At 45.2% G+C, this 57,671-nt stretch carries 34 protein-coding genes (1 of these 34 cut by a window edge); 19 read left to right on the forward strand and 15 right to left on the reverse strand.

The genetic code is table 11. The features are described from left to right. The first annotated feature begins 2 nt into the window (after positions 1–2). The 4 genes from rpoB (at position 3) to NG798_RS14770 (ending at position 10,957) form a co-directional block, all read left to right on the forward strand. Positions 3–3,323: a DNA-directed RNA polymerase subunit beta gene (gene rpoB, locus NG798_RS14755; protein WP_261224291.1), complete on the forward strand. Its 3,321-nt coding sequence runs from the start codon at positions 3–5 to the stop codon at positions 3,321–3,323. A 492-nt stretch (positions 3,324–3,815) separates the two neighbouring features. Beyond that, positions 3,816–5,690, forward strand: coding sequence for a DNA-directed RNA polymerase subunit gamma (locus NG798_RS14760; RefSeq protein WP_261224293.1), 1,875 nt, complete (start codon positions 3,816–3,818; stop codon positions 5,688–5,690). Positions 5,691–5,874: 184 nt separating this feature from the next. Then, positions 5,875–9,963 carry a DNA-directed RNA polymerase subunit beta' gene (locus tag NG798_RS14765; RefSeq protein WP_375338967.1) on the forward strand — a complete coding sequence of 1,363 codons (4,089 nt, stop codon included), beginning with the start codon at positions 5,875–5,877 and terminating at the stop codon, positions 9,961–9,963. Between the two features lie 571 nt (positions 9,964–10,534). After that, on the forward strand, positions 10,535–10,957 hold the full coding sequence (locus NG798_RS14770) for a metal-sensitive transcriptional regulator (protein ID WP_261224298.1): 423 nt from the start codon (positions 10,535–10,537) through the stop codon (positions 10,955–10,957). A 213-nt stretch (positions 10,958–11,170) separates the two neighbouring features. Here the strand turns inward: NG798_RS14770 and NG798_RS14775 are convergent, their stop codons facing one another. The 5 genes from NG798_RS14775 to crtD all read right to left on the reverse strand — a co-directional run bounded on the left by NG798_RS14775 (position 11,171) and on the right by crtD (position 26,942). Then, positions 11,171–11,770, reverse strand: coding sequence for a DUF4214 domain-containing protein (locus NG798_RS14775; RefSeq protein ID WP_261224300.1), 600 nt, complete (start codon positions 11,768–11,770; stop codon positions 11,171–11,173). Between the two features lie 154 nt (positions 11,771–11,924). Then, complete coding sequence (locus NG798_RS14780) at positions 11,925–22,067, reverse strand: cadherin domain-containing protein (protein WP_261224302.1); 10,143 nt, start codon at positions 22,065–22,067, stop codon at positions 11,925–11,927. Positions 22,068–22,585: 518 nt separating this feature from the next. Further along, positions 22,586–23,440, reverse strand: a complete 855-nt coding sequence (locus tag NG798_RS14785; RefSeq protein WP_261224304.1) for an MBL fold metallo-hydrolase — start codon at positions 23,438–23,440, stop codon at positions 22,586–22,588. Between the two features lie 718 nt (positions 23,441–24,158). After that, positions 24,159–25,253 carry a chorismate synthase gene (gene aroC, locus NG798_RS14790; protein WP_261224305.1) on the reverse strand — a complete coding sequence of 365 codons (1,095 nt, stop codon included), beginning with the start codon at positions 25,251–25,253 and terminating at the stop codon, positions 24,159–24,161. Positions 25,254–25,379: 126 nt separating this feature from the next. Further along, on the reverse strand, positions 25,380–26,942 hold the full coding sequence (gene crtD, locus NG798_RS14795; RefSeq protein ID WP_261224307.1) for a C-3',4' desaturase CrtD: 1,563 nt from the start codon (positions 26,940–26,942) through the stop codon (positions 25,380–25,382). A gap of 182 nt (positions 26,943–27,124) precedes the next feature. Between crtD and NG798_RS14800 the strand changes: the two genes are divergently transcribed. After that, entirely contained in the window at positions 27,125–28,450 is a 1,326-nt protein-coding gene (locus NG798_RS14800; protein WP_261224310.1) for a pitrilysin family protein, read from the forward strand. A gap of 59 nt (positions 28,451–28,509) precedes the next feature. Here the strand turns inward: NG798_RS14800 and NG798_RS14805 are convergent, their stop codons facing one another. Beyond that, positions 28,510–29,499, reverse strand: coding sequence for a WD40 repeat domain-containing protein (locus NG798_RS14805; protein WP_261224312.1), 990 nt, complete (start codon positions 29,497–29,499; stop codon positions 28,510–28,512). A 233-nt stretch (positions 29,500–29,732) separates the two neighbouring features. Then, entirely contained in the window at positions 29,733–30,281 is a 549-nt protein-coding gene (locus NG798_RS14810) for a hypothetical protein (RefSeq protein WP_261224322.1), read from the reverse strand. Between the two features lie 158 nt (positions 30,282–30,439). On the opposite strand from NG798_RS14810, the gene NG798_RS14815 reads away from it, so the two are divergent. Continuing rightward, positions 30,440–31,948: an FAD-dependent oxidoreductase gene (locus NG798_RS14815; RefSeq protein ID WP_261224323.1), complete on the forward strand. Its 1,509-nt coding sequence runs from the start codon at positions 30,440–30,442 to the stop codon at positions 31,946–31,948. A 62-nt stretch (positions 31,949–32,010) separates the two neighbouring features. Here NG798_RS14815 and NG798_RS14820 read toward each other — a convergent pair whose 3' ends face one another. Together NG798_RS14820 and NG798_RS14825 are read right to left on the reverse strand one after the other, a co-directional pair. Continuing rightward, positions 32,011–32,289, reverse strand: a complete 279-nt coding sequence (locus NG798_RS14820; protein ID WP_261224332.1) for a DUF2470 domain-containing protein — start codon at positions 32,287–32,289, stop codon at positions 32,011–32,013. A gap of 55 nt (positions 32,290–32,344) precedes the next feature. Then, on the reverse strand, positions 32,345–32,815 hold the full coding sequence (locus tag NG798_RS14825) for a tetratricopeptide repeat protein (RefSeq protein WP_261224334.1): 471 nt from the start codon (positions 32,813–32,815) through the stop codon (positions 32,345–32,347). A 309-nt stretch (positions 32,816–33,124) separates the two neighbouring features. On the opposite strand from NG798_RS14825, the gene glyS reads away from it, so the two are divergent. From glyS to NG798_RS14845, 4 genes are all read left to right on the forward strand, one after another. Continuing rightward, positions 33,125–35,272: a glycine--tRNA ligase subunit beta gene (gene glyS, locus NG798_RS14830; RefSeq protein ID WP_261224335.1), complete on the forward strand. Its 2,148-nt coding sequence runs from the start codon at positions 33,125–33,127 to the stop codon at positions 35,270–35,272. Between the two features lie 119 nt (positions 35,273–35,391). Further along, on the forward strand, positions 35,392–36,747 hold the full coding sequence (gene murD, locus NG798_RS14835) for a UDP-N-acetylmuramoyl-L-alanine--D-glutamate ligase (protein WP_261224337.1): 1,356 nt from the start codon (positions 35,392–35,394) through the stop codon (positions 36,745–36,747). 150 nt (positions 36,748–36,897) lie between these two features. Beyond that, the gene (locus tag NG798_RS14840) at positions 36,898–38,124 is read left to right on the forward strand and encodes a sulfite exporter TauE/SafE family protein (RefSeq protein WP_261224339.1); all 1,227 of its coding nucleotides are present in this window, start codon (positions 36,898–36,900) and stop codon (positions 38,122–38,124) included. Next, positions 38,099–38,569, forward strand: a complete 471-nt coding sequence (locus NG798_RS14845) for a hypothetical protein (RefSeq protein ID WP_261224341.1) — start codon at positions 38,099–38,101, stop codon at positions 38,567–38,569. Before NG798_RS14840 ends, NG798_RS14845 begins: the two co-directional genes overlap by 26 nt. Before the next feature lie 3 nt (positions 38,570–38,572). Here the strand turns inward: NG798_RS14845 and NG798_RS14850 are convergent, their stop codons facing one another. Next, positions 38,573–38,704: a hypothetical protein gene (locus NG798_RS14850; protein WP_261224343.1), complete on the reverse strand. Its 132-nt coding sequence runs from the start codon at positions 38,702–38,704 to the stop codon at positions 38,573–38,575. An 87-nt stretch (positions 38,705–38,791) separates the two neighbouring features. Beyond that, positions 38,792–40,090: a glutamate-1-semialdehyde 2,1-aminomutase gene (gene hemL / locus NG798_RS14855; protein WP_261224421.1), complete on the reverse strand. Its 1,299-nt coding sequence runs from the start codon at positions 40,088–40,090 to the stop codon at positions 38,792–38,794. 296 nt (positions 40,091–40,386) lie between these two features. Between hemL and hisIE the strand changes: the two genes are divergently transcribed. Further along, positions 40,387–41,031: a bifunctional phosphoribosyl-AMP cyclohydrolase/phosphoribosyl-ATP diphosphatase HisIE gene (gene hisIE / locus NG798_RS14860; RefSeq protein ID WP_261224345.1), complete on the forward strand. Its 645-nt coding sequence runs from the start codon at positions 40,387–40,389 to the stop codon at positions 41,029–41,031. Between the two features lie 53 nt (positions 41,032–41,084). On the opposite strand, the gene NG798_RS14865 is transcribed toward hisIE, so the two are convergent. Beyond that, complete coding sequence (locus NG798_RS14865; protein ID WP_375338968.1) at positions 41,085–42,335, reverse strand: MDR family MFS transporter; 1,251 nt, start codon at positions 42,333–42,335, stop codon at positions 41,085–41,087. A 63-nt stretch (positions 42,336–42,398) separates the two neighbouring features. On the opposite strand from NG798_RS14865, the gene NG798_RS14870 reads away from it, so the two are divergent. The 4 genes from NG798_RS14870 (at position 42,399) to ruvA (ending at position 46,479) form a co-directional block, all read left to right on the forward strand. After that, complete coding sequence (locus NG798_RS14870) at positions 42,399–43,691, forward strand: tetratricopeptide repeat protein (protein WP_261224349.1); 1,293 nt, start codon at positions 42,399–42,401, stop codon at positions 43,689–43,691. Between the two features lie 267 nt (positions 43,692–43,958). Continuing rightward, a complete protein-coding gene (locus NG798_RS14875) occupies positions 43,959–44,786 on the forward strand; it encodes a tetratricopeptide repeat protein (protein ID WP_261224351.1) in 828 nt (275 codons plus the stop codon). A 136-nt stretch (positions 44,787–44,922) separates the two neighbouring features. Continuing rightward, positions 44,923–45,678: a sucrose-phosphate phosphatase gene (locus NG798_RS14880; protein WP_261224352.1), complete on the forward strand. Its 756-nt coding sequence runs from the start codon at positions 44,923–44,925 to the stop codon at positions 45,676–45,678. A 180-nt stretch (positions 45,679–45,858) separates the two neighbouring features. Then, a complete protein-coding gene (ruvA, locus tag NG798_RS14885; protein WP_261224362.1) occupies positions 45,859–46,479 on the forward strand; it encodes a Holliday junction branch migration protein RuvA in 621 nt (206 codons plus the stop codon). A gap of 75 nt (positions 46,480–46,554) precedes the next feature. Here the strand turns inward: ruvA and NG798_RS14890 are convergent, their stop codons facing one another. Next, positions 46,555–48,216, reverse strand: a complete 1,662-nt coding sequence (locus tag NG798_RS14890; protein ID WP_261224364.1) for a SulP family inorganic anion transporter — start codon at positions 48,214–48,216, stop codon at positions 46,555–46,557. A 466-nt stretch (positions 48,217–48,682) separates the two neighbouring features. Between NG798_RS14890 and rpsO the strand changes: the two genes are divergently transcribed. Beyond that, positions 48,683–48,952: a 30S ribosomal protein S15 gene (gene rpsO, locus NG798_RS14895; protein ID WP_261224373.1), complete on the forward strand. Its 270-nt coding sequence runs from the start codon at positions 48,683–48,685 to the stop codon at positions 48,950–48,952. A 7-nt stretch (positions 48,953–48,959) separates the two neighbouring features. Further along, positions 48,960–49,475 (forward strand): PAM68 family protein, encoded by a 516-nt coding sequence (locus NG798_RS14900; RefSeq protein WP_261224375.1) that lies wholly within the window; start codon positions 48,960–48,962, stop codon positions 49,473–49,475. A 311-nt stretch (positions 49,476–49,786) separates the two neighbouring features. Here the strand turns inward: NG798_RS14900 and NG798_RS14905 are convergent, their stop codons facing one another. After that, positions 49,787–50,914, reverse strand: a complete 1,128-nt coding sequence (locus tag NG798_RS14905; protein WP_261224376.1) for a hypothetical protein — start codon at positions 50,912–50,914, stop codon at positions 49,787–49,789. Positions 50,915–51,367: 453 nt separating this feature from the next. Then, positions 51,368–52,507: a HetZ-related protein 2 gene (locus NG798_RS14910; protein WP_261224378.1), complete on the reverse strand. Its 1,140-nt coding sequence runs from the start codon at positions 52,505–52,507 to the stop codon at positions 51,368–51,370. Between the two features lie 514 nt (positions 52,508–53,021). On the opposite strand from NG798_RS14910, the gene NG798_RS14915 reads away from it, so the two are divergent. Continuing rightward, positions 53,022–55,169, forward strand: coding sequence for a TIGR03032 family protein (locus tag NG798_RS14915; protein ID WP_261224381.1), 2,148 nt, complete (start codon positions 53,022–53,024; stop codon positions 55,167–55,169). Positions 55,170–55,302: 133 nt separating this feature from the next. Further along, positions 55,303–57,671, forward strand: the start of a protein-coding gene (locus NG798_RS14920; RefSeq protein WP_261224391.1) for a putative Ig domain-containing protein. Its footprint extends 3,001 nt past the window's final position; only the first 2,369 of its 5,370 coding nucleotides appear in the window; it begins with the start codon at positions 55,303–55,305; its stop codon lies off the right edge, out of view.

Consider the following 57,671-nt stretch of genomic DNA (forward strand, 5'->3'; position numbering starts at 1 on the left):
GCATGACAGAGCAAACATACACCACACCGGCCTTTACCCTACCCGACCTAGTGGAAATCCAACGAGCAAGTTTCCGCTGGTTCTTGGAAGAGGGACTTATTGAAGAACTTAATAGCTTTTCGCCGATAACCGACTACACCGGCAAGCTAGAACTACACTTTATTGGCAAAGACTACAAACTCAAGCGTCCCAAATACGACGTAGACGAAGCAAAACGCCGCGACAGCACATACTCAGTCCAAATGTATGTGCCCACCCGTTTAATTAATAAAGAAACCGGCGAAATCAAAGAGCAAGAAGTCTTTATCGGGGAATTGCCCCTGATGACAGACCGAGGCACATTTATTATTAACGGTGCAGAGCGCGTCATCGTTAACCAAATTGTCCGCTCCCCCGGAGTTTATTACAAATCAGAAACCGACAAAAACGGTCGCCGCAGCTATAACGCCTCCCTCATCCCCAACCGAGGAGCCTGGTTAAAATTTGAAACCGACAAAAACGATCTCGTTTGGGTGCGAATTGATAAAACCCGCAAACTCAGCGCTCAAGTTTTGCTAAAAGCGTTGGGCCTGACCGACAACGAAATCTACGATGCTCTGCGCCACCCGGAATACTTCCAAAAAACTATCGAAAAAGAAGGCCAGTACAGCGAAGAAGAAGCTCTGATGGAGCTATATCGCAAACTGCGACCGGGCGAACCGCCGACAGTATCAGGCGGACAGCAGTTGCTAGATTCGAGGTTTTTTGACCCCAAACGTTATGACTTGGGCAAAGTAGGCCGGTATAAACTTAACCGCAAACTGCGCCTCAATATCCCAGACACCACTCGCGTCCTTACCCCCCAAGATATCCTGTCGGCGGTGGACTACCTGATTAACTTAGAGTTTGATATCGGCCAAACCGACGACATCGACCACTTGGGCAACCGCCGCGTCCGCTCCGTTGGCGAGCTGCTGCAAAACCAAGTGAGGGTGGGGTTAAACCGGCTCGAACGCATCATCCGCGAACGCATGACAGTATCCGATGCAGACGCTTTAACGCCGACATCTCTGGTTAACCCGAAACCGCTGGTTGCTGCTATCAAAGAGTTTTTTGGCTCTTCGCAGCTATCACAGTTTATGGATCAGACAAACCCATTGGCAGAACTGACCCACAAACGGCGCTTGTCTGCTTTGGGCCCTGGTGGTTTAACGCGGGAACGGGCCGGTTTTGCAGTCCGAGATATTCACCCCTCTCACTACGGGCGCGTTTGTCCTATTGAAACTCCAGAAGGGCCGAATGCAGGCTTGATCGGCTCTTTGGCCACTCACGCTCGTGTTAACTCCTACGGTTTCATTGCCACACCCTTTTATCGTGTCGAAAACGGACGAGTCTTAAAAGACCAAGCGGCTGTTTTTATGACCGCCGATGAAGAAGACGACCTCCGCGTGGCTCCTGGGGATATTACCGTCGATGAAAATGGTTATATTCAAGGCGAGCTAGTAGCAGTACGCTATCGTCAAGAATTTACCACCACTCGCCCCGACCAAGTGGACTATGTGGCCGTTAGCCCTGTTCAAATTATTTCGGTGGCTACTTCGTTGATTCCATTTTTGGAACACGACGACGCTAACCGCGCTTTGATGGGATCTAATATGCAGCGCCAAGCTGTACCACTTTTGCGTCCTGAACGGCCTCTCGTAGGTACCGGCCTGGAAGCTCAAGCCGCCCGCGACTCTGGGATGGTGATTGTCTCTCGAACCGATGGGATCGTCACTCATGTAGATGCAGAACGCATCCGGGTTCGTCCGACTCCGAAAACACCAGATGGCCCTCAACCGGCAGAAATTGAATACCAACTGCAAAAATATCAACGATCTAACCAGGATACTTGTCTTAATCAAAGACCGATTGTTTTTGAGGGAGATGACGTGGTGGCCGGTCAGGTGATGGCAGATGGTTCGGCTACCGAAGGCGGCGAACTGGCTTTAGGTCAAAATATTCTCGTGGCTTATATGCCTTGGGAAGGCTACAACTACGAAGACGCGATTTTAATTTCCGAGCGTTTGGTGTATCACGATGTGTACACTTCAATTCACGTTGAAAAGTACGAAATTGAAGCGCGTCAAACTAAGTTGGGGCCAGAAGAAATTACCCGTGAAATTCCGAACGTGGGTGAAGATGCGTTGCGTCAATTAGACGAAAACGGAATTATCCGCACAGGAGCTTGGGTAGAGTCGGGTGATATTTTGGTGGGTAAAGTGACTCCCAAAGGAGAATCCGATCAACCCCCCGAAGAAAAACTTTTGCGGGCCATTTTTGGTGAAAAAGCCCGTGATGTCCGCGACAATAGTTTGCGGGTGCCAAATGGTGAGAAAGGCAGAGTCGTTGATGTTCGGGTGTTTACCCGTGAACAAGGAGACGAGCTTCCTCCTGGGGCTAATATGGTCGTTCGGGTCTATGTGGCCCAAAAACGTAAAATCCAGGTGGGCGATAAAATGGCTGGCCGGCACGGCAATAAAGGGATTATTTCTCGAATTCTGCCGATAGAAGATATGCCTTATTTGCCAGATGGCCGACCAGTGGATATTGTTCTCAATCCCTTGGGTGTGCCTTCTCGGATGAATGTAGGCCAGATTTTTGAGTGCTTGTTGGGTTGGGCCGGTGAAAATTTGGGCGTGCGTTTTAAAATTACACCCTTTGATGAAATGCACGGGCCAGAAAAGTCACGAGAAACCGTTCATTTCAAGCTTAATGAGGCTAAAAAGAAAACCGGCCATGACTGGTTGTTTGATGAGGAAAACCCTGGAAAAACAACTGTTATGGATGGCCGCACGGGTGAGGCTTTTGACCGGCCGGTGACTATCGGTAAGGCTTATATGCTGAAGCTCGTTCACTTAGTGGATGATAAAATTCACGCTCGTTCTACCGGCCCCTATTCCTTGGTTACTCAGCAACCTCTGGGCGGTAAAGCTCAACAAGGTGGTCAGCGCTTTGGTGAAATGGAAGTTTGGGCTTTGGAAGCGTTTGGGGCTGCATATACTTTGCAAGAGTTGCTGACTGTTAAATCAGATGATATGCAAGGTCGTAATGAGGCTCTCAATGCTATTGTCAAAGGCAAATCCATTCCTCGTCCAGGGACACCAGAGTCGTTTAAGGTGTTGATGCGTGAGTTGCAGTCTTTGTGTTTGGATATTGCCGTGCACAAGGTAGAAACGAAAGAGGATGGGACTTCGCGTGATGTAGAGGTGGATCTGATGGCAGATGTTGCTTCCCGCCGTGCTCCTACTCGTCCAACTTATGAAGCTGTCTCGCGCGAGTCTTTTGATTCTGACGAGGATTAGTAAGGTAGAAAGTGATTGCTCTTTAGTGCTAAGAATAGCGGAAGCTAGGCACTAAAGGGCAATTACTTAAAAGCCGGTTTTTAAACCTATACAATATTGCAACGTCCTGCTAACCGGAAACAGACTCAGGAGCAAGTGGATGAAATTCGAGAAAAACTAGCTTTAGGAGAAAAGCAGACAGTGCTTGCAAGCAGAGTATAAAGTTTCTCGTGCCTTAATATACAATATTGAACACGGCTTACTCTGTAAAGATAAGCTTGCCAAGCACCCCCGAACTCCAGACAGTTTTATTCAACGAAGCCAAAGCTGACAAAAGAACAAGTAGAGGCATAAGAAATCGTCTGAGAGCCGGTGAAAATAAAGAGTAATTTAGCCAAAGAATATGGAGTTTCAAGAAAGACGATTTACGAAATAGCCAAAATTCAGACTTGGAAGTAAATGTGAGAGATTCAGGTTAAAGTTGGAAAACTTAATTATTAAGTAAGAGGAAAAATGGCAAAAATAGAGCAGAGATTTGATTACGTCAAAATTGGTTTAGCCTCACCAGAAAGAATTCGGCAATGGGGAGAAAGGACGCTTCCAAATGGTCAAGTAGTGGGAGAAGTAACCAAACCGGAGACTATTAATTACCGGACACTAAAACCGGAAATGGATGGTTTATTTTGTGAGCGAATTTTCGGGCCGGCAAAAGATTGGGAATGTCATTGTGGCAAATACAAGCGCGTAAGACATAGAGGAATAGTTTGTGAAAGATGTGGAGTAGAGGTAACAGAATCAAGAGTAAGACGGCATCGGATGGGATTTATTAAATTAGCCGCGCCGGTAGCTCATGTCTGGTATCTCAAAGGCATTCCAAGCTATATGGCAATATTGTTAGATATGCCATTAAGAGATGTGGAACAAATTGTTTATTTTAATGCTTATGTGGTACTCCAGGCAGGTAACCACGATCAGCTGCAATATAAACAACTACTGACAGAGGACCAATGGGTAGAAATAGAAGATCAACTTTATAGCGAAGATTCTCAACTTTCTGGGATAGAAGTAGGGATTGGAGCAGAAGCACTACAGAGACTACTAGAAGATATTAAACTAGAGGAGGAAGCAGAAAGACTGAGAGAAGAAATAGGGAGCGCCAAGGGACAAAAACGAGCCAAACTCATAAAAAGGCTGAGAGTTATAGATAACTTTATCGCCACCGGCTCGTTACCAAGTTGGATGGTACTCTCGGTTATCCCCGTTATACCTCCCGATCTTCGGCCAATGGTACAACTCGACGGTGGCCGGTTTGCCACAAGCGACCTTAACGACCTCTACCGAAGAGTGATAAACAGAAATAACCGCCTAGCAAGACTGCAAGAAATCCTCGCACCCGAAATCATCATCCGGAACGAAAAAAGGATGCTGCAAGAAGCAGTAGACGCCCTCATAGATAACGGGAGAAGGGGACGCACAGTAGTAGGAGCAAACAACCGGCCCCTCAAATCACTCTCAGACATCATCGAAGGTAAACAAGGACGCTTCCGCCAAAACCTGCTCGGTAAACGTGTAGACTACTCAGGCCGATCTGTTATCGTTGTTGGCCCCAAACTCAAAATCCACCAATGCGGACTGCCCCGTGAAATGGCAATAGAGCTATTTCAACCATTTGTCATACACCGGCTCATCCGTCAAGGGCTCGTTAACAACATCAAAGCAGCCAAAAAACTCATTCAACGCAATGACCCCGCCGTATGGGACATACTCGAAGAAGTAATCGAAGGGCATCCTGTAATGCTTAACCGGGCCCCCACACTACACCGGCTGGGGATTCAAGCATTTGAACCTATCCTAGTAGAAGGACGGGCCATCCAACTGCACCCCCTAGTCTGTCCAGCCTTCAACGCCGACTTCGACGGAGACCAAATGGCCGTGCACGTTCCCCTTTCCATCGAATCGCAAGCAGAAGCCCGACTGCTGATGTTAGCCTGCAACAACATCATGTCGCCAGCCACCGGCCGGCCAATCATCACACCATCTCAAGACATGGTACTAGGCTGCTATTACCTCACCGCCGAAAACCCCAACCTACCAAATAGCGGAGAACGTTACTTTTCCTCACTAAAAGAAGCAGTCATAGCCTATGAACAATCAAAACTCGACCTTCACCAATTCATCTGGGTTCGCTTTGATGGAGAAGTAGAATCTTCAGCAGCAGACACAACACCCCTCCAGACACAAACCGACGAGCTAGACGGTAGCCAAACAATAATCTACAAATACCGACGCATTCGCAAAGATAAATCTGGCAAAATCTTAAGTCAATTTGTCAAAACAACTGCGGGTCGGATCATTCTTAATCAAGTTATCACCGAAGCCCTCACGTAAATGCCTATTTTTCAACGCAGGTAAAGAAAAAACGCAGAAAACAACTAGGAGGGGAGTTCACCCCCGATCACTGCTTTTAACGTAGATATGGGAGAAACCTCGCTGGGGTTAGTATAGCCACTCCCGTAGGAGAAAGAGACGAGGCGGGTGTGGCTATAGCGAAACCGGAGATTTTCAAAAATATCTGGTAAAACCAGCCCCTACGTTACAAGAAAAAAACTTTGATCAGCCCCTCCACGAAAAAAACAGCCATTCAACATTCCACCCTACCAATCGTAAAACCATGATCTTTCGCAATCGAATCATCGACAAAAATCAACTCAAAAAACTCATCGCTTGGGCCTTTACCCATCATGGTACTGCCCGGACGGCGCAAGTTGCTGATCGCCTCAAAGATTTGGGATTTCGGTATGCCACAAAAGCTGGAATTTCAATCTCCGTTGATGACCTAAAAATCCCCCCCATCAAAAGAGCCCTCCTAGACAAAGCCGAAGAAGAAATTCGGACAACAGAAGACCGCTACACGAGAGGCGAAATTACAGAAGTTGAGCGTTTCCAAAAAGTTATAGACACATGGAATGGAGCCTCAGAAGAACTTAAAGACGAAGTAGTTCAACACTTCCTGGCTACAGACCCACTCAACTCAGTGTATATGATGGCCTTCTCCGGAGCGCGGGGAAATATTTCCCAAGTACGTCAGCTAGTGGGAATGCGGGGTCTGATGGCAGATCCTCAAGGAGAAATTATTGACCTTCCTATTAAAACCAATTTCCGAGAAGGTTTAACAGTTACAGAATACATTATTTCATCGTATGGGGCGAGAAAAGGACTCGTTGATACGGCGCTACGAACAGCAGATTCAGGATACTTAACTCGGCGATTAGTTGATGTTGCCCAAGATGTTATAGTTCGGGAAGTGGACTGCGGGACAGATCGTAACGTCCTCATCAAACCAATGACAGATGGCGACCGGGTTTTAATTCCGCTCAAAGATCGTCTGCTTGGTCGGATTTTAGCCGAGGATATACATTCTAGTACCGGCGAGGTTATTGCAGCGCGAAATTCTGCCGTCAGCCTGGAAATTGCCGAAGAAATTGATAAAGCAAAAATCCCTTCTCTTCGTGTCCGTTCGCCACTGACTTGTGCAGCCACTAAAAGTGTCTGCCAAATGTGTTACGGCTGGAGCCTTGCTCATGCTAAACTGGTTGATTTGGGTGAAGCAGCAGGTATTATTGCCGCTCAATCTATTGGTGAACCCGGTACTCAGCTAACCATGCGTACTTTTCACACCGGCGGTGTGTTTACAGGCGAAATTGCTAAAACCATTCGAGCATCAGAAAAAGGCGTTGTCCGTTTTCCTTCAAATCTCCGTGTTCGTGGTTATCGGACTCGTCATGGAGAAGAAGCATTTATTGTTGAATCTTCCAACGCAGAAATTACCCTCGAATGTGCGGATGGGAAAAAGGAAATTTTACCCGTTTCTTCAGGTTCAATTCTTTTGGCAGCAAACAATTCAGTTGTTGCTCAAAATCAAGTCATTGCCGAAATTCCGCTGGGGGGAACAAAAAGCAGAAAAACAACCGAAAAAGCTACAAAAGACGTTTCAAGCGCCAGTGCAGGGGAAGTGCTTTTTGCCGACTTGAGCCCAGAAGAAAAAACAGACCGCCAAGGCAATACTACTCGGATCGCTCAGCGGGGTGGTCTAATTTGGGTTTTGTCGGGAGAAGTGTATAATTTACCACCTGGTGCAGAACCTACTGTTAAAAATGGCGACCGTGTTTCTCCAGGGAGCGTTTTAGCAATTACAGAATTGCAAACTCTTCATGGGGGAGTTGTTCGTCTTAATCCTGCTGTTGATGATTCTAGCCCCAGAGAAATTGAGATTATTACAGCAAGTGTTTTGCTGAATAATGCTGTGGTGCGTGAAGAGTCCCACCAAAATAAGAACTCTTATATTTTGGAAACTAGCGGGATGGGGCAGTTTTTGCTGAAAGTTAGTCCGGGGATGAAGGTTCAATCAGGTCAGGTTGTTGCCGAGTTAGTCTCTTCATCTTATCGAACTTCAACTGGTGGAATTCTTAAGTATGCCGGCATTGAAGTTCAAAAACGTGGCAAAGCAAAGCAAGGATATGATGTCCTTAAAGGTGGGACTTTATTGTGGATTCCTGAAGAATGCCATGAGGTGAATAAGGATATTTCCTTGCTTTTGGTCGAAGATGGTCAATATGTAGAGGCAGGAACCGAAATTGTTAAGGATATTTTCTGTCAAAATTCGGGGATTGTCGAAATTACTCAAAAGAATGATATTCTCCGCGAAATATTGATTAAACCAGGGGAACTGGTGATTGTCGATGACCCAGAGGCGGCTATTGCTAAAGATGGCCAGTTTGTTACTGAGGGTACGGAATTGTTGGCCGGTGTAACGGTTAATGATTTACGGTATGTCGAATATGTTGAATCAACAGAGGGCGCTTCTTTGTTGTTAAGGCCGGTTTTGGAGTTCCCTGTTATGGGGCCGGTAGATATTCCTTCTCAAGAATCTGAGCAAGGTGATACTAACTTGGTTCTGCGTTCTGTGCAGCGTTTGCCTTATAAAGATGGGGAACGGGTTAAGTCTGTTGAAGGCGTTGATTTATTACGCACTCAGTTGATTTTAGAGATTGATGGAAATACTCAGTTAGCGGCTGATATTGAGTTGGTTCGTTCTGAGGAAGATGCCGATCTTTTGCGTTTACAGTTGGTGATTTTGGAATCTTTGATTGTACGCCGGGATGTGGCTGCCGATGCGCTTTCTGGGAGTACAAATACTCGGATTTTGGTGGAGGATGGCGACCGGATTGTTGCCGGTGAGGTTGTGGCCCGAACGGAGATTCAATGCAAGGAATCTGGTATCGTTGGGGGAATTCGCACCGGCTCAGAGGTAGTTCGTCGAGTCTTGGTAATGCGTGATTCGGATTCCTTTAGCGTTCATTCTAAGGTGCCGGTGAGCGTGAAAACGGGTGATTTATTGGTCGCTGGAAGTGCAGAGATTGCTCCTGGGGTGCCGGCGTTGGAATCTGGTCAGGTTTTGAGTGTTTCTCCTGTAGCTGAGGGGGCTGATGAGTTTGAGGTTCGTATCCGTCTAGCGCGTCCTTACCGTGTTTCTAGTGGGGCTGTGCTTCATGTAGAGGATGGTAGTTTGGTGCAACGCGGTGATTTGTTAGTGCTGTTGGTTTTTGAGCGGACAAAAACTGGGGATATTATTCAAGGTCTGCCTCGAATTGAAGAGCTTTTAGAGGCTCGGAAGCCAAAAGAAGCTTGTATTTTATGCCGGGGTGCCGGTGTTGCAGAGGTTGAGTATGGTGAGGATGATAATGTTTCAGTGCGCGTCATTGAGGAAACTGGGGCAATTGCTGAGTATGTGATTGGTCAAAGTCAAAATGCGATAGTTTCCGATGGCGAGTCAGTTGTTGCAGGGCAGCCTATTACGGATGGGCCGGCCAATCCCCATGAAATTTTGGAGGTTTTTTATAATATTCACCGCGATACTTTGGGTGAGTATGAGGCCGCTTTGTTGTCTTTTTCTGCTGTGCAGATGTTCTTGGTAGCTGAGGTGCAGTCGGTTTATCAATCTCAGGGGATTGATATTTCTGATAAGCATATTGAGGTGATTGTTCGGCAGATGACTTCTAAGGTGCGGATTGATGATGGAGGGGATACAACAATGCTGCCTGGGGAGTTAATTGAGTTGCGTGCGGTTGAGCAGGTCAATGAGGCTATGAGCATTACGGGGGGGGCACCGGCTCAATATACCCCTGTTTTGTTGGGGATTACGAAGGCTTCTTTGAATACTGATTCGTTTATTTCTGCTGCTTCTTTCCAGGAGACTACTCGTGTCTTGACTGAGGCGGCGATTGAGGGCAAGTCTGATTGGTTACGCGGTTTGAAGGAAAATGTGATTATTGGCCGGTTGATTCCTGCCGGCACTGGGTTTAATGCTTATGAGGATTTAGCCATTTCTCCTGAGTTATCCGATGGCGTTGATGTGGGTGTTTTGGATGAGGAGGTTGTTTTAGATTCGGATCTCCTAGATGACCGACTTGCTCGCAATTGGGATTCAGGTTTTTATGATGATGAGGACACTGATGCTGGTTCTGCCAAAGGCGCTAGTGCTGCTTTGTTTGGCGGGGTTAAAGAGCCTGTAGATTCTGAGGAGGTATCCCGCTTGGATGATGGGTTTGATGATGTAGATGACTTTGATGATGATTTAGATGAGGATGAGGACTTTGAATAGGATGGTTGAATGGAATTAGGTTTTGATGATTAGTTTTTTCTGATTTTTAATTCCTAATTCAGCCTAGAACTTAGCTCAGTAAGGGTCTTTTGGAAACAAAAGATCCTTTTTTTTAGGTTTAGCGGTCAACTAGCCATTAGTTTTTTCTATTAACTTTTGATCAATTACAATTAACCTCTGATTTTCCTGTCGCGGGGCAGTTTCCAGGTTAATTGCCCCTGCAAAATTCAGCAACATACAAAACTGAGCAAGCACCCTTCGACAAGTGCCACACCGAGCGTGTCGAGGTGCTCAGGGGAAACGAGCACAATTGCCGGTAAAAAGCGGGCGACAAATGACAAATGACCATTGACAAATGACAATTGACCATATTTATTTTCCCGAAGCCACGCCCTGCGGTTAAAATTGTATATAACCTTTGCTTGTTCTAAGTCCACCATCCTGTCGCCCCGACAAAGAGGGGGAAGCAGAAAAGCCTCCCTTTTTGAGCCAGGGCAAAGGCGGTCTTTAAAACCCAGAACTATGACTAGCAACGAATGTTTATCTACTACCTTTTGTGCGAGAAACAGCCATGAGTCGCCCTAATTTGTTAACTGGTGAATCTTTGTCTATTCCTGATCAGGGTGGTAATATTTCTGAATTTTCCGAAATCAATGAAATTTATACTCATCCAGGTCATCACAATCTGGAGAGCCACCCTCACGTTCACAGCGAAGAATCTTTACGCCGGCTTGTCAACCGACTCTCGCGCATTGAAGGCCACATTCGCGGGATCAAAGCAATGGTGCAGGATAATCAACCTTGCCCAAACGTCCTCATCCAAATTGCCGCCGTCCGAGGCGCTCTCGACCGTGTTGCCCGTATTATCTTAGACGAGCATTTAACCGAGTGCATTGCTCGTGCGGCCACAGAGGGCAATATTGATTTAGAGCTTGAACAATTAAAAGCTGCTCTGGATCGTTTTTTACCCCGTGAAAAGAAAAAAGAAAAATAATCGGATTTATAACAATTTTCAGCCTTTTTGCTTAGAAATATAGTTGCTGGCCACCCCTATTTTTTAGCCAAAATATGTACAGCCGCCAAGGCATTGAAATTAGCGATGCCTTAGTTTTTTTGACAAGCAATATCTGTTTAAAAAAACAAAGCAACTCCCAAAAAATCTAGGAGTTGCTGAGGGGTTGCTATTAACCTAAAGCCCTTAAGAAACTTAACGGCGGTTACGTTGCCGGGCTTCATTACTGTTGGCAATTTCGCGCTGAATATCGCGTAAAGAAGCGCCATTTGCTAATTGTCGCTTCCAAGTTCTCATGCCATTTCTATCTGCATCGCGGCCTAAAAGTTGCTGATAAACTCGGTTAATTGCATCTTCTGCCTCGCGGCTGTCTGCAATACGTTGGCGCACATCATCCAAATTGCCGCCATTTACCAAAGTTCTCGTCCAAGTTCTCATCCCCGATGAATCGGCATCACGGTTTAACATATTCCGATAAACCTTGTTAATCGCATCGCGGGCTTCATCGCTTTCGGCAATTTCCCGACGAATTTCTTGTAAGCTTGCGCCTCGTTCTATTTCTCTTGACCAAGTTCTCAGTCCGCGATAGTCTGCATCTCGTCCCAAAATATCGCGGTAAATTTCATTAATTTGATCATAGTAGCGTTCTGACTCGCGCTGACTTTGGCCAATAATTCGAGAATTGCCACTTCCCCACATTGTCTGGAAATTATTCACCGGCACCTGGGCTAAAGTTTGACCGCTGACACTTAAACTTAACAATAGCGCGGTAACGCCTACAACAGAAAACTTCATATTGGTTCCCTCCAACCCTTTATCTAAATACTAATGAAATTGACATCTTTCGGGTGTTGTACCCTACACAGTAGGCATTCTCTTGTTTGTAATTGACGAAAAATATGGCTGTTTTTGTTTCATCCCTAATTTGAGCTAACGACCAACCAGCCATCTAAATTAAGTTTACCGTCACCCCGGTTTGGACAACTAACGTCGCACCGGCCTGAGTATAAGTAGTAAAACCACCAGCCGTCGCACCGGCCAGAAAACCAGAAGCATTCACCACATCACCGGCATTTCCAAACACCCGTAGCGAACTAGAAAGCGGCGACAGATTGAGAATTTCTAAACGATTGAGCGTCAGAGTATTATTGCCTGTAGTTAGGTTTATTTGCTCAATTCCCTTAATACGGGGGTCTCGAATTGTTGTGAGATCCAAACTCAAACCCGTCAAAGCGAGGGTATCAGTACCCAAGCCGCCATCAATACGGCGGAAAGTTAAATCGCTAATCGTCAGAGTATCATTGCCGGCAGCGCCGTTAAGAACATCAGCCCCACCATTGCCATTAATTTGATCATCGCCGGCACCCCCAACCATAATATCCGCCGCCGCAGTACCCGTTAAAATATCTACTGCTGTTGTCCCTTGATGTGTTATAGATGCCGTAAAATCTCCGCCATAAATCACATAACCCTTACCTGCACTGATTCCCGTCGTATCCGAGCCTGTTGCACCCACCAGTAAATCTGCATAGCCATCACCATTCATATCTCCTGCTGAAGATACCGAACGCCCAGAAATATCTCCAGCCACTTCGCCATTGATTACAAAACCACCAACTCCCGCAGCAACGCTGGACAAATTTAAGGCTGTAGGGTTGATTTGGCCAAAAACTATATATGTTTTTCCTGAACCTGCACCATTACCAGTTCCCAAGCCGGCCCCAACAATCAGGTCATCGAAACCGTCGCCATTGACATCACCGGCACTTGATAGCGCAAAACCATTACGATCTCCAGCCACCTCGCCATTTAAAGCAAAACCATTTGTTCCCAAAGCACTTAAATTGAGATTAGTATTATCGGTTTTGCCAAAGACAACATAGCTATAACCCATTGTTGGGGGAAAAGCCGGTGCTCCGGGTGCGCGCCCTGGAGCACCGACGAGAAAATCTTCCAAGCCATCACCATTGACATCGCCAGCATTTGATACAGAACGACCGGCAAAGCCATTCGTCCCAGGGCCATTGACAGTAAAGCCAAAATTATTAGTAATTTGGTCATTAACAATAATTTGAACCGTTGCAGTCACGTTTGCGGCACCAGCAATAAATTGAGAATTATTTAAAGCAGCATTGAGATTTGCAAGAGTGCCGGTGGCCGTAACTGTGGCGCTGTTGTTGCCAGTAATAGTGACACCCGCAGCTTGGGTTAGTGCAAAAGTTCCGCCTGTGGCTCTGATAGTGACGCGCAGGGGATTATTCCCGGCATCGGAGTCTGTGATAGAGATTTGGCTGCCATTGATGGCATTAAAGGTAAGTGTCTGATTAGTATTAACCGATGGCCACACCGGCATCGTCACCACCGGCGCACTGTTGATGTTGTTAACGTGTACATTTACGGTGTCGGTATCACTTCGGGCTCCGCCGGTGCCGGTGTTACCTTGGTCGTTGGTTGTCAGGGAAATTGAAGTGGTACCCGTAAAGCCGGTGGTGGGAGTAAAACTCATCCCATTAAGTGCAGCGTTGATACTGGCGAGGGTGCCGGTAAAGGTCAGGGTTGGGTCTGCTATACCATCTCCTGCCGTAAATGTCAAGCCTGCGGTGCCATTTAAACTTAAAGTGCCGTTAGTGGCAGTGAGAGTGACTTGTAAAGGACTGCCGGCGGCATCCGAGTCGGTAACGGCAATTTGGTTATTAGTGGCGGCGCTGAAAATAAGAGGTGTATTGAGGAGGGTTTTGTGAGAAACGGGAACTCGGTTAACTGGCGCATCATTGGTATTGTTAACGGTAATGGCAATTGTATCGGTATCAGTTAAAGCAGCCCCAGTGCCTGTATTACCTTGGTCGTTGGTAATAATTTGCAGAGTGCCGTTCCCACCTGTAGGGGTAAAAATTAAACCATCTAAAGCCGTATTGATACTAGCAGTAGTGCCGGTAATGGTGATATTGGCCGTACCATTGCCTGTGGTTGTCAAGCCTACGGTTGTGGGGAGGGTGATATTGCCATTAGTAGCATTCAGAGTGACTTGGACAGGACTATTAGCAGCATCTAAATCTGTGACTAGAATTTGGTTAAAATTGGCACTGCTGAAAACCAAGGGCGTGCCGGTATTGGTACTTTGGGCTGTTGGGACGCGGTTAACAGGGGCATCGTTGGCGCCATCGAGGGGGATATAAATAGTTTGATCGGCAAAATTTGACAAATCCACATTCATACTGTCAGTTTTGCCATAGATGACGTAAGCTTTACCGGCAGAATAGAGATCCCCCGCATCATCAATATTGTTGTTATTCACATCAATTTCTGCCCAGTCATCGCCGACAATAATATCTGCCAAACCGTCGCCATTAACATCACCGGCAGCCGAGACAGCCACACCCGAACGGTCGCCAAATTGTTCACGGTTAATAGCAAAACCACCACTGCCATTGACTACATTGCGTAAGTCTACAGCGGCGGTAGTTGCTTTGCCATAAACGATATAGGATCTGCCGGCCCGGTCGAGTTCAAATTGGTCTATTTCTCCGTCTGGTGCACCTGTACCAAAAGGCCCAAAGCGGTCGCCACCCTGGCGAGGGGCACCAACAATCACATCGGCAAAACCGTCACCGTTGACATCACCGGCACCGCTAACAGAAAAACCAGCATTTTCTCCGACACTGGCGCCATTGATTACAAAACCGTCGGTGCCACCAGCTACCGAACTCAAATTAACAGGGGTATTCGAGGCTTTGCCAAAAACTACATAAGCTTTACCGATGCCGTCTTCTGAGAGGTTGAGGGCTAAACCATTATTGTTGAGATCGACATCTGCAAGATAAGCACCAATAATTAAATCGGACAATCCATCGCCGTTGACATCACCGGCGCCGCTGACACTGACACTAGCCAAGTCGAAAGCCGCTTGACCATTGATGGCAAAACCCCTTGTTCCTAGACTGTTTAAGTTAAAAGATGTCGTGTTGGTGGAGCCAAAAATAACGTAAGATTTGCCAGAGTTAGGGCCATTGCCGTCGCCATTGAGTGCGGAGAGGATGATATCTGCCAAGCCGTCGCCGTTGACATCGCCGGCGCTGCTGACAGAAAAGCCGGCTTGGTCTGTGGTGAGTTCGCCGTTCATGGCAAAACCGCTGACGCCTGCGGGTAGGGTGCTGCCGGTGGCGACTGTACTGAGGTTAATAACGGAGGTGACGGTCAGGTTAACGGTGCCGGTGTCGGTGCCACCGTAGCCGTCACTCACAACGTAGTCTATGGTGGCCGGCCCGACGTAACCTGGTGCGCGTCTAAAGGTGATGATGCCAGTAGCAGTGTCGAGGGTGGCGGTGCCGTTGGTGGCTGTAATGCTGGTAATGCTGAGAGTGTCGCCGTCGGCGTCGGTGTCACCGGCCAGCAAGTCGGCTACCGAGATTTTTAGTTGACTGCCTAAAAACACCGGCCCAGCGGTTTCGTCATCGGCCACTGGGGGAGTGTTAGTAATTGTGAGGTTTATTGTGTCTGTATCGGTTAAAGCACCGCCGCTGCCGGTGTTTCCTTGGTCGTTTGTGAGGAGAGTAATGGTAGCTGCACCAACGTAGGTGGGGCTGGCGTTGAATCGGAGGCCGTTGAGGGCGGTGTTTATGTTGCTGAGGGTGCCGGTGGCTTGTACTGTGCCGGTGCCGTTGCCGGTGAAAGTGAGGCCGGTGGTGGAAGCGAGGGTGAGGATGCCATTGGTGGCTGTGAGGGTGATTTGGACGGGGTTCGGGTCAGCGTCGGGGTCAGCAATGAGGATTTGGTTGCTGTTGGCGCTGTTGAAGATGAGGGGGTTGCTACGGACGACAGTTTGGGTGGTGAGGGGGACGGTGTTAACTGGTGGGTCGTTGGCAAGGGTGACTGCGTTAACGGTGATGTTGATGGTGTCGGTGTCGGCTAGGGGGCCAGCGGTGCCGGTGTTACCTTGGTCATTTGTGAGAACCGTGATTGAGGCGGCTCCTGTATAGCCAGCGGTAGGGCTAAATGTGAGGCCGTTGAGGGCGGTGTTGAGGTTGCTGAGGGTGCCGGTGGCTTGTACTGTGTTGGTGCTGTTGCCGGTGATGGTGACGCCGGGGGTGGAAACGAGGGTGAGGATGCCGTTGGTGGCGGTGAGGGTGATTTGGAGGTTGTTGGGATCGGCGTCGATGTCTGCGATGGAGATTTGATTGCCGTTGGCGGTGTTGAAGATGAGGGGGGTGTCTTGGTTGGTGATTGCGGTGGGAGGTAAGCTGTTCACCGGCGCGTCGTTTACGGGGGTGAGATCGAGGGTGACGGTTTGTGAAACTGTATTTGTGCCATCGCTGACGTTGTAGTTGAAGGTGCCGGCTGCACCGTTGGCGTTGGCGGCTGAGTCAAATTCGAGGGTTGTTAGTTGTGCGAGGGTGAGAGTTTGGCCGGTTGTTACGACTGCACCGCCACCGGCCAGTCGAACATCACCGATAGTCGTGTTGGGGACGTTGGTAACGGTAATTGTAAGGGTGTCGCCGTCGGGGTCGGTTGGTGTGGTAATGCTAAGGGGGGTGTTGGCTGCGTCTTCGCCAACGGTTACAGTTTTGTTTGCTTCTACTACCGGCGCGTCGTTTACGGGGGTGAGATCGAGGGTGACGGTTTGTGAAACTGTATTTGTGCCATCGCTGACGTTGTAGTTGAAGGTGCCGGCTGCACCGTTGGCGTTGGCGGCGGGGTCAAATTCCAGGGTTGTCAGTTCAGCGAGGGTGAGAATTTGGCCGGTTGTTACAACTGCACCGCCACCCGCGCGGCGAACATCGCCGATAGTAGTGTTGGGGACGCTGGTAACAGTGATCGTCAGGGTGTCGCCGTCGATGTCGGTTGGCGCAATAATACTGAGTGCGGTGTTGGCGGAGTCTTCGGCAACGGTTATAGTTTTGTTTGGTTCTACTATTGGCGCGTCGTTTACGGGGGTTATGTCGAGGGTTATTGTTTGCGTTCCGCTGTTGATGCCGTCGCTTACTGTATAGCTAAATGTGCCTGCTGCGCCGTTGGCGTTGGCGGCGGGGTCAAATTCCAGGGTTGTGAGTTCAGCGAGGGTGAGAATTTGGCCGGTTGTTACAACTGCACCACCCCCAGCCAGTCGGACATCGCCGATGGTGGTGTTGGGGACGTTGGTAACGGTGATCGTCAGGGTGTCACCTTCGGGGTCAGTTGGCGCAATAATGCTGAGTGCGGTGTTGGCGGAGTCTTCGGCAACGGTTACAGTTTTGTTTGGTTCTACTATTGGCGGTTCATTAACATTTGAAACGTTAATTGTTAGGTTTTGATTGTACGTCGCACCGGCTGCATCTGTGGTGCGAACAATAATACTGTGGTTTTGATTTGTTTCAAAGTCTAATAAAGTTCCATCGGCGACAGCAAGCTGATTTCCATTAATAATAGTAAACCGACCGCCGGCATTATCGACTAGCGCGTAGGTATGAGTATCACCGGCATCTGGATCGGTTGTTGATAAGTTCCCAATTACGATATTATTCGCACTATTTTCGGCAATCGTATTATTGGTTAAATTTACAGTAGTTGGGGTATTATTTGGAACAGCTTCATTAATATCACTGACGTTAATTGTTAAATTTTCCTGCCGAGTTAATCCCGTGCTATCGGTTGTTAAAATTGTAACAATGTGGCTTTGATTTGTTTCAAAATCAAGTAAAGTTCCATCAGCAACAACTAACTGATTTCCGTTAAGCTGAAAACGACCTCCTGCATTATCAACAAGAGTGTAGCTGTGGGTATCTGTGGGATCTGCATCGACGGTGGATAAAATACCTACTAGAGTAGTATTTGCACTATTTTCGGCAATTGTATTATTGCTTAAATTGATAGCTGTAGGTGGCGCTTCTAAAACATTGGTAATGTTAATAGTCACGGTTTGATCATAAGTCAAACCCCCGCTATCCGTAGTACGGATAGTAATAGAATGAGTTTGATTTGTTTCAAAGTCTAATAAAGTTCCATCAGCAACAGCAAGCTGATTTCCATTGATGATTTGAAACCGGCCTCCCGCATCATCAATTAAACTGTAGCTATGAGTGTCCCCGCTATCAAAATCAGACGTTGTTAAATTCCCAATTACTGAATTATTAGGGCTGTTTTCAGCAATGCTATCGCCACTTAAACTAATCCCTCCTGGCGGGTTATTAACTGTGTCACCAACATCTCCAACTTGAATCGTGAAATTTTGCTGAAAAATCTCGCCCTCGCTATCGGTTGTCTGAACAGTTATTGTGTGACTTGTATTTGTTTCAAAATCCAATAAACTGCCATCCGCCACAGCAATTTGATTGCCATTTAAAACTTTAAATCTTCCCCCCGCATCATCGATAATTGTGTAGGTATGCGTGTCACCCGCATCCTGATCTGTTGTTGACAAATCTCCTACAATTGTGTCTGTTCCACTATTTTCATTGACCGCATTATTTGTTAGAAAAAGCGCTGTTGGTACTTCATTAACATTGCTGACATTAATCGTAAAAACTTGCTGAAAAATATCGCCAGCGCTATCTGTTGTCTGAACAGTTATTGTGTGAGTTTGATCTGTTTCAAAATCGAGTAAACTGCCATCTGCCACCGCAATTTGATTGCCATTAATTATTTTAAATCTTCCCCCGCCATCATCGATAAGCGTGTAGGTATGAGTATCACCTGCATCTGAATCTGTTGTTGATAAATCCCCGATAATTGTATCAATTGCGCTATTTTCTTCAATGGCATTATTGTTTAGAGAAAGTGCTGTTGGCGCTTCATTAATATTGCTGACATTAATCGTAATAACTTGTTCAAAACTCTCACCACCGCTATCGGTTGTCCGAACAGTTATCGTGTGAGTTTGATTTGTTTCAAAATCTAATAAACTGGCATTTGCTACTGCAATTTGATTGCCGTTTAAAACTTGAAATCTTCCGCCTGCATCATCTACAAGCGTGTAGGTATGCGTATCCCCAGCATTTGGATCTGTGGTTGAAAGCGTCCCAATTGCAGTTTCATTTACGCTATTTTCTGCGATGACATTATTAGATAAACCAATTTCTGTTGGGGCGACATTTTCGTTAAGATTATTGAGATTAATCGTCAAAATTTTATCGAAAATATTTCCTGTCCCATCTGTGACTCGCACAGTAATGCTATGAGTGGGGGTTGATTCAAAATCTAAAACCGCACTAGGGGCCACTACTAGCTGATTATTACTAATAACAAACCGGCCCCCCGCATCATCAATTAAAGCAAAACTTTGGCTATCTCCTACATCGGGATCTGTTGCTGATAAAATGCCAACAACTGTACCACCGGCGCTATTTTCATCCAAGCTATTATTGCTCAATAAAATATCAGTTGGTGGGGTGTTTGGGCTAGTTTCATTAACATCATTAATATTCACCGTAAAGGTTTGCTCAAAACTCAACCCACCGCTATCAGTCGTGCGAATAGTAATGCTATGAGACGTATTAGTTTCAAAGTCCAGTAAGGAACCATCTGCCACCACAATTTGATTGCCATCAAGCTTAAACCGGCCCCCCGCATCATCTACAAGGGTGTAGGTATGGGTATCCCCAGCATTTGGATCTGTGGTCGAAAGCGTCCCAATTTCAGTTTCATTGGCGCTATTTTCTGGGATGATATTATTAGATAAACCAATTTCTGCCGGCGCGACATTTTCGTTAAGATCATTGAGATTAATCGTCAAAATTTTATCGAAAATATTTCCTGTCCCATCTGTGACTCGCACAGTAATGCTATGAGTGGGGGTTGATTCAAAATCTAAAACCGCACCAGGGGCCACTACTAGCTGATTATTACTAATAACAAACCGGCCCCCCGCATCATCAATTAAAGCAAAACTTTGGCTATCTCCCCCATCTGGATCTGTCGCTGATAAAATGCCAACAACTGTACCACCAACGCTATTTTCATCCAAGTTATTCTGACTTAGCGAAATATCAGTTGGGGCAGAATTATTGGGGAGATTTTCATTAACATCATTAAGATTAATGCTGAAAACTTTGTCAAAACTCAACCCGCCGGCATCGGTGACGCGAATTGTAATAGAGTGAACTTGACTTGTTTCGTAATCTAATAAAGTCCCACTGGCAACCAGTAAGCGATTACCTTCAATTTTAAACCGGCCCCCGGCATTTTCTACCAGCGTATAAGTGTGGGTGTCATTACCATCAGGATCGCTGGTTGAAACCGTCCCAATTAAAGTTTCATTGGCGCTATTTTCATTAACACGATTATTAGAAAGCGTAATCTCAGTCGGAGAATTGTTAACAGGTGGAGGATTAACCGGCAGAAAATCCGAGCGTGTTAGGGGTATATTTCCGTCTAATACGGCTAAATAATCGCCAGTATTTTTGTCTTGAATAATCGTTTTTTCGGCATTCTCTCCCGTCCCCGGAATAATATTTAAATCTTCAAACTTTACGCCTTCAATTAACTCTATTTTATCCTGACCAGGCTCGAAATCAGTAATATTATCAGCATCCGTTAATTGCGGCCCGCCGGTGCTACCTGTTGGCAATTTCCCGATCTGAAAAATGTCGTTCCCATCTCCACCGCTGAGAGTATCCGCACCTTCATCGCCCGAAATAATATCATTTCCAGCACCACCAGAAATTGATTCATTGCCGGCACCCCCGCTAATAGTGTCGTTTCCACCGGCCCCTATAATAGTGTCATTTCTCTCGGTACCGATAAGGGTATTGTCCTGCTCATTCCCTAAAATAAGGTTAGGATTTGGGTTAGGATTTGGATTCGGGTTAGGATTCGGGTTAGGATTCGGGTTAGGGTTAGGGTTAGGATTTGGATTTGGATTTGGATTCGGGTTAGGATTTGGATTCGGGTTAGGATTCGGGTTAGGATTTGGGTTTGGATTCGGGTTAGGATTCGGGTTAGGATTTGGGTTAGGATTTGGATTTGGATTTGGATTCGGGTTAGGGTTAGGGTTTGGGTTAGGATTCGGGTTCGGGTTAGGATTCGGATTTGGATTTGGGTTAGGATTTGGATTCGGGTTAGGATTCGGATTTGGATTTGGGTTAGGATTGCCGCTGTTCTCAGTGCTATCGGTAATAAAATAGGAACGGTTGAGGATAGAGGTAAAATCCCCTTTTAAGACGGCTAAATATTCACCAGTGCCTTTAATATCTTGAATAATGGTGTAACCGGCATACTCGCCACTGCCGGCAAAAATCCGTAAGTCGTCGTAAGTGACACCACCAATTAATAAAAATTTATCAGCAGCGGTGCCAAAATCGAGTAAAAAGTCGCTATCAATAATATTGACACCGCCACTGGTCAGATATCCAGGGACATCGTTTCTTCTGCCAATAACAAAAGTGTCGTCACCTTCACCGCCGTACAGACTATCAGATCCGAGATCGCCAGAAAGCAAATCGTTACCAAGATCGCCAAAAAGGAGGTCATTATTTTTACCGGCGTGTAAAGTATCGTCACCTTTACCACCATTTAAGGTATCGTCTTTTTCGTTGCCAAAAATAAGATCAGCAGCGTTATTACCGAAAAGTTGATCTTTATCATCTCCTCCCAAAATAGTATCGTCGCCTTCATTCCCCAAAACCGTATCATTGCCAAAATCACCAGAAAGACTATCGCTATCTTTGTCACCAAAAACAAAGTCATCATCTTTGCCGGCAAAAATACTGTCTTTTCCTTCGCCTCCGTACAAAGTGTCGTTGCCTTTGTTACCAAAAAGATAGTCATCTCCTTTTCCGCCAAACATTAAATCTGCATCGTTTGTTTGGTCGCTGTCCGAAAAGATGCCGGTGTTTCCGATCAGCGTGTCGTTGCCAAGATCACCATAAATACTATCTTGATCAACATCGCCATATACACAGTCGTTTTCTTTCCCACCGCGTAAAGTATCTTTTCCTTTGCCTCCCCGGAGGGTATCGTTTTCTTTATTGCCATTTAGGAAGTCATTGCCTTGGTTTCCAAAAACAGTATCTTCCCCGTCTATGGCTGTGACGACATCATCGCCATCAAAGGTCGTGATCAGGTCTTGCCCTAATTTTCCATCTAGGGAGTCATTTTTGATTGTTCCGTTGAGTAAAAACATAATTTTTGTTAGCTACCTGATCAACGACTAGGGACTGTAGTAAGCTAGGATAGAGAATAGGAAAAGGTTACAGCCAACTTTTTAGCTGGTTAACTTTATTAAACTAAAGATGTCTTAGAGGGGGCTGGGTTCCGTTATCGAAAAAAAGCGTGTTTACCACGTTGGCTTTTTTCATGGTGACAATTTTAACTCTAAATGTCCAGTAAGATTACGCATCTGTCAATAAAAACACACAGAAAATTCACATTTAATGAGGATTTAAGAAATTTGTGTAAAGTTCTCAGGAGATGACAAAGATTTATAGCGCTGAAAGTCTTGGTGATTGGGAAGTTCACAAAAGACAGATGAGCAAAAGAGAAATTTTTACTATATTTGTATTCTGGTGATTTCTACTAAAAGCGTAGAAAATAATTTCATGCAATGGCAGTAAGACTGCCTCAATATTTTATGGGGCAGCCCGCTTGCTATTTTTTGTTAGACCAGGCGTGTGGGAACTAAGAAAGAGAAACTTTGAATATTTAGCTGCCAACTTCCAAGATCATGCCTTCATGGGCGACAACTGCGTTAGGACACGCGCCTCGGAGTTGTTCTGTGAGGCGATCTAAAAAGTCGTCGCTGTGGGTGGGTTCGTGGTGGAAGACGACAAAACGCTTGACACCGGCCACTTTGGAAATTCTTAAGCCTTCTTGCCAGGTGGAATGCCCCCAACCGACTTTAGGTGATTTGGGGTTATGGTATTCTTCATCAGTGTACATGGCATCATAAATTAACAAGTCGGCGTTCTGAGCTAAATGCAGCACGCTTTCATCAATGCGATCTGGAAAATGTTCGGTGTCTGTACAGTAAAAAACCGAACGCCCTTGCCAGGAAACGCGATAACCCATTGCGTTGTTTGGATGGTTGAGGTGGCCGGTTTCAATGGTGATGTCGTCGAGTTGAAAAACATCGCCGGGGATGAGTTCATAAAATTTCATCTCTGCTTGCATACCGGCAATGGGGATGGGAGAGTTGGGGTGTAGTACACGGTCGATAAAATGCTGTTTCATGGACTCAGCATCCGGGGGGACTGCGCCGTGTATGTGAAAGCAGTTACCTTCGATAAAGGCGGGGGTGAAAAAGGGAAAGCCTTGGATGTGATCCCAATGGTAATGGGTGAAAAACATATAGGCTTCGGTGGGCATATCTTTAAGCAGATGTTGCCCCAAGCGTTGGAGGCCGGTGCCACCGTCAAAAATTAGGCGTTTATCCCCTATTCGCATTTCAATACAGGAGGTATTACCGCCGTAGCGAACGGTGTCTTTTCCTGGGGATGGCACGCTACCTCTGACTCCCCAGAACTGTACGACAAATGAGGATGAAGAATTGTTAGTCATGTTTTATTAAATAGGTTCAGATCAGGGCGAGAATACAAGGGCATCGCTTTTTTTAGGGCGATGGACTATGCTGCGGGTTGACCAATAATAATATCGCTCTGCCAAGCAGCCTTAAGGAGCGTTTTTTTTAAGGTATCCTATGCTTTGTCCAACGTCATTAGCTTTTTGAGTGGGTAAAGATGTTGGGTAACATTTACAATTTTGGTTCATAAATTACCCTTTGGTAAGGAAAGTGTGGTTTTTTTTAGCCGGATAGGCTGTGATTTTGTTTTTTGTGTGTAGAGGGTGCGGCATTTTTACTTACAACAATTTTGGTTAAGCAGGAGGAAAATTTTGCTTTTTTTGAGGGCCGGTGTTACTCTTAGCTCTGATTGAGGGTGAAGTTTTGCTCCCGGCTGTCTTCTCTGGGTTGAGTCTGAGAATTACATGGCACCCTTTTTAAGAATTGGAAACTGACAACAATTTTTTAACGTCAAGGAGGTTATGTTTGTGACCGACCTTTGTTAAAAAATATTGCAGCCATAATTATTTTTACGGTTGCTGAGTGACTCCGGTTAATCAATCTTAGTAATTAGCCGGTAAGGAATGTCAGTTTTGGATAGATCTATTCCTATAAGCCGGCGCTAAAGCACTACACACAAGAGCGCTAAAGCACTACACACAAGAGCGCTAAAGCACTACACACAAGAGCGCTAAAGCACTACACACAAGAGCGCTACTACATACCGAGGAGTTTACATTGACCCTGATGGCGCAAAAGGTGATCGCACAGCACTAAGGCAACCATTGCTTCTACCATAGGCACTGCTCTAGGTAAGACGCAAGGATCGTGCCGGCCTTTAGCTGCTAGTATAGTCTCTTCTCCGCCACTCGTCACTGTTCGCTGTTCTTTGCGAATGGTTGCGGTTGGTTTGAAGGCGGTTCGGATAATAATATTTTCTCCGTTTGAGATGCCACCTTGCACGCCTCCAGAACGATTTGTGACAGTACGAATTTCGCCTTTTTCGTCGGTATAAAATTCGTCGTTGTGTTCGATTCCCGATAGCAGGGTGCCGGCAAATCCTGAGCCGATTTCAAAGCCTTTGCTGGCCGGTAAGGACATAACTGCTTTTGCTAAATCTGCTTCAAGTTTATCAAATACCGGCTCTCCTAATCCTTTGGGTACGTTTCTCGCCACGCACTCTACAATTCCGCCGATTGAATTGCCGTCATCTCTGATTTTTTCTATTAGTTCAATCATGCGTTCGGCTGCTTGGGCATCGGGACAGCGAACAATGTTGCTTTCGACTTGTTCGAGGGTTACTGTGTTGGGATCTATTTCACTTTCTAAATCTTTAATTTTTTTAACATAAGCAATAATTTCAACGCCGGCAACTTGTTTAAGTATTTTTTTGGCTATCGCACCGGCTGCTACTCTTCCTATTGTTTCCCTTGCTGAAGATCGCCCCCCTCCTTGCCAATTGCGAATTCCATATTTTGCATCATAAGTAGCGTCGGCATGGGAAGGTCGATAAGTTGTTGCCATTTGATCATAATCTTGGGGCCGAGTATCTTGATTTTTTACTAAAATTGTGATAGGCGTTCCCAAAGTTTTGCCCTGAAAAACACCGGACAAAATTTCGCAAGTATCGCTTTCTTTACGGGGGGTTGTAATTTTGCTTTGTCCGGGGCGACGACGGTCTAGTTCTACTTGTATTTCTTCTAAGGAAATTTCTAGTTGCGGTGGACACCCATCTATAACGACTCCGACTGCTCCACCGTGCGATTCTCCAAAGGTGCTAATACGAAACAAATGACCGAATATATTTCCCATAAGATTTTAACAAGTGGTAGGGCGATTTGTATCTTATCACTGTTTTGTCATTGGTCATTGGTCAAAGGACTATCGCATCTGGGACGGATGCGCCACTAATGACAAATGACAAATGACAAATGACCCTTAACGATTTTCTATTTGACGAACTGCTGTTAAAGCTGAATAAGAAACACCGGCAGTGCCTTCACCTGGGTGGGTAGAATCTCCTACTAACCAGAGATTTTTTAAGGGTGTTCTTGTGGCTATTCCAAAGGGGCCAAAGGTAGGAATTCTTTGCCCAACTCCGCCAACAATTCCTCTTTCGCGGCCTGTATAATTCTCAAAGGTTCGGGGGGTGGCGGCTTCTTGATAGACTATTGTTTCTGGGGTTAAATTGAAGTAAGAACTGAGCCGGTTTATGGCTTGTTTGGTGTAGTTTTCTTTGAGGTGTTGATAATTTTGGGAGTTATACCAACGGCGGGTATCGGTGAATGTTGAAGCGGTGATGGTAGCATAACCGGCCGGTGCGCGTCCATCCCCCGGTTTACTGACAGAAACAAATAGGGAATTATTTTCGCCAATTTCTCCCTTATAGTCGTAGAAAAATTGCAGGTGCGGCGGACAACCGGCAGGAATTGCTGTTTCTTTTACGCCTAAATAAACGACAAATGCGCCGGAAGGAGAATCTAATTTATCGACGCGATAACGATAGGCAGGTAGTCCTCCTAAGCCAAAAATTGCTGCTAAATTTGATAAAGGGGATGGGGATAAATTTGAGAGCGGTTCGGAGCCTATTAATTTTACTAAGTTTTGCACCGGCACATTCGCTACGACAATTTCTGCCGGTTGGGTGAAAACTTCTTTGGTTTTTTGATTTTCTACCACGACACCAGAAACTATGCCATCTTTGACAATAATTTCTTTGACGGTGTGGCGCATGAATAATTTGCCGTTATATTTTTCTAGGGCTTCCACAAGCCGGTCACTTAAAACCTGCATACTGCCTTGAAGATGATATAAACCTTGGGGAGATTGGGAAACGGCTAAAGCAGTGGCGGCATAAAGTAAGGCGGTTTCTTCGCTATCTACTTGGGAATAAAGTTTGAGTTGTAAATCTAAAAAAGTTTTCAGTCTTAAGTTATCTGCTAAACCCAAAAAACGGAGGGCATCTGCAACTGTCCAAAGGGTGAAAGGAACGGTGATTAAAGTATCGGGACGTAGGGCTTGAATTAATTGCCAAATATCCCAAAAATTGCGGGGAGGTAAGACAGGATCGCGGCTTTGGAATGCCCAACTAGCTTGAAATAAGATTTTAAATAATTGCCAGAATTTTTCACTACCCGGAAATTGTTTTTCTCGTTCGGCTTGCCATTTTTTGGGGTCTCGCCAAACGCTGATGGGTTCGGTTTCGCCGGGGAGAAATACGGCACAGGCGGGGTCGCAAAAGGTGGCGGGGGGGATTTCGATGTCGAGTTCTGAGAAGATACGATGATGGATGCCTCCGGGTTCTAAACCGGCAACTTGGGTGGCACCAACGTCGAAGGTGAAATTTTTGCGCTTGAAGGTGGAGGCGCAACCACCGGGGACAATGGCAAGATCGTAGACGGTGACGGGATAGCCACGTTTGGCCAGAAGGGCGGCGGTGGTTAGTCCGCCTATACCGGCTCCGATGACTACGGTGGCTGCATTTCCTTGGGGGTGGGACATAAAAATTTTTACATTTCGTAATGTTCTGTTTTTTAGTTTGACGGTTTTATACGGTTTGGAGCAAGTTGAGCAGCCAAGAAAAAATGGGGCTTGCTCACCTTTTGGGTAAATAATTATTAAGATATGGAAATAATGACCGAAATTTTGTCCATACCAGTAAAAGAGTCTCTTCAGTTCCTTACATGACATCAACACTACGGAAGTCTTCGTTTTTTAGTTTATCGCCCGAACAGCAGCTTTATGAGCGGCTGAATTTTCCACAATTTAGGCGCCTCGCTTCTGGTTTAACGATTATTGCTGAGCAGTTGCCGGTGGAAGCGGTTAATCTGAGTTTGTGGGTGAATGTGGGTTCGGCTGTTGAGTCGGATGAGATTAATGGCATGGCTCATTTTTTGGAACACATGATTTTTAAGGGGACTGAGCGACTTGCTGCGGGTGAGTTTGAGCGTCGAATTGAGGAAAGGGGTGCGGTGACTAATGCGGCGACTTCGCAGGATTATACGCATTTTTATTTGACTTCGGCTCCCCAGGATTTTGCGCTTTTGGCTCCTTTACAATTTGATGTGGTTTTTAATCCGAAAATTCCTGATCAGGCGTTTGAACGGGAACGTGGTGTGGTGTTGGAGGAAATTCGCCGTTCGCAGGATAATCCTCGACGTCGGACTTTTTACCGGTCTATGGAATTGGCGTTTGATGTGTTGCCTTATCGGCGTCCGGTTTTGGGGCCGGCTGAGGTTATTGAAAATTTAATTCCTCAACAAATGCGGGATTTTCATCAGCGTTTTTATGTGCCTTCTAATATTACGGCGGTGGCGGTTGGGAATTTGCCGGTTGAGGAGTTGTTAGAAATTGTTGAGGAGAGTTTCACTCAGGTTTGGCAACAAAAAGAAGCTTCAGAAGTGGTTGAGCCGGTGGGGAATGGTTATTCGCCTGAGCCGGCTTTTGAGGAGATTGTTCGCCGCGAGTATGTGGATGAAAGTTTGCAACAGGCGCGGTTAGTTATGGTTTGGCGGGTGTCGGGTATTGCTGAGTTGGAACAAACTTATGCGCTGGATGTGTTGGCAAATATTTTGTCTGGGGGACGGACTTCTCGTTTGGTTCAAGATTTAAGGGAAAAGCGGGGTTTGGTTTCTCAAGTTGGTGTCAGTAATATGACACACCGGCACCAAGGAACTTTTTATATTTCGGCGCAACTTAGCAACGAAAATTTGCCAATTGTTGAGGAGGCAATTGTTGAACATATCCGCGAAATGCAGGAGGGTTTTGTGACTGAGGCGGAAATTGCTCGTGTGCGAACTCAGGTGGCAAATCGTTTTGTTTTTGGCAATGAGGCTCCTTCTGATCGGGCGGGTTTGTATGGTTATTATCAGTCGATGATGAATGATTTGGGGCCGGCTTTGAATTATCCGGCGCGTATTCAAGCGTTGGATGCTATTGATTTGCAAGAAGCTGCAAGGCGTTTTTTATCTCCAACGGCTTATGGTGTTTTAATCATTCGTCCGAAATAGATAAATTGATAATTGATAATTGGAAGTTGGAAATCAATTATCAATTATCACTTGAGAAATTACGGCATTTGCCAAATTTTTACGGTGTTGTCGTTGCCGGCGGAGGCGAGGGTTTTGCCGTCGGGGCTGAAGGTGACGTTAAAGACGCTTTTTGTGTGCCCTCTTAGGGTTCGGATGGCTCTGCCGTTTTGGGTGTTCCAGAGTCGGACGGTTTGATCGTCACCGGCTGAGGCGAGGATGCGTCCGTTGGGGCTGATGGCGACGGCGTGGACGGGAAAGCCGTGTCCGGTTAGGGTGTTGAGGAGTGTGCCGGTTTTGGGGTTCCAGAGTTTGATGGTTTTGTCGAAGCTGGCGGAGGCGAGCCGGTTTCCGTCGGGGGTGAAGGTGAGAGAGCTTATCCAGTCTGTGTGGCCGGTGAGGGTTTCGCGGAGTTGGCCGGTGTTGATGTCCCAGAGTTTGATGGTGCGGTCGAGGCTGCCAGAGGCGAGGGTTTGGCCGTCGGGGCTGAAGGTGATGGCGTTTACTCCGTCTGTGTGGCCGGTGAGGGTGCGGATATAGCCGCCGGTTTGGAGGTTCCAAAGGATGATGCTGTTGTCCCAACTGCCGGTGGCGGCTATTTGGCCGTTGGGACTGATGGCGACGCTTTCGACGCGGGCGGTGTGGTTATATAGGGTGTAGCGGAGTTGGCCGGTTTTGAGGTTCCAAATGTTGGCGGTGTTGTCTTTGCTACCAGAGATGAGGGTTTCTCCGTCGGGGGAGATGGCGAGAGCGGTGATGTCGTCTAGGTGGACTGTAAGGGTGTAGCGGAGTTCGCCGGTGTTTGGGTTCCAGAGTTTGATTTTGTCGTCGATGCTGCCGGTGGCTAGGGTTTGGCCGTCTGGACTGTAGGCAAGGCCAAATATGGCGAAGTTGCTGTCTAAGCTACGGACTATGAGGTTATTTTGGGCGATTTTTTGGGGGGTGGCGGTTATGGGTTTGCTTAGTACGACTGCTGTACAGGCTGTCAGGGCTAAGGATATTAAGGTTTTTTGTAGCCGGTTTGGAGTCATGGTGCGGTTTTAGGTTTTAGATTTTAGATTTTAGATTGTAAATGTTTGCTGGCTGGGTTGTTTCAGGAAAATTTCTCGTATTTTAGGTGAAAGTTGTGTGTTTTGATAGCTTTATGTTTGAAAATAGGGAAATATTTTAAAATATTGGGCGATTGTGTGGGGTGAGGTGTTGATGATAGGTGGTTGAGTTGAAAAACCCGATTTTTTCAATAAACCGGGTTTATTTGAGGGGGCTATTGAGGTTTTTTCAAACAAAAGTTTTCTCCGCTCATGTCTCCTAAACAGTCGCCTTTGTGGGTAGTAATTATGGTTGATTTTACCGTAGGGAATTGTTTAAGGGTGGCTTCGATTGAGCTTTTCATGCGTGCATCATCGCCTATTCCTGCTGAAAGAACTGGGCGACAAAATTTTAAACGAGCGACTCCTTGGATAATAGAAATTGTAAAGTCTTTGCCACAGTTTGAGTTGCCTTGGAGTTTAAGCGGGGCGATTAATCCTTTGCTTTTTTCGCTGCTATTGGGGCCGGCAATTAGTTGCTGGATGGCAAATTCTGCTACGCTTCTGCTGGTGGTTGTTCGCCACACCGGCTCGACGTAATTAAGGTTGTTATTGCTGTTGGGTAGTTTTGGGAAAAAGACTTTGACTTTGGCTTGACTTTGACTAATTTTTTGGGGCGGGTTTAGGGGGGATGTGGTGCCGGCTTGGATGGGGTAGGTGTTGACAAGGCTAAGGAAAGTAATTAAGCCAAGTCCAAATACATTTGAGTTCAAAAATTTAGGCATAAAAAGTAATGCTGTTGCTTGAAAGTTGGATATTTTTAAGATAAAATATCAGAAACGGAAAGGTTGACCTAGTGTGCCAGTTTGGCAATTGAACGCGAAAGTCGGTTTAACAGATTTTTTTAAATTGTGTGGTTTTGAAGTAAAAATGAGGAGTAAAAATGGTTTCTGATTTGAAAAAACGGGTGGTGGTGGTGGGGGCCGGTTGGGCTGGCTTGGGTGCTAGTTATCATTTGGCAAAGCAAGGTTATGATGTGACACTTTTGGAAGCCGGTGCTTATCCGGGGGGGTTGGTGGCGGGGTGGAAAACTGCGGGGGGTCGTTCGGTTGAGGCCGGCATTCATGGGTTTTGGTATCCATATAATAATATTTTTTCTTTGGTGGATGAATTAGGTTTAAAACCGTTTACTCCTTGGACAAAATCAGCCCAATATTCACCGGCCGGTTTGGAGGTAGAATCGCCTATTTTTCAAAATGAACCGCGTTTGCCAACACCGTTAGGAACGTTTATTTATACGCAGTTTAAACGTTTGCCTTTAGTTGATCGGCTTTCGGCTTTGCCGTTGCTTTATGCGGTGATTGATTTTGATAATTCTGATGAAGCTTGGCGCCGGTATGATGGGGTGACGGCACGGGAGTTGTTTAAGCAATTTGGGGTTTCGGCAAGGCTTTATAAGGAGTCTTTTGAGCCGATGTTATTGGTGGGTTTATTTGCGCCTGGTGAGCAATGTTCGGCGGCGGCGGCGTTGGGAATGTTGTATTATTTTATTTTGGCTCATCAGCCGGATTTTGATGTGGTTTGGTGCCGGGGTACGGTAGGGGAAAAAATCTTTCGTCCTTGGTGCGAGAAAATTGAAAAAGCGGGGGGTAAAATTCTTACAAACCGCAGGGTTAGTGATGTGAATGTGGATGAGTTTGGAAAGGTGACGGGGGTGGTTTGTGGAAATGAGATTTTTGAGGCGGATGCGGTGATTTTTGGGGTGGGAATAACTGCTTTGAAAAAAATTGTGGGGGAAAGTCGGACTTTACAAAGTCGCCGAGAATTTCAGAATGTTAATAATTTAAGGGGAATTGATGTATTAGCTACACGGCTTTGGTTTGACCGCAAAATTGATGTGCCGCGTGCTTCTAATGCTTGTTTTGGGTTTGATAATACGACTGGTTGGACGTTTTTTGATTTGAATGCTTTACATGATGAATTTAAAGAGGAAAGGGGGACGGTTATTGAGGCTGATTTTTATCATGCTAACCAGTTGATGCCGTTAAGTGATGAGGAGGTTGTGAGGCGAGTACAGGGTTATTTAAAGACTTGTGTGCCGCAGTTTGGAGAGGCGAAGGTGGTGGATAGTAGTGTGATTCGTTTACGGCAAGCGGTGACGCATTTTTTCCCTGGAAGTTATCAGGATATGTTAGGAGCGAGGACGAGTTTTAAAAATTTGTTTATGAGTGGAGATTGGGTTGTTACAAGGCATGGATCTTGGTCTCAAGAAAAGGCTTATGTGACGGGTTTAGAGGCTGCTAATTTGGTGATTGAGCAATTTAAGATGGGAGAAAAGGCGAATATTATTCCTGTGGAGGCTGATGAGCCTCATGTGCAGATGGCGCGGGGTATAAATAAGAGTTTGCGGGAGGTTAGTAAGGCGTTTTTGCCTGATTTTTGGTTGCCGTAGGTTGTCTAAGAAACTGGGTTTCTATTTGGGGCAAGAAACCCGGTTTCTATGTCTGTCACAGTTTAACTTTTTCTTGCTTGTTTTACCATCGTAATGAGGGTTTGGTGAGCGTCTTCTGAATGTTCTAGGGTATGATCAAAGGTAATTCTTAATGGAATTGTTTCGCCGTTTATTTGGGCAGAAAGATCCATACCTTGCGGATCGATGGCAACCATTTGTGCGGCTGTTGCTTCTGTAGAATTGCCGTAATGTTTGGCGTATAAAAGTACGGCTTCGGCGTGATCTTCGTTCATGTGTTTGCAGATGCGATCACTGATTTCGGGGGTGATTTGATCGGCCATGAGAAACTCCTGAATTTGATTGTTTTAATTATTCTAACTTAAGGTTGCTTAAATGTTAATTTAACCGCGCTGTACATTCTAAAATTAAGCGCTGGTTGATGAGGGCATGAGGTTGAATTTCTAGGGCTTTTCTGAAGGCTTGGATGGCTGCTCGATATTCTCCCAAACCGGCATAACATAAGCCTAAACCATGCCATGCTCCAAAATGAAAGGGGACTAATTCTAGGACTTTTTTACAGTCTTGAATTGATTTTGCAAATTCGCCAATTGTATAATAAAGAACGGCTCGGCGGTTCCAAGCTTCGGCAAAATCTGGTAAGTCGGAAATGAGGAGTGTTAGGGATTCTTCTGCTTGGGAAACATGGCCAACTTCGATTAATTTTTGGCTTTGTTGAAGCAATTGCCACCCATACATTCCTTTTTGCATAAACCACCTTTGCCAAAATTCGTTAGTTGCTTCGTTGCGGATGGTTTCATTTTCATTTTTTAGGGCTTCGAGTAACTCATTAATTGATAAATTGTTCATGGTTAGGGCGGGAAAAGTGAGTTAGGAAAATGAGCTTTTTTGTGGGTGTGGTGGGCAAGATAACACACTGGCTTATTAAAATTGTAACCTGGCAGGGTGTAACCTCTCTCGCAACCTTGCGCCTAAAATGGGAGGGCTAGGGAAAGGTTAATGGGGGTTAGGTTTGGGTTACAAGACGCGGTAAACTATTTTAATCAGTGTCTTTATGGCAAGGCGGCATCCAAGCGGGAATTGCCCCGGTTGCCGGTTGCAGTAAAAGTCTGCTGTGTTTTGTTTGTTTCATTTTTTTAACCTCAAAAAACGCTGATTATGCCTGCTTTTCTATTTGAAGTCGGTACAGAAGAATTACCCGCTAGTTTTGTGGCAGATGCGATACAACAATGGCGTGATCGCATCCCTAAAATGCTGTCAGAAAATAGCTTGACAAATGATTCGGTTAATGTTTATGGAACTCCGCGCCGGTTGGCGGTTTTAATTAAAGGTTTGCCGGTGCAACAACCTAACCGAGAAGAGGAAATTAAAGGCCCACCGGCCTCGGCGGCTTTTAAAGATGGAAACCCTACGAAAGCTGCGGAAGGTTTTGTAAAAAAACAAGGGGTAGAATTAAGCGATTTAGAAGTTCGTTCGACGGATAAAGGGGATTTTGTTTTTGTTAATAAAAAAATTGCCGGTCGTCCAACAGCGGATATTTTAAAAGAGTTAATTCCGCAGTGGATTACAAGTTTAGAAGGCAAGCGTTTAATGCGTTGGGCGGATGGAGAATTGAGGTTTCCGCGTCCGATTCGTTGGTTGATTGCCTTATTTGATGATGTGGTTTTGCCGGTGGAAATTGTTAATGTTTCAGAAACAATTAAAACTGACAGAATTACTTATGCCCATCGAGTGCTTCATCCTGAGCCGGTGAGCATAGTTCATGCTGATGAGTATGTGGCAAAAATGCGAACTGCTTTTGTGGAAGTTGACCCAGAAATACGCCGTCAAACAATTATTGAACAAGTCAACGCAGCGGCAGAAAAAGTAGGGGGAACGGCGGAAATTTACCCAGATTTATTAGCAGAAGTTATTCATTTGGTGGAATGGCCGAATGCAGTTTTGGGTAAATTTGAAGATGAATTTTTGATTTTGCCGGCGGAAGTTATTACAACGGTAATGGTGACACACCAGCGTTATTTCCCGGTTTTGAAAGATAAGAATAGCCCCGATTTATTGCCTTATTTCATCACCATTTCTAACGGCGATCCGGCAAAATCAGAGATTATTGCTAAAGGCAATGAGCGGGTGATTCGAGCCAGATTGGCAGATGGACAGTTTTTTTATAAAACTGATTTGGCTAAACCTTTAGATAGTTATGTTTCTCAATTGGAAACGGTGACATTTCAAGAAGATTTAGGCAGTGTGCGGGATAAAGTTGAGCGGATTATTAGAAATGCCGCATTGATTAGTCGTCAGTTAAATATTGCCGAAAATATTCGCCAAAAAATTGAACGTGCTGCTTTACTTTGCAAAGCGGATCTAGTAACGCAGATGGTGTATGAATTCCCCGAATTGCAAGGCGTGATGGGTGAAAAATATGCCCGTGCGGGGGGTGAAACTGAGGCGGTGGCTAAGGCAATTTTTGAGCATTATTTGCCGCGTGGTGCCGGTGATATTTTACCGGAAACTTTGCCGGGGCAAATTGTAGCTTTAGCCGATAAACTTGATACGATTGTTTCGATTTTTGGCTTGGGAATGTTGCCCACCGGCTCGTCTGATCCTTTTGCGTTGCGCCGCGCTGCAAATGGTGTAATTAATATTGCCTGGGCTGCCAATTTAACTATTAATTTGCAAGTAATTCTGGAACAATTAGCAGCAGATTTTACCAATTCTCATCCCAAAGCTTCTGATGATTTACTACCGATGTTGCAAGAGTTTTTCTTACAGCGAATTCGGACGTTATTGCAGGAAGAAAAAGGCATTGATTATGACTTGGTAAATGCTGTGTTGGGCGAAAATGACCCGGAATACACAGAACGCGCCTTAAAAGACTTGCTAGACGTGCGAGAGCGAGCTTTATTTCTGCAACAAATCCGCAAAACCGGCCTGCTTTCCGAAATTTATGAAACTGTCAACCGTTCGGCTCGTTTGGCGAAACAAGGTATGTTAGATACCGAGCAATTAGAACCGGCAAAGGTTGTTAATTCTACGCTTTTTCAAAAAGCATCAGAACAAGCTTTTTATGATGCTTTGGTACACATTGTGCCGCAAACTCAAGCAGCCCAAAAAACACGCAATTATCAGCAACTTGTTGATGCGATTGCCGGTATTACTCCCACCGTTAGCACATTTTTTGATGGTGAGCAAAGTGTGTTAGTAATGGATGAAAATCTCGACATCCGCCGCAACCGATTAAACTTGTTAGGATTATTGCGAAATCATGCAAGGGTTTTAGCGGATTTTGGCCCGATTGTCAAGAGTTAAAAAACCGCAGATGTAAGGCAGGCAGGATGCCTGCCCCACTACAGATAAATGCGGATAGGCTATCTGCTATAGGATGCGGTTAAAATAAAAAAGCTATCTACTCAATCCTCACAAAAATTATGCCCAAGGCTCATATTATTGGATTAGGAAAATCAGGAATTGCCGGTGCAAAACTGCTGAAAAGAGAAGGCTGGCAAGTCACGCTGAGTGATACCAAAACTTCCGCAGACTTCCAACAACAAAAGCAACAATTAGAAGCAGAAGGTATCACCGTATTATTAAGCCATGCTTTTAACCCAGAAGCCGAAGAAAAACTTGATTTAGTAGTTGTAAGTCCGGGGGTTCCTTGGGATATTCCAGCCTTATTAAAAGCGCGAGAATTGGGGATAGAAACTATTGGAGAAATGGAACTTGCATGGCGGTATTTAAACAAGCGTCCCTGGGTAGCGATCACCGGCACCAATGGCAAAACCACAACCACTGCATTAATTGCAGCTATTTTTCAAACTGCCGGTTTGCACGCACCGGCCTGCGGTAATATTGGTTATGCTGCCTGCGAATTAGCGCTATCAGAAACTCCGCCTGATTGGATAATTGCAGAAGTTAGCAGTTATCAAATTGAATCTTCTTCTACCCTTGCGCCGCGCATTGCAGTTTGGACAACTTTTACACCCGATCATTTAAGCCGGCATAAAACTTTAGAAAATTATTTCAATATCAAAGCCAAACTTTTACATCAAGCCGAGTTAAAAATTGTCAACGGAGATGACCCTTATTTGCGTCAAAATGCTGCCAAAACATGGGAAAAGGCTTGCTGGACAAGTGTGCAAGGAAAAGAGGCGTTATTGGGCGATTTTGAACGGGGTATTTATATTGAGAATGGCTGGGTAATTTATCAAGGCGAGCAAGTTGTAGAAGCCTCTGCGTTGCGAATGGTTGGCAGTCATAATTTGCAGAATTTATTAATGGCAGTAGCGGCGGCAAAATTAGCCGGAATTGATAACAAATCAATTGCCAAAGCTATCGCCGAATTCCCCGGAGTTGCCCACCGGCTTGAGCATATTTGCAACATTAATGGCGTTGATTTTATTAACGATAGCAAAGCCACAAATTACGATGCTGCGGAAGTTGGTTTATCGTCTGTAGAAGCACCGGCGATTTTGATTGCGGGGGGAGATCCAAAAGCAGGAGATGATACCGGCTGGCTAAAAGTTATTCAAGAAAAAGCCGTTGCTGTGTTATTAATTGGCGATGCAGCCGCGCAATTTGGAAAACGGTTACAAGACATCAATCACCCCCGTTTTGAAATTGTCGGAACAATGGAAAAAGCGGTGAAACGTAGCGCCGAGTTAGCCCCCCAATTGAATGCAAAAGTAGTGTTATTGTCGCCGGCTTGTGCGAGTTTTGATCAATATCAAAATTTTGAACAACGCGGCGATGATTTCCGTAAATTGTCTTTAGAATTAGCCGGTTAAGGTAGGGTGGGCTTTGCCCACCTTTTTAAATCTGAAAAAATTCAGCTTTTGCCATTAGCTTATTAAATTTATTATCTATTTGTTGTTTGCTTTATCCACTTTCCGAAATCTCTGCCAAAATAATAATATCCTATCTTCCCCATCCCGATTATGATAGACCTTTTATTAATAATGACTGTTGGTTTTTTTGGCAGTTTCGGTCATTGTATCGGAATGTGCGGCCCTTTAACAGTTGGATTTTCCCTATCCCAAAAAATAGAAACCCCCCAAAGCTGGCAAAAACAAATTTACTTCCACAGCCTTTTAAACATTGGCAGAATTATTAGCTATACCCTCACCGGCGCAGCCATTGGCGCATTAGGAGAAGTCACCATCGCTGGAGGAGAATTTGCCGGCATTGGCAGCATTTTACGTCGCAGTATCGCCATAATAACCGGCCTCCTACTTATTTTTTTCGGACTCAGCCAAATTTACCCTAATCTTTTACAAAAGCTGCCATTACTACCAACTTCTTTTACCGAAAAATTGCATAACAAACTCAGCCAAATTTTGATAAAAATTGCCCGTCAGGAAAACAAATTTACTCCTTTATTCCTAGGCTTATTATGGGGCTTTATTCCCTGCGGTTTTCTTTATGCAGCCCAAATTAAAGCAGCAGAAACCGGCAGCCTTATTTGGGGTGCTGGCACCATGTTTGCCTTTGGGTTAGGAACCATGCCAAGCTTAATAGCAGCCGGTTTATTTACCTCAAAATTAAACAGCGATCAACGCAGTCAATTATATCGCCTTGCCGGCTGGATAACTTTAACAATTGGTATCCTCACCTTACTGCGTTCTGATGCAATGGTAGACTACACCGGCCATGCAGCAATCCTATTATTAATTATCGCCTTAATAGCCCGTCCAATTAGCCGGTTTTGGGCATTTCCCTTGCGTTACCGGCGCGCCTTTGGAGTCGGCGCATTTATCTTATCAATTGCCCACACATTCCACACCCTCGACCATACATTAAACTGGAATATAGAAGCACTTTCCTTTATGTTACCCCAACATCAAATAGCAATTTGGGGCGGCATAATTTCCCTCACATTAATGATACCCCTCGCCCTGACAAGCTTCGACAAAGCCGTTAATTATTTAGGCAAAAAATGGCGAATTCTACACTTATTAAGCATCCCAGCCTTAATATTAGCCAGCCTCCATGCCATCCTGATCGGTTCCCACTATCTCGGAGAATTGCAAATCACACCGGCCGGTAAAATTTCTAGTACAATTTTGGCAACAATTACTATAATTGTAGTGCTGGCGAGATTTCGCTTATTTTGGACAATCTTATCCCTAGAAAAATACTATGTTCCACCCATTCAAAGCCGGTAAATTCTTCTTTATTTTACCCATATTGGTGTTAATTACCGGCCTCTCGCCGAAAGCATTTAACCCCATTCCCCCCGCCTATTCCCACGAAGTCGAAATCTCTGGAGATGTCGCGGCAACTTTTCACATTGAACCCAATCATAACCCAAAAGCCGGTCAACTTACCCAAGCCTGGTTTGCCTTAACTCGCAAAGGCGGCGCCATCATCCCATTAAACCAGTGTAACTGTCAGCTTGCCGTTTATTCCTTACCACGCCGGCCTAATGTTCAACCAATTTTAAAACCAGCTTTAAAAAGCATTAATGCCGAAAATTATAAAGGCATTCCAGGCGCAGAAATCACCTTTCCAAAAGCCGGTGCTTATGAGTTAGAAATCAACGGAACCGCAAAAGCCGGTGCTAATTTTCAACCCTTTAAACTCACCTTTGAAGTCAACGTTAGCAAGTAAATTTTAACCGCAGATAAACGCAGATGAACGCAGATGAATGCAGATGGTTTTGGGAATTGTAGCCAGAGATTTATTTATCCATAAACCTTTGAAAAACTCCCGAAACCTATCTGCATCCATCTGTGGAGCAGGCATCTTGCCTGCTTTACAAAATGGCGGGCAAGATGCCCACCCCACTGATGGAGTAGGCATCTTGCCTGCTTTACATCTGCGGTTTATTAACTACAAACCGGCCATAACTTCCCGCGCAGCAGCCAAAGTTTTATCGATATCTTCCTCCGTATGCGCCAAAGAAGTAAACCCAGCTTCAAACTGCGAAGGAGCCAAATAAACACCATGTTCCAACATACCACGATGGAACCGGCTAAACTTATTCAAATCGCACTTTTTGGCATCCTCATAATTATGCACCGGCCCCGCCGTAAAAAAGAAACCAAACATCCCACTAATATTGCCACCACAAGCAGCATGACCGGTTTCTTTCGCAATTTGCAACAACCCATCACTTAAGCGTTTTGTAATCTTTTCCAAATACGCATAAGTACCCTGTTTTTGCAATTGTTCAAGCGTTTTAATACCCGCCGTCATTGCCAAAGGATTACCCGATAAAGTGCCGGCTTGATATACAGGGCCGGCCGGTGCAATCATAGACATAATATCCCGACGACCGCCATAGGCACCCACCGGCAAACCACCGCCAATAATCTTACCCAAAGTCGTTAAATCTGGCGTCACACCAAACTTTTCTTGAGCACCGCCGTAAGCGATCCGAAAGCCGGTCATCACCTCATCAAAGACTAACAAAGCACCGTTTTCTGTTGTGATTTCTCGCAACCCTTCCAAAAATCCCGCATCGGGAGGAATAAAGCCGGCATTTCCAACCACCGGTTCTAAAATTACTCCACAAATTTCATCTTTGTTTTCTGCAAACAATGCTTTAACAGCTTCCAAATCATTATAAGGTGCCGTCAAAGTGTTACTTGTAGCCGACTTTGGAACCCCCGGAGAATCCGGTAAACCCAAAGTAGCTACTCCCGAACCCGCCTTTACCAAAAACATATCAGCGTGTCCGTGATAGCAGCCTTCAAACTTAATAATTTTGTCGCGTCCTGTAAAGGCTCTCATTAAGCGTAAAACCGCCATACAAGCCTCGGTGCCAGAGTTAACAAAACGCACCATTTCAATACTGGGAACGGCATCAATTACCATTTCTGCCAGTACATTTTCTAACGCCGAAGGAGCACCAAAACTTGTACCCTTTTCTAAGGAATCATGCAGCGCTTTAATCACATCAGGATGAGCGTGACCGCAAATTGCCGGCCCCCAAGTACCAACATAATCTATATATTGGTTGTTATCTACATCCCAAATGTAAGCACCTTTAACTCGGTCAAAAACAATCGGTTGTCCGCCGACCGATTTAAAAGCACGAACCGGCGAACTTACACCACCCGGCATTAACTTTTGGGCAGCGGTAAAAATTTCTTCAGATTTTGTGGTGTTCAGACTGGTGGTAATCAAATTTCTCTCCTCTATCAGCTTTAATTCAATATAGAGCAATTTGCGGTTTTTTTACTATCTCGCTTTTGCTCTTTTTTTGGTCAAAAAATTCTCACAATTCTTGCTACATTTCTGCCATTTTGTCTGCTAGTTTATCCTCATGGGAATTGCGGATTTTTAAACTTTTTCCTCAAATTCCCACTATCATATAACTATACCAGAAATTGCAGCAGAGGTGAATATCTTTGCTCAACAAAAGTAGCGCTCATACTGTAAATTTTTGTGTAAAACGATTGACAATTGACCCCGTTTATTTTATGGCAACACCAACCCCATCCACCCACTCCATCCCTGCTGAAAAAATCCGCTACAACGAACAAGGACTTGTCCCCGCCATCGTCCAAGATCACCTCGATGGCACGGTTTTGATGATGGCGTGGATGAATGCAGAATCATTGCAAAAAACCCTAGAAACCGGCGAAAGTTGGTTCTGGAGTCGTTCTCGCGCCGAATTTTGGCACAAAGGCGCCACATCCGGTCATATTCAAAAAGTAAAAACCATTCGTTATGACTGCGATAGTGATTGTTTACTTGTAGGAGTTGAACAAATTGGCGATATTGCCTGCCACACCGGCGAACGTAGTTGTTTCCATCAAGTAGACGGGCAAATTATACCACCACCGGCAGACATTCTTTCCCAAGTTTTTAACATTATCTGTCAACGCCGAGATCACCCCTCACCCGAATCCTATACCTGCAAATTATTGGCCGGTGGAGACAACAAAATTCTCAAAAAAATAGGTGAAGAAAGTGCAGAAGTCGTTATGGCATTTAAAGACGACGACCCAGACCAAATAGCCGGAGAAGTTGCCGACTTACTGTATCATACAATGGTTGCCCTAGCCCATCACAAAGTAGACATAAAAGAAGTCTATCGTAAACTAGAATCCCGCAAAAAATAACGGCGTAGGCTGTTACTATGCCCACCGGCTTCTATAATGGTGGGCATAACTAATCACCTTCTCTTCAAAAACCAGCCTAAATACTTCAAAATTACAACAGCAACCCCCACACTCAGCGCCAAACCCAACCACAAACCATCAGCCAAAGGACGAGGCAAATCTAACATAAACCCACCCAAAGGAGGCCCAATAAAATAGCCGATTGCCCAACATAAAGAATTCACCGAAAGATACACACCCCGCAAAGACTCCGGCGCCAAATCTACCACCAAAGAAGAAGCAAAAGGAGTATAAGAAACCGTTGCCATAGCCAACACAGCTAAACCCAAAATTGCCCACAGTAACGGTAAATTATTCAGCGTTCCCGTTAACCCAATTAATAAAAAACCACCTCCCCACAAAAACGCGGAAAAAATTAGAGAATTTGTATGGCTAAACCGGCCCAAAAACCGCGCCACCGGCAACTGAAACAAAATCGTCAAGAAAAGATGCCAAGTAAATAAACCAGTAATAATTTCCGTTGAAAAACCCTTAGCCGTACCGTCAGAGACAAAATCCTTAAAATAAAGCGGCATCGAAGTTTGAATCTGGCAAATATACATCGTAAATAAAACATTTACCAACGCAAAAATCAACAAACCCCGATCTCGCAAAGCCAAACCCCACCCCTCAAGCATCGAAGGTTTTGTACTCTCATCAAAATTTTTCCTAGAACTTTCCTTAATTGCTACCCAAATCACCCCAAAAAATACCAAATATGAAACACCATCAATAATAAATAAGCCCCGATAATTGCTCGTTAAAGAAATTAATAAACCTCCCAAAACCACACCCAACTGTAACCCCACACTATCCGCCAAACGATTCAAAGCATAAGCTTCTTGGCGATTTTCATTATTTGTTAAATCCGCAATTAAAGCCTCAGTTGCCGGCCAATATAACCCCCCACCGAACCATAAAAGTAAATTTCCTATCAACAAACTACTCAAATTATCCGCAGTAGCCAAAGCAAAACAACCCACCGCACAAACCAAAGCAGAAAGTAATAAAGTCCGCCGCCTTCCCCAGGCCGGTGAATCTGCCAGAGAACCGCTTAAAAACCGCCCTAAAACTCCAGAAATAGACGCAGAACCTAACGCAATTCCCACCGCAGTTTTTGTTAACCCCACCTCCTCAGTAAAAAAGATCGGGGCATAAAATAAAGTAAACCCGCTACCAATTCCAGAAAGTAACCTACCAGCCCCCAAAATCCAAACTTGCCGGTTTAAATTAGGCAGCCAAGAAAACAGCTTATCTCTTTGCAAAAATTTCATATTTACTGTATAATACTCCCATAATTTGTGTTAGCTATCCCGCCGTTTCACGCCATGTCCCTAGCGCCCCCACTAATCATCACCGGCCTGCTAATTGCATTGATAGCGGTCTTAGATTTTACCATTTTTAGGCATCACCGGCTCGGTTTTAAATATATCCCAGGACTTAAACTTTATAACAAAGCCGTAGAGCAAACAAAACAACGTAATTATACCAGCGCCATAGGAACCTTTACTCAGGCATTGCAGCAAAATCCCAACTTAATAGAAGCCTACAACCGACGCGGACACGCTCGCTTTCTCGCCGGTGATACCTCTGGCGCAATTAAAGATTACAATCAAGCCATAACCCTAAATCCCAGCTACATAGAAGCCTACATCAACCGTGCCTACGCCCACAACAAACAAGGAAACCGCACCGCAGCCATCCACGATTATAATCAAGCCACTAAGTTATATTTAAAGCAAAAAGATCCAATCAATTACCGCAAAACCTTAGAAACATTAAAACTGCTTCCAAAGGGCGAGCAAACAAATAAGCCGATCGAAGAAAAACCCATCCCCAAAACACCCCCTATCTCTAACGCAACCAACAACAATTTTGAATTTGATCACGGATTATACAGCGCCCAAATAGGAGACTATAAAGGAGCAATTCAATACTTTAATCAAGCTCTAAAAATCAATTCCCAAGACAGCATAATTTACTATAACCGGGGACTAGCTTATTTTAAACTCGGTAAAAATAAAGAAGCCCTAGCAGATTTAACAAAAGCAATAAAAATCAATCCTAACTATATTGAAGCCTTACTAGCACGAGGCGATCTTTACCGCAAACTACCCTCTTATCAGCAAGCCATAGAAGAATACACCAAAGTCATAGAAATTAACCCCGAAAATGCCCAAGCTTATTATAACCGCGCCCTTACCTATTCTGAAAGAAGCGAAAAAAGCTGGTCACTTCAAGATAAACGTCAAGCCCAAGAAAACTATCAAAAAGCAGCTAAATTATTCTTTGAAATGGGAGATATTCCTAATTATGAAAAAGCCAGAAAACATATACAACAAAACTCCCCAGCACAACCCTCTAATCTACCAAAATCTCATAAACTTTCCCCTTCAATTTCCCCCCAAAAATCAAAGACAAACCCTAACCAATTCCAACGCCAAAAAACTAAAATCTCACCCCGCATTGAACTCGAAAAAAAATTACTTATGCTTTTAAACGGCGAGCGGCGCACAGCCCTACGCCTGGTAGAATCAGCCCAAGCGAAATATCCTGATAAAACAATAGATTGGTATTACGAAAAAGTCATTTGGGACATAGAAAGAGACCGGGGCAGGTGAACAATTAAAAACACAGACTTAATGCCAAATATAAACATACCCTTCTGCCTTCCCTTGACCTGTAGAACATTGCCAAAGACGACTTTAGAAAAACTTACAAGAGATCAGCCCGATAGTTAGACAAGCAGCCGAACAGTAAACAGCGGAAACTTAAAAAAACTTTTTAACGACAAATCTTATCAGCAGCTAACAACTTTCTCGATCCTTGCCCAAACTGCTGCGTAAAATTGATTCAAGTACAAGAAATCCATCAGGGAGCAAAACGGTTTGGCACACACACCCTACTCCGATTGGATCGTCAATCCGAGCGATCACAACACCAGAAACACCCAATCCCCAATCCCTCCCATTCCCATAGAATTAAGAGGCAAACCCGAATCACTGCCACAAACCTTACTCACTCAGATGAAAGCTGAGGAATTTTACAACCACTTCTTTTATTACCGAGGAGTCAAAAAAGCCCAAGAAGGCGACTACACCGGCGCCATAGAAACCTGGTCACAAGAAATACGCCGCCATCCAGACTTTGCACCGGCCTACTTTGATCGCGCCAACATCCGCCGCAAACTCAAAGACTTAGACGGAGCCCTAGACGACTACACCCAAGTCATCGAAATTTGCCCAGACTGTGCAGACGCCTACTTCAAAAGAGGAAACACCAGACGAGACATGGGAGATCATCAAAGCGCCATCGAAGACTACAACGAAGTCCTCCGACTCAACCCCACCTTTGCCGAAGCCTACAACAACCGAGGCAACGCACGCCGCGACACCGGCAACCACACCGGCGCCATCGAAGACTACAACAAAGCCGTCATACTCAACCCCAACTACGCCAAAGCCTACTACAACCGGGCCCTCTCACGCCGGCGCATCGGCAACTCCCTCGGAGCCATAGAAGACTACAACAACGCCATCCGCATCAACCCCGACTACGCCAAAGCCTACTACAATCGAGCATTCACCTACTCAGATTTAGGCGCAAAACAAAAAGCCCTCACCGACCTCCAACAAGCCGCCGAACTATTCTTAAAACACCGGCAAATGACCGCCTATCGCAAAATCATCCAAGACATGAAACAACTCCAACCCTAACCCAACTCCCCGACACAATAAGTTTCCGATTTCCCCAGCTTTTCCATCCAACGGATCTCAAAATCAAGCATAATAAACACTGAAATTTCTCCATCTTCCCCACGAGATACCCACACCCATCTGCGTGATATTTATCATGTCATCATCCTTTTTATTAGTAACAGATTTAGACAACACCCTCGTCGGAGATGACCAAGCCCTCGCCCACCTCAACCGGCACCTCCAGAACCACCGCACAACCTACGGCACAAAAATAGTCTATTCAACAGGCCGTTCCCTCACCAGCTACCAGCAACTCCGCCAAGAAACCCAACTTTTAGATCCAGACGCCCTCATCACATCCGTTGGCTGTGAAATTTATCATCAAAACAGCCCAAACCCAGACCCCGCCTGGTCAGAAATCCTCACCCCCGGATGGAACCGGCAACTCGTAATTAACACCGCCGCCGAATTTAGCCAACTTATCCCTCAACCCGAACCCGAACAAAGACCCTACAAAATCAGCTATTTCTTAACACAAAAAGACGCAGAAAACATCATCCCAAAACTACAAAATAACCTTCAAAAACAAAACTTAAAAATCAAACTAATTTACAGCAGCAACAAAGATTTAGACATCATCCCCCAACAAGCCGACAAAGGACAAGCCATGCAATATTTACGCAAAAAATGGCAAATTCCATCCACCCAAACCGTTGTTTGTGGAGACTCCGGCAACGACATAGCCATGTTCAGCGCCGGCACCCAAAAAGGTATCATCGTCGGAAACGCCCAACCCGAACTGCTAAACTGGCACAAAAGCAACCCATCTCCAAACCACTACCTAGCAAAAGCAACCTGTGCCGGTGGCATCCTAGAAGGACTAAAAAACTTCCACCTCCTACCCACCTAAAACCATCCCTATTCATCCCCATTCATCCGCGTTCATCCGCGTTTATCTGCTATAGGATGCGGTTAAAAAACAAAAAACCAACAACTAAAAAACTTCAACATCCTACCCACCTAAAACCATCCCCATTCATCCCCATCCATCCGCGTTCATCTGCGTTTATCTGCGGTTAAAAAACAAAAAATGATAGCCTACCTCAAAGGAACCGTAACCCAAATCCAAAAAACCCCTCCCAACAAAATCACCCTCACCCTAGAAACCAATCAAATAGGCTACGAAATCCAAATACCCCCAAGACTAGCAGAACAAATACGAACCAAAACCGAACAAATACAAATTTTCACCCACCAACAAATCAGAGAAGACCAACATATCCTGTATGGCTTTGCCAGCGCCGCCGAAAGAGACTTATTTCGTCAACTCATCAGCGTCAGCGGCATTGGCCCCCAATCAGCCCTTGGCCTCCTCGACACCCTAGGACTTGAAACCCTCGTTCAAGCCATCGTCACCGGCAACATAAAAGCCCTCACAAAAGCCCCTGGAGTCGGCAACAAAACAGCAGAAAGGCTCAGCCTCGAACTTAAAACCAAACTCGGAGAATCGCGCAAAGGAGCCGGTTTAAGCGTGCCGGTTGTCCTCGAAAACAGCCTCCAAGAAGACCTAGAAATGACCCTTTTAGCCCTGGGATACACCAACACCGAAGTCCTGCGAGTCTTAGAAGCCCTAAATCAAGAACCCGATTTAAAACAAGCCGGCATCGAAGAATGGATACGACGAGCTATAGCCTGGTTAAGCCGGCCCTAAAAACCCAGATCACAGAACTCAAAAACCAAAACCAAACCCACTAGATCGTCCTATCCCAATCAATCAACAGCCAAATTAAGCTTCAATGCCCTTGCCATAAACCACATTAACCGCTTGGTGCAAAGCCACTGTCCGATCTTCCAAAACGTGATCAGGATGAATCAAATCGAAAATGCCCAACGTTTGCAAACGACTTTGAATTTTCGGACTAGCCCCAACAATAAAGACTTGCAACCCTTTATCGACAGCATCCCGAATCGCATTCTCAATAGCCAACGAAGCAGTAACCCCCAACATCGGCACATCGCTGAGATCCATCACCAAAACATCAGCATCCTTAATCGCATTATGCTCACGGGCGATAGCCTTAGACAAACCAAAAATCATCGGGCCACTTAAATAAAACAACAACACCCGACCCTTCCCCTTATCTAGCAATTCCTTTTGCTCAGGAGTCAACCTCACATCATCATCCGTATCCGTAATCAGCTTAACTTCCTGAGACTGCAAACTGCTCAACCGTTCAATTGTGAGAACATTGGCAATAAATACCCCCACACCCACCGCCACAATCAAGTCTACAAAAACCGTCAGCAGCAGCACCCCGTACATGATCAAAGAACCTTTCACGGATATTTTGTGAGAACGCTTCAAGAAACTCCAATCGAGAATATCAATCCCCACCTTAAGGGCAATTCCCGCCAAAACCGCCATCGGAATTGGTTCGGTCAATTTTGCCGCCCCCAACACCACCACCAAAAGCACCACAGCACGAGTTAAACCCGATAAAGCAGAAGTTGCGCCGGTTTGAATATTAACAACCGTTCCCATCGTTGCACCGGCACCAGGCAAACCCCCAAAAATCCCTGAAACGATATTAGCAATGCCTTGACCAATCAATTCCTTATCTGATTTGTGTTCCGTCCGCGTCAAACTATCTGCCACCACCGCCGTTAACAAAGTATCAATACAGCCCAACATCCCCAACATCACACCATCAACAAGCATAATGGTGATTTGATCGGGGCTAAAGGTAGGCATTCGCAAACTAGGCAAAGCAACAGGAATTTCACCAATACGGCGAATATCAACGTCCTTAAATATCGTCACCGAGATCAGCGTACCGATAATAAGAGCCACAAGCTGAGGCGGCACGATTTTCTTGAATTTCTTAGGCATCAAGAAAATAATCGCCAGCGTTACCGCACCTAAAATCGCTTCCGGTGGGTTCACCTTCGATATCAACTGCGGGATAGCCATAAACGTTCCCAAAACACCACCCTTGGGCGGCGCTTGACCAAGGAACGGGGCAATTTGCAAAATTATCAAAATTACGCCAATTCCCGACATAAAGCCAGAAATGACGCTATAGGGCATTAAGGTAATGTATTTCCCTAACTTAAAAATCCCAAAAATAATCTGAAACAGGCCGGCCAACATAACGATAGTAAAAGCCATCCCCAAACCCTGATCAGGGTTAGCTGCCAGCATTGATGCCACAATGCCGGTCATTACCACCGTCATTGGGCCGGTGGGTTCAGAAATCAATGTTGGTGTGCCACCAAACAAGGCCGCAAAAAAGCCGACACAAACCGCCCCATAGAGTCCGGCAATGGGCCCTACACCAGAGGCAACTCCGAAAGCGAGAGCAAGCGGGAGTGAAACAATCGCTGCCGTGACACCACCAAAGATATCACCCCGAAGATTGCTAAAATCAATTTCATTAGTTACTGACATGAGTAAGTATGTGAAAGGAAAGTGTGCTAGAGGAGATTGAACACGAGCATATCAATAAGTGGTTTATAACAAAAGATTATGGAAAATATCTAAAATTTTTTTGGCTTGGCTTTTTGGAGTGTAAATTGCCTTAAACCACCTAAAACTCAAGGAAATATGAGACTAAACGCTATAAGACAGCCTTTTTTTCTACAGCCTATTATTTTGTTATGGGCTGCATCAATTAAGCTCATAGAACTACGACGAACCGATGCCAAAGCTCGACGATTGATTGCTTTATCGCTCTACCCTACAGGTTGCCACAAACAAAAATGATAATAAAAGCATTTATACTTACTTCCCATCAAAATTTTACCTTGCTACAGAGCTTGAGCAGGCCAAGCCAGAAAATATACACCGATATCGTTACTCGCCAGCAAACCTGTGATATGATCGACAATTGCTGGATTTTATAAAAAGACAACTCATGGCACTAACCCAACAGCGAAAACAAGAAGTAATGACGTCCTATCAGGTTCACGAAACCGACACAGGATCAGCAGATGTGCAAGTCGCCCTTTTGACCGAACGCATCAATAAACTCAGCGAACACCTCAAAGCCAATAGCAAAGACCATTCCTCGCGTCGGGGATTGCTAAAAATGATCAGCTTGCGGAAGCGTCTGCTGGCCTACATCATCAAACAAGATCAACAGCGTTATCGCAAACTGATTGAGCGCTTAGGCATTCGCGGTTAAGAAAGCTATGGCATCAGAAACCGACGAACGCTCACGTCTACCCTTTGAACCGGCCAAAAACCGCAAAAAGTCTGCTTCCCAGCGCTCTGAGGCTTCTCCAACGCCCAGCAAAGAAGCCAAAAAAAAGCCGAACCCAAAACCCATAGAAAAAACCGAGTCTAAAAGCAAAACAAAACAGCCAGTCACAAAGGCTAAAACCGCAGTACCAGAAGCAGTAAGCCGGCGTATGATTAGCCGAATGGCAGTATTTAGTGGGCTTCCAACCTTTTTAGGAATTGCCACCTTTGTTGCCAGTTATTTTGTGATCACCAACAATTGGTATGACTTGCCGAATTCAGCCGTTGTCTTAGTCAGCATGGCATTTTTTGGCATCGGCGTTTTGGGGCTAAGTTACGGAGTGATTTCAGCATCTTGGGATGAAGAAATACCGGGCAGTGCACTAGGCTGGAAAGAGTTTACAACCAATTTCGAGCGCCTCACGGCAGCTTGGCGCACGGCAGGTAAAAAAGACACGGAAACCTGAAAAAAAATACTTATTCAGGGACTCAGTGCAACAGAGAAATTTCATTATCAAATTTGAGTTTCTCGTGAAGCCTGCGCTCAGTTGCAAGCGTGAAAATTGAAGCTAAAAGAGGCCGGTTTTGCGCTAACCGGCCCACTCCTAAAAAATCCCTTATCCCCACAACCCCCTTTGTTACAAATGAAGGGGGTTAGCTTTATTAAAAATGACATAACAGCGCTCAAAAAATGACAGCCATCCCACCAGATCGGGGCAACCAGCATATTGATTGCCCCTCCAAAAAAAGATAAATGCTTTTGGACTTTAGACAACAATTAATCTTTTGAAGCTTCATTAGAACGCTTGAGAGCTTCGAGGGCTTGCAATTGTTCATTCATAGCCGTGAGAAGCTGGTCAATTGCCGGCAAAGTGTAAAGAGATTCACGATCTAAATGTGGATCAAATCTATCCCCAATTTCGCTCAATTTTCGCTGTAATTGCGTTGCTAAAGTTAAAGCATCTTGACTTAAATCCGCCAATTTTTGCTGGCGATAAAAATTCAAAGCTTCCCCCCGCAAAACCTGAAGCGTTGCCTCTTCGCCATTTTCACCGGGATTCACTTGTAACAATAGCAAAATGTGCGTTTTATTATACATTCGTTCCATTTCTACCTGTTTGGGGCGCTCCACCGGCAGAAAAGGCAAACTAAAAAAATGTTTTAATTCTTGAACTAAAGCATTAAACAACGGCAGCGACAAATCATCCAAAACAGACTGCAAAACACCTTCTTGAGTCCACAAAACTCGCCCCTTATCCCGCTGGCGTTCCAAAAACAACCGGCCTATCCCAGAAAGCAAAACCCGCGATAACAACTCTTGTAACAATTGTTGCGGCGGCAAAGTGAGAAGTGCCTGAAGCGGTCGAGAAATATAAGTCGCCTGAATTTTTAACACCGGCACCGAATTAGTATCAACCGGAGGAGGTGTTTGAGAGCGCTCTGACTGTTGAATACCTGTGTGAGATTGAATTTTTGTAGAAGGAGGCGGAGGTACACGCCCATCCCCTGAAGGGGCCTTTTTTTCGGCATCTAAAGATGGCGATAGCGAAGAATTGGATTTGCCGATAAATGTAGGAGGAACCGGCGGTTTAGTCTTCGGAGGCACCCCAGACTCAAGAGCAACATTTTTAGCCGGCTCTGAAGGTTTTATATTTTTATCCTTATAACTCAAATAAGTGGAAAGCACAGACTTATGCTGACTAGCAGAAATGGTGTGCGGCATCAAAGAACACTTCAAAGAACTTAATAACCTGCGAGTATAGTCCAAAGCTGCCGTATCTTGAGGATCAACCATCCCCAGATGTAAAACCCGCTCTTGCCGAGCTAAAGGCAAAATTTGATGATATAAGCAGACCTCAAAGGGCAGAATAGTGTCAATAAGTTTAAATATTTGATTTGTATCCATCTTGGCATACCTGTAGGTTGATAACTGCTAACGTTGCATTCTCAGCAAACAGTAAGGCAGATTACCTTTATTTTCCTTATCATAACCACCTCGTCTGCATTTAAACATCATCTTGTTTAGCACGATTTGCGATGATTTTTTTTAGATTGTTACTTAATTGCGGCTGTTAGACTGGATTTTGGCTTTCCTGTAAGAAAAAGAGGCTCCTGCGGCTAAAAAACCTTGCCTCCAAGCTTAAAAAGTCTCCCCCGACTTTAAGGCGGAGTGAAACACGCCAATTTAATATACAAGAGATCGCTTGCTTTAAAATTTCATCATTAATCAGGAAGAGCCGAAAAACCATTAATTTTCATCTATTTTCATTTCTTAAACGCCGGCAAACGACAAAACAAAAACTTAATTTTTAGCTTGATATTAATCACCTTTCTTTAAAAATCGCCTCTCAAAAATATATTAACTGTCGCTATTAGCATTCCGCAAACTTTGAGCAGTAAGATAAAGCTTAGTCCACTCACTAATCACTTGATTTTGTTTCAAATTAAGAATCTTGGAAATTGCCTCAACCGGCTCACCGGCCTTAAGCAAATCAATCAATTGACGTTGCAGTGGCGTTAAATTTTCACAGTATTCTTTCCACGCTTGGGGTGTCAAACCAAGACTATGTTGCGACAGAGAAATTTCTAACCAACTGCCAACTAATTCTGGTTGAATTTTAAGAGCAAAGACTCGAATTGCATGATAACTAACTTTTTCTCGTAAGCGATAAAGTTGTTTGACCGGCAAATTCAATTTCTGCGCCATCACTTCTTGTGAACATCCTTGCAAATAAAGCCGCAGCCATTCAACAGCCTCCGGGCCAATATTTTCTGCTAAATAAACTTCAAATTCTTTGCAAACTGCTTCTCGTAAAATTTGCCGTTCTTCGGATGCGCTGGCTTCTTGATACTCGCTGAGGGCTCGCGTGTCGAGGAGGCTGACCGGCCCTTCTGTCTCTGTCGGCGTAACTTCTTCTGAAATTAAACGTATCAGTTCTTGGGCCGGTACTTGTGTTAAACCACCGCGTTGAGTCCGCCGTAAGTAATTTACAAACCGATAAACTAATAAGGGTTGATTGCGAATAGGTCTTAAACAGTATTCTTCGGTAGCAGCAAGGAGTAGAGTATTGCGTAAGCGCATATCGGAGGTATTATCGGCAATCCATGCCATCTGTTGCTGAAGATAGCGGTCGGCTTGGAGCATTTCTTGGATGACTTCTTGTAAAACATCTACCACAGTTCGCTGCCGGTCACGGCTCAGCGAAACCCAGGTGCGGATTTTTTGGCGCAGCATAACTAAACCGCCTAAACGCTGGATCAGGTTGCGGTAGGCGCGTTCTGGGGGGATATTTAAATAACGTTGGCGCAAAATTTGGTAACGAAAATTGATCGCTCGCTTGGCGATGTTGAGGCCGGTGGCATCGAGGCTCTCAAAGCGCTCAGGGTTTTCGCCAATGAGCCAGTTAATGATACTTTGACGGGTGGTTTCTGGTATATCGGGGTAGTCGCTGGTTAGTTGCTCTTTCCAGTCTTGGGATAGTTGTTCGGCTAGTTTCATCAGGGGCGCTCCTCACTTTGGTGGGGCTATTGCCCAACTGCTTCGATTTTACGCTTTCTTTCCCATTGTTTTGCTCAAGAGGAGTTGAAATGCTCTCAGGCTGCCGGTTTTTAATTAAAGATTTTTGGTTATACGGTTTTTTCTTTTGTCAGTGACACAAATCACAAAAAATAAAAGTTTACAGAATTTAAAATATTTCCCATTAGTCTGTCAAGCTCACAGCCCTTAGCATTTTATGGCTTTGAGGGCTAAAATTCCTGACTTGAGATTGAAAAAGGTCAGCTTTACCAAAATTTCATACTAAAGATTTGCTATTTTCTGAAGAAAATACTACTCTGGATAGAGGCAAGTATCTACACAAGTCATACAGCCAGACAAGACCATTTCTCAGCAAGGTAAGAATAGGGTGTAGTTGAGGAAGATCGGCGGCTGAAGGGCCAACTCTGCCATAACTCTTTCCAGTTAGGGCTTTGTTTAAACTGCATTTTTATTGCATATTTTTAAAGAAAAAACTATGACTAACCTGAGCCCTTTAACAGAAAATATAACGAGTAATTCTTCTCTGGAAATTACAGGATCTCCAGATATTTGTAATTGGTTATTGCAAGAAGAAATTAGCCTGGCTTTTTCTACCTATCAAAGCAACAGCTTATTTTTTGTCAGCGGGAAAGCTGATGGCAAACTGGCGATACACCGGCGGTTTTTTGATAAACCAATGGGGATGTTTTTAACAGAAAACCAGCTTTATCTCAGTACCCGTTATCAACTTTGGCAATTTCGTAATGTAGTAGGGAATGGTGAATTTTATAATAACACCTACGACAAAGCTTATTTCCCGCAAAGCGGCCACATCACCGGCGAATTAAATATTCACGATGTGGTTGTAATAAATCCCACCATTTGTAGGGGCAATCCCCCTGTGGTTGCCCCAAATGAACCACAACAAATTATTTTTGTCAACACCTTATTTAGCTGTTTGGCAACTCTTGACAACGAACACAACTTTAACCCACTTTGGAAACCGCCTTTTATTTCTAAACTTGTCGCCGAAGATCGTTGTCATCTCAACGGTTTAGCAGTGGTGGAAAATCAACCTCGCTATGTTACAGCGATTGGCACTTGTGATCAAGCGTCTAACTGGCGAGAAAAGCGAGATAGTGGCGGGGTGGTGATTGATATTACAACCGATGAAATAATCAGTGCCGGTTTGTCAATGCCTCACTCACCGAGATTTTATGAAAATAAATTGTGGGTGTTAAACTCCGGTACCGGCAATTTTGGTTTTTGTGATCTCGAAACGGGGAAATATCAGCCGGTGGCGTTTTGTCCGGGTTTTGTGCGCGGGCTGGCTTTTCATAAAAATTATGCCATTGTTGGACTCTCTAAAGTCCGCGATGGCAGACTTAGCGGTTTGCAACTAGAAAAACACCTCAGCAATAACGGTGGGTTGTGCGGTTTGATGGTGGTGGATATCAACACCGGCGCTATTCTTCATTGGTTAAAACTTGAAGGTGAAGTAACAGAAATTTATGATGTGGCGGTGTTGGCGGGAGTCAAACGACCGGCCATTTTAAGCGCTGATAGTGAAGAAATTCAAAGAATTGTCACATTTCCGGGGGGTGGGGGGCTTGTGGTAACGAAGCCTGGGGTTAATGTTTCCCCTACTGCTTTACCCTCTCATACTTCAAAGGCAATGGATGGTGGCGAAAGCCAAGTCAAAAATACTCCCTCCCCCTCGGATCAGGCAATAGCATCATACCCTAACGGTGGGGCAATAGCGGTGAAGTATCAAATGGTGCATAACCTGACGGTTGAGAGTTCCTGTGACTATGATGCTTTGACTTTTCCTAGGATCAAAAAACGCTGGCAGAGTCGTCAACTGCAAGGGGAATTATTGGGCGTTTCTGCTTCTGTTTCGCAAAAAATTGTGGGTTTTTTAATAGCAGAAATATTCCCTGATGTCAAGAGCGCAAACCTAATTTCTTTCTATGTTTTGCCTGAATTTCGTAATCAAAAAATTGGCAGTTCGCTGCTGTTTTATCTGGAAAAAGATTTGAAGAAAAAGGGCTTTACTACCCTTGAAGTTTCCTACCAGCAAACAGAAATCACCGGCCTAGCTTTGGAAGCAATGCTAAGGAAATTTAACTGGCAACCGCCAGAAACAAAATTTTTATTATGCAAAACCACGACCGAAAAAATAGCGGCTGCACCTTGGCTATACAAACCGATTCTGCCCACCGAATATGAGATTTTCCCTTGGCAGGAACTCAGCCAGATAGAAACCCAAAAAATTCGACAATGGCAAGATTGCCCAGCCGCCTTAAATCCCTTTACCAATGACACCAGAATTGAATTTATGAACAGTCTGGGAGTTCGTCATAAGGGCGAAATAATTGGGTGGAGTCTTACCCACCGTGTTGCCCCGGATACGATTCGCTATTCGAGTTTATTTGTGCGAGAAAAATATCAAAAATTGGGGCGGGCGGTGCCGGTTTTGGCTGAATCAATTAAAAGACAAATTGCTAGTCCGGTTCCTTACTGCACTTTTTCTGTTGCTAAGGAAAATGGGCGGATGTTGGAATTTGTTAAGCGCCGTTTGCAGCCTTATTTAACTTATTTCAGTGAGAGCCGGTGGGCAGTTAAATTGTTGGAAGGAGGATAATTATGAGGAGAAAATAATCAATAGGTTCGGCTAAAAAAGCAATGAGCCGTAAACAGCGATTTAATCACTTTTTGTAGGGCGAATTCCCTACTTTTCTCAAACCACCTTGTAAATTTCAAAAAAGACAACAATTATGGCAACTTTTCAAGAACAAACCGGCACCGCAAATCCCTTGAATGGCGTCTCTGTGGGTTCTTTCAGCGCTCCCACCTTTGCAGATATAGACGGTGATGGGGATTTGGATGCTTTTGTTGGGGAAGATTTCGGTACGGTGAGATATTACCAAAACACCGGCAGTAATACAGCCCCAGCCTTTAACGAAATCACCGGCACCGCAAACCCCTTGAATGGCGTCTCTGTGGGTGCCTCCAGCAGTCCCACCTTTGCAGATATAGACGGTGATGGGGATTTGGATGCTTTTGTTGGGGAAAGTTTTGGTAGGGTGAGATATTACCAAAACACCGGCAGTAATACAGCCCCAGCCTTTAGCGAAATCACCGGCACCAATAATCCCTTGAATCTTGTAGGTGTGGGTGCCTCCAGCAGTCCCACTTTTGCAGATATAGACTCAGATGGGGATTTGGATGCTTTTGTTGGGGCTCGTGACGGTACGGTGAGATATTACCAAAACACCGGCAGCAAAACAGCCCCAGCCTTTACTCAGATCACCGGCACCGCAAACCCCTTGAATGGCGTCTCTGTGGGTTCTTACAGCGCTCCCACCTTTGCAGATATAGACGGTGATGGGGATTTGGATGCTTTTGTTGGGGCTGTTGACGGTACGGTGAGATATTACCAAAACATTGCTCCGGTGGTGAAGATTACTGCTGGCACCCCTGCAAGTGAGGCGGGTTCAACTGCTGTTAATGGCACATTTACCATCACTCTCAGCGCACCGGCACCGGCAGAGGGTTTAACGATAAGCTACACCGTTGGGGGAACTGCAACTTCGGGGGATGATTACACAGCCTTAACTGGAAATGTTACCTTTGCGGCGGGGCAAACGACGGCGACGATTGATGTGGTGCCGGTGTTGGATAATGTTAATGATCCAGGGGAAACCGTTACGATTACCTTGAATGGGGGAACGGCGTATAACCTGGGGCAAGATAAAACTGCCAGTCTGAAAATATTGGATCAAGTTCCTAACACGTTTAGCAACGTCACCGGCACCGCAAACCCCTTGAATGGCTTTGATGTGGGTTCTTTCAGCGCTCCCACCTTTGCAGATATAGATGGTGATGGGGATTTGGATGCTTTTGTTGGGGAAAGTTTTGGTACGGTGAGATATTACCAAAACACCGGCAGTAATACAGCCCCAGCATTTACCAACGTCACCGACACCGCAAACCCTTTGAATGGCATTGATGTGGGTTCTTGGAGCGCTCCCACCTTTGCAGATATAGACGGTGATGGGGATTTGGATGCTTTTGTTGGGGCTGTTGACGGTACGGTTTCTTATTACCAAAACACCGGCAGCAAAACAGCCCCAGCATTTACCCAAAACACCGCCACCGCAAACCCCTTGAATGGCATTGATGTGGGTAATTGGAGCGCTCCCACCTTTGCAGATATAGACGGTGATGGGGATTTAGATGCCTTTGTTGGGGAACGTTTCGGTACGGTTTCTTATTACCGAAACACCGGCAGTAAAACTTCCCCAGCCTTTACCCAAATCACCGGCACCGCAAACCCCTTCAATGGCTTTGATGTGGGTTCTTACAGCAAACCCACCTTTGCAGATATAGACGGTGATGGGGATTTGGATGCTTTTGTTGGCGCTGGTGACGGTACGGTTTCTTATTACCAAAACACCGGCAGTAAAACAGCCCCAGCCTTTAGCAACGTCACCGGCACCGCAAACCCCTTGAATGGCTTTGATGTGGGTAATTGGAGCGCTCCCACCTTGGCAGATATCGATGGTGATGGGGATTTGAATGCTTTTGTTGGGGCTTCTGACGGTACGGTGAGATATTACGAAAATGCCTATGTGGTGAGTGTGGCTGCTGGTACCAATCCGGGTGAAGATGGTACTGTTGGCTCTTTTACTGTCACTCTCAGCGCACCGGCACCAGACGGCGGTTTGACCATAAATTACGCGGTTGATGCTGCTAGTACCGCCACTTCTGGAACAGACTACACTGCTTTATTGGGTTCGGTTTTCATCGCGGCGGGACAAACTTCAGCAACGATTGATGTTTCTGCGATTGATGATCAAATTAGTGATCCTAATGAAACAATTAGCATTACCCTCACCGATGCGGCAGCCTATAATGTTGCACCTTCTCCTGGTAACACAGCGACTCTGACAATTCAAGATAATGATGTTGCTGGTGTCACAATTACTCCGTCTGGTGGCAGTACGGATGTGGTGGAAGGTGGGGCACCAGATACTTACACTATTGCCTTAAATACGATTCCAACGGCGGCGGTAGAAATTACGATTTCTGCGGATAGTCAAACAGAAGTTAGTCTGGATGGCACGATTTTTGCTGCGACTCA

The organism is Ancylothrix sp. D3o (assembly GCF_025370775.1).
In the GTDB taxonomy this organism is placed as follows: Bacteria; Cyanobacteriota; Cyanobacteriia; order Cyanobacteriales; family Oscillatoriaceae; genus Ancylothrix.

Coding starts and splice junctions, on each gene's coding strand:
- rpsO (WP_261224373.1), top strand. CDS start 48,683: ATGGCACTAACCCAACAGCGAAAACAAGAAGTAATGACGTCCTATCAG.
- murD (WP_261224337.1), top strand. CDS start 35,392: ATGCCCAAGGCTCATATTATTGGATTAGGAAAATCAGGAATTGCCGGT.
- NG798_RS14890 (WP_261224364.1), bottom strand. CDS start 48,216: ATGTCAGTAACTAATGAAATTGATTTTAGCAATCTTCGGGGTGATATC.
- NG798_RS14900 (WP_261224375.1), top strand. CDS start 48,960: ATGGCATCAGAAACCGACGAACGCTCACGTCTACCCTTTGAACCGGCC.
- NG798_RS14880 (WP_261224352.1), top strand. CDS start 44,923: ATGTCATCATCCTTTTTATTAGTAACAGATTTAGACAACACCCTCGTC.
- hisIE (WP_261224345.1), top strand. CDS start 40,387: ATGGCAACACCAACCCCATCCACCCACTCCATCCCTGCTGAAAAAATC.
- NG798_RS14760 (WP_261224293.1), top strand. CDS start 3,816: ATGGCAAAAATAGAGCAGAGATTTGATTACGTCAAAATTGGTTTAGCC.
- NG798_RS14870 (WP_261224349.1), top strand. CDS start 42,399: ATGTCCCTAGCGCCCCCACTAATCATCACCGGCCTGCTAATTGCATTG.
- NG798_RS14815 (WP_261224323.1), top strand. CDS start 30,440: ATGGTTTCTGATTTGAAAAAACGGGTGGTGGTGGTGGGGGCCGGTTGG.
- NG798_RS14915 (WP_261224381.1), top strand. CDS start 53,022: ATGACTAACCTGAGCCCTTTAACAGAAAATATAACGAGTAATTCTTCT.
- NG798_RS14805 (WP_261224312.1), bottom strand. CDS start 29,499: ATGACTCCAAACCGGCTACAAAAAACCTTAATATCCTTAGCCCTGACA.
- NG798_RS14840 (WP_261224339.1), top strand. CDS start 36,898: ATGATAGACCTTTTATTAATAATGACTGTTGGTTTTTTTGGCAGTTTC.
- NG798_RS14910 (WP_261224378.1), bottom strand. CDS start 52,507: ATGAAACTAGCCGAACAACTATCCCAAGACTGGAAAGAGCAACTAACC.
- NG798_RS14850 (WP_261224343.1), bottom strand. CDS start 38,704: ATGCCTGCTCCACAGATGGATGCAGATAGGTTTCGGGAGTTTTTCAAA.
- aroC (WP_261224305.1), bottom strand. CDS start 25,253: ATGGGAAATATATTCGGTCATTTGTTTCGTATTAGCACCTTTGGAGAA.
- NG798_RS14825 (WP_261224334.1), bottom strand. CDS start 32,815: ATGAACAATTTATCAATTAATGAGTTACTCGAAGCCCTAAAAAATGAA.
- NG798_RS14800 (WP_261224310.1), top strand. CDS start 27,125: ATGACATCAACACTACGGAAGTCTTCGTTTTTTAGTTTATCGCCCGAA.
- NG798_RS14905 (WP_261224376.1), bottom strand. CDS start 50,914: ATGGATACAAATCAAATATTTAAACTTATTGACACTATTCTGCCCTTT.
- crtD (WP_261224307.1), bottom strand. CDS start 26,942: ATGTCCCACCCCCAAGGAAATGCAGCCACCGTAGTCATCGGAGCCGGT.
- NG798_RS14780 (WP_261224302.1), bottom strand. CDS start 22,067: ATGTTTTTACTCAACGGAACAATCAAAAATGACTCCCTAGATGGAAAA.
- NG798_RS14785 (WP_261224304.1), bottom strand. CDS start 23,440: ATGACTAACAATTCTTCATCCTCATTTGTCGTACAGTTCTGGGGAGTC.
- NG798_RS14845 (WP_261224341.1), top strand. CDS start 38,099: ATGTTCCACCCATTCAAAGCCGGTAAATTCTTCTTTATTTTACCCATA.
- NG798_RS14810 (WP_261224322.1), bottom strand. CDS start 30,281: ATGCCTAAATTTTTGAACTCAAATGTATTTGGACTTGGCTTAATTACT.
- NG798_RS14775 (WP_261224300.1), bottom strand. CDS start 11,770: ATGAAGTTTTCTGTTGTAGGCGTTACCGCGCTATTGTTAAGTTTAAGT.
- glyS (WP_261224335.1), top strand. CDS start 33,125: ATGCCTGCTTTTCTATTTGAAGTCGGTACAGAAGAATTACCCGCTAGT.
- ruvA (WP_261224362.1), top strand. CDS start 45,859: ATGATAGCCTACCTCAAAGGAACCGTAACCCAAATCCAAAAAACCCCT.
- rpoB (WP_261224291.1), top strand. CDS start 3: ATGACAGAGCAAACATACACCACACCGGCCTTTACCCTACCCGACCTA.
- NG798_RS14770 (WP_261224298.1), top strand. CDS start 10,535: ATGAGTCGCCCTAATTTGTTAACTGGTGAATCTTTGTCTATTCCTGAT.
- NG798_RS14820 (WP_261224332.1), bottom strand. CDS start 32,289: ATGGCCGATCAAATCACCCCCGAAATCAGTGATCGCATCTGCAAACAC.